We start from the raw sequence: 56,293 nt of genomic DNA on the forward strand, positions 1-56,293 counted from the left end.
CCGGCTCCTCCGCGGCCGGCGGCGACGGCGGCAAGCTGGATGTGGTGGCGTCCTTCTACCCCATGCAGTATCTCGCCGAGCAGATCGGCGGGGAGCACACAGAGGTCACGACCCTGACCAAGCCCGGCGTCGAGCCGCACGATCTGGAACTGAAGCCCAGGCAGGTGTCCGAGCTCCGCCGGGCCGACTACGTGCTCTATCTCAAGGGCATTCAGCCCGCCGTGGACGAGGCCGTCGAGCAGGCCGGTGTCGAGCACACGGTCGACGCCGCCACCCTCACCGAGCTCGAGGCGCACGGCACCTCGACCGGCGGCGATCATGATCACGGCCATGAGGGCGAAGAGCCTGCGGGCGACGGGCACGAGGGCGCAGGCGACCCGCATGTCTGGCTGGACCCGGTCAAGTACGCCGAGGTCGCCAAGGGCGTCGGCGCCTCGCTGGAGAAGGCCGACCCGGCCCACGCGGCGGACTACAAGAAGAACACCGACGCCCTGGTCGCCAGGCTGAACGCGCTGAACACCAGGTTCACCGACGGGCTGAAGAACACGGGGACCAGGACCTTCGTCACCACTCATTCCGCCTTCGGCTACCTCGCCGAGCGCTACGGCCTGGAGCAGCAGGGCATCGCGGGTGTCGACCCCGAGGCGGAGCCGAGCCCCGCCCGTGTCAGGGAGCTGCGGACCATAGCCGAGCAGGACAAGGTCACCACGGTCTTCTTCGAGACCCTCGCCAGCGACAGGACCGCGAAGACCCTCGCCAAGGACACGGGACTGAAGACGGACGTCCTGGACCCGCTGGAGGGCATCACGGACCGGTCCAAGGGCGACGACTACGTCGAGGTCATGGAAGCCAACCTCGCCGCGCTGCAGAAGGCTCTCGGCGCGAAATGACAGCGGCAGCATCGGAGGCGCAGAACATGGAGCCCGGCACACAGACCATGGAGTCCGTCATATCCGTCCGCGGTGCCCGGGCCACCCTCGGCTCGCGCCCGGTGCTGCGCGGCGTCGATCTCACCGTCGGCCGCGGTGAGGTCGTCGCACTGCTCGGTGCCAACGGCTCGGGGAAGTCGACCGCGGTGCGGTCCGTGATCGGCCAGGTGCCGCTCACGGAGGGCACGGTGTCCCTGTTCGGTACGGAGCTGCGGCGCTTCCGCGAGTGGTCGCGGGTCGGTTACGTACCGCAGCGCACCACCGCGACGAGTGGAGTTCCCGCGACCGTGCGTGAGGTGGTCGCCTCCGGCAGGCTGTCGCGCACGAAGCTGAGGTGGCCCTCCCGGGCCGACCGTGCGGCCGTGCAGCGGGCCATCGAGCTCATGGGGCTCGCCGACCGGGCGAAGGACGCGGTCGGTGCCCTGTCCGGGGGCCAGCACCAGCGGGTGCTGATCGCCCGCGCGCTCGCCGCCGATCCCGAACTGCTGATCATGGACGAGCCGATGGCCGGTGTGGACCTGGCGAGCCAGGAGATCCTCGCCGGGACTCTGCGCGAGCAGGTGGCGGCGGGGACGACGGTGCTTCTGGTGCTGCATGAACTCGGCCCGCTGGAGCCGCTGATCAGCCGCGCGGTGGTGCTGCGCGACGGATGCGTCGTCCATGACGGTCCGCCGCCCCGGGCCGTCGGCCAGCATGCGCTGCCGGGCCACGACCACGTACATCCGCATGCGGCCGACGAGCCGCTCCGCACGGGACTGCTGACCTGATCATGGAATTCCTCCAGGACCCCTTCATGCAGCGGGCGCTGCTGGCCGCCGTACTGGTCGGCATCACCGCGCCCGCCGTCGGTATTCATCTGGTGCAGCGCCGGCAGGCGCTCATGGGCGACGGCATCGGCCATGTCGCCATGACGGGCGTCGGTCTCGGCTTCCTGCTCTCCACGAACCCGGTGTGGATGGCGACGCTGGTGGCGATCGTCGGCTCCGTGGCGATGGAGCTGATCCGTGCCTACGGGCGCACCCGTGGCGACATCGCGCTGGCGATGCTCTTCTACGGCGGCATGGCGGGCGGTGTCATGCTGATGAACCTCAGCGACACCGGGTCGAACGCCAACCTCACCTCGTACCTCTTCGGTTCCCTGTCGACGGTCTCCGACGAGGACATCACCGCGATCTGCCTGCTGGCGGCCTTTGTGCTGCTGGTGACGGTGGGGCTGCGGCGGCAGCTGTTCGCCATCAGCCAGGACGAGGAGTTCGCACGGGTCACGGGTCTTCCGGTGCGGGCGCTGAATCTCCTCGTCGCCGTGACGGCGGCGGTCACCGTCACGGTGGCGATGCGTGTGGTCGGTCTGCTGCTGGTGAGCGCGCTGATGGTGGTGCCGGTGGCGGCGGCGCAGCAGATCACCCGGTCGTTCGCCGTGACCTTCACCGTGGCGGTGGCGATCGGTGTCGCGGTGACGCTGTCGGGCACGGTCACCTCGTACTACCAGGACGTGCCGCCGGGTGCGACGATCGTGGTGCTGGCGATCGCCGTGTTCGTGCTGCTGACCATGCTCGCGACGCCGCTGGCCCGGCGGCGGGCCGAGGCACGTGCCGTCGCGGAGTCCCGTTGCGATCTGGAAGTTCCGGCCGGCGCCCGTCCTGCCGACGACGTCAAGGTCTGACCCCGGCCTGGCAGAATGGCCAGCCGGACGAAGCGGGCAGAAACGAAGGAGGCACCTGTGGCGACGGCTGGACCCCCCGTACGAGGCCGCTCGACCCGGCAGCGGGCCGCGGTGGCGGCGGCGCTCGACGAGGTGGACGAGTTCCGCAGCGCGCAGGAGCTGCACGACATGCTCAAGCACCGCGGCGATTCCGTCGGCCTGACGACGGTCTACCGCACGCTGCAGTCCCTCGCCGACGCCGGCGAGGTGGATGTACTGCGCACGAGCGAAGGCGAGGCGGTGTACCGGCGTTGTGCGTCCGGTGAGCACCACCACCATCTGGTCTGCCGAATGTGCGGCAAAGCGGTGGAGGTCGAGGGGCCTGCGGTGGAGCAGTGGGCGGAGACCATTGCTGCACAGCACGGCTATGTGAACGTCGCACACACGGTGGAGATCTTCGGTACGTGTGCGGAGTGCGCGGCCGCTGCACCGGAGGCCTGACGGGGTTCACGGCGTCGGCCGTGTCCCGGCCGCACAGGACGTGACTGCGGCGGTGCCTCCCGCCATGGGCGGGAGGCACCGTGCGGTTTCGGACCCGTGCTTCCCGGGCCCGTGCCGTAGCCGTAGCCGTATCGCGGACACAGGCCGTACCGGACTCGGGCCGTGTGCGGGCCCGTGCCGTATCGGACCCGTGCCTTTCTGCTCGTGCCGTTCAGCCCCGGCCCGAGTGCCGCTCGAGGATGGCCCGGAGCCGGTCGATGTCGCCGGCGACCTTGGCTCCACGCTTGGGCAGCACAGTGACGTTCACGGCGCTCCTGTCCCCGCTCAGCAGGACGAACACACGCTTCGTCTCGACATGGCGGGGGCTCGCCTGCCAGTCGGTCGTACAGGTGGCGTGAGCGGTGACGACCCGCACCCCCGAGTCGTCCACGAGGGCACGGGTCTCGCCGTGCTGCTCGACCGCCTTGGCGAACTGCTTCGCCTGCGCCCTCGGCAGCCACCAGAGGGCGGCCACGGCGCCCAGTGTCCCGAACCCCGCCAGCACCGGGTCGAACCGGCCGTCCCCGGTGATCAGGGACATCACCTGCACGCCGATGATGACGATCGCGCCGGTGCACAGAGCCCAGCGGAGCCGGCGCAACGGGGCCGATGCCCGCGCGCGGGCCAGCATGGCCTCCCGCAAGTCGTCGGCCGTCAGCCGGTAGACCAGTTCCACCCGCTCCGCGGGCCGCTGTTCCTCGGCCGGCTGCCCCTCGACGAGTTGTTCCCCGCTCATGCCCCAGCCCCCCGTTGGCGTCTTTTGATCAAGGACAGGAGCGTAGCGACAGGATCAGCCGGATGCGTCGGCGGAGGGATCCTTGCCTCGCATCGCGAGCAGTTCCTCGTTGGGGATCGCGCCACCGAAGCGGCGGTCGCGCTGGGCGTACTCCAGGCAGGCCCGCCACAGGTCGCGGCGGTCGAAGTCCGGCCACAGCACGTCCTGGAACACCATCTCGGCGTAACTGCTCTGCCAGATCAGGTAGTTGGAGGTACGTTGCTCACCGCTCGGGCGGAGGAAGAGATCGACGTCCGGCATGTCCGGGTAGTAGAGGTACTTCTGGAACGTCTTCTCGTTGACCTTCGACGGGTCGAGCCTGCCCGCCGCGACCTCTTCGGCGATCTTCTTCGCGGCGTCGGCGACCTCGGCCCGTCCACCGTAGTTCACGCAGAAGTACAGGGTCATGGCGTCGTTCGTCTTCGTCTGCTCCTGCGCGATCTGGAGCTCCTGGACGACCGATTTCCACATCTTGGGCATACGCCCGACCCAGCGGATACGGATGCCGAGTTCGTCCATCTCGTCCCGTCGGCGCCGGATCACGTCCCGGTTGAAGTTCATGAGGAAGCGCACCTCTTCGGGCGAGCGCTTCCAGTTCTCGGTGGAGAAGGCGTACAGCGAGAGGTTCTTGACACCCATCTCGATGCAGCCCTTGAGTACGTCGAGGACGACGCCCTCGCCGACCTTGTGCCCCTCGGTACGCGGCAGACCGCGCTCCTTGGCCCAACGGCCGTTGCCGTCCATGACACACGCCACATGGTTCGGCACCAGCTCGGCCGGGATCCTCGGGGGACGCGCGCCGGACGGGTGCGGTTCGGGGACCTTGTACTCGCGGCGGGAACGTCCCAGGATTCCGCGTCGTGCCATGGGGTCACACTCTCCTAGTTTTCCTAGCTCTTCTCTACGTACCGCAGGGATCGCAGGCCGCGCTCCAGATGCCAGTGGAGATATGCGGACACCAGTCCGCCCGCCTCCCGGACGTGGCGCGCCTCGCAGGCGTCGGCCGTGTCCCAGTCGCCGGTGAGCAGCGCGCTGAGCAGTCCGATCGCCTCCGCAGAGGGTACGACGCTGCCGGGCACCCGGCAGTCGGCGCATATCACTCCGCCCGCCGCGACGGAGAAGAAGCGGTTCGGTCCGTGCATGCCGCATTTCGCACAGTCCTCGAAGCTGGGCGCGTAGCCGTTGACGGCGAGGGAGCGCAGCAGGAACGCGTCGAGGATGAGATGCGGGGCGTGCTCGCCGCGGGAGAGCGAGCGCAGCCCCCCGACGAGCAGCAGATACTGCTGGACCGCAGGCTCGCCCTCATGGTCGGTGAACCGTTCCGCCGTCTCCAGCATGGCGGTGCCCGCGGTGTAGCGGGCGTAGTCGGTGACGATCCCGCCACCGTAAGGAGCGATCGTCTCGCTCTGTGTGCACAGCGGGAGCCCGCGCCCGACGAGTTCGCTGCCGCGGGCGAAGAACTGCACGTCCACGTGCGAGAAGGGCTCCAGCCGGGCGCCGAACTTCGACTTGGTGCGCCGTACACCGCGGGCGACGGCGCGGACGCGTCCATGTCCGCGGGTGAGGATCGTGATGATGCGGTCCGCTTCACCCAGCTTCTGGGTGCGCAGCACGATGCCGTCGTCGCGGAACAGACTCATGGGTCCATTCTTCCGCACAGGAAAGGCTCCCCGGGCCGTGGGGGACACAGGACCACAGGAGGGTGGGCAAATCGACCGGGTCGTCCGGCACACGTGCTCGTGTGCGCGCCGAGAGGGCGCATGCGCAGAACCGTCAGGACTGCGGCAGCGGCTCACGGGCGTCGGCGTCGTGCCCTGTTGCGGACAGGCGGGTCGCGACGCCCTGGGCACGGGGCGGCGCAGGCGCGGGGGCGGCCCTTCGGACGAGGTCCTGAACACCCGGGGCAGCCGGGGGTGTACCCAGGTACACCCCGGCCCGGCATTCAGGCCCCGTGGCAGTGGCCCTGCGCAGCGGCATCGTCGATGTCATGCGAATGACACCTGTGGACATCAGGGTGATGGCCTCGTTCCTGGCCGTCACCTTCCTGGCAGCGGGCGTACTGGGCGCGGCCCAGCCCGTGACACGGATACCCGTCGAGATCATCCAGCTGACGCAGTTCGGGCCCGCCCTCGGGGTGGGCGTCGCCGCGATGCTGTGGCCGCGGCGCGTACGGGCTCTGTTCACCGACGGCCTGCCGGGCGGCGGCGGCCGTGGGGCGCTCCTGATCGTGACGGCGCCGCTGATCATCGCGGTGAGTGCCGGCGCGTACGCGGCGCTCGGCGGGAACGCGCGGTTCACGCGTCCGGATGCCCCGTTCGCGCTGATCGCCGCGGCGCAGCTGATCGGCGCGTGTGCCGAGGAGATCGGGTGGCGCTGCCTCTTGCAGCCGCTGCTGCGCCCCCGCTTCGGTCCCCTCGCGGCCTCGACGGCGGTCGGCCTGGCGTGGGGTGTCTGGCACGTTCAGGTCTTCGCGCAACACCCCGTGTACACCGGGGCGTTCATGATGGCGGCGGTGTCCATGTCGGTGGTGATGGGCTGGGCCCTCGAAGGGGTGCGGGCTCACCGGCTGCTGCTCGCGGGGGGCTTCCATGCGCTGGTCAACCTCGGCATGCTGCTGTTCATGGACGAGGAGTCGGGCACGGTCCTCCCCATGGTGCTGTTCGGTGTTTCGTGCCTGATGGCGGCAGTCCTGTGGACGTGGCTGCGCGCAGACCGGGGGTGGGCGACGGCAGCGGCACCGGATAGGCTCCCCCCGATCATGGACGATGTTCGATAGGCCGCGCACGGTCCTCGCGCGTGCCTGTGTGGCCGTCGGCCGATGCCAGCTGGCGAGTCTGCATGCGCTCGCGGTGCCGGCGGCGGGCTCGCTGGTGGTGCTCGCTGTGCTGCTGCTGCCGGTGGGCATCGGCCTCCGGCTGCTGCCGCCGGCCGCGCGGGCCCTGCGCACGATGTCCGACCGCTCCCGCTCGCGCGCCGCGACATGGACGGATGTCCGGATCAGCCGGCCCGAGCCGCTGCCCGTGGATCGTGGTGGGAACGCCCGCAAGAGGTCGGGCGCGATCCTGGCCGATGAGGGGTTCTGGCGTGATCTGACGTGGGCGTGGCTGGAGCCGGTGGCAGGAGGTCTGCTGGTCGCCGTCCCCCTCGCCCTGGTCGAGTACGGGGCGTTCGGCGCGCTGGTGCAGCCGTTCATCTGGCAGTACATCAACGACGGCAACTGGTACGCGTTCGTCCCGGTGCACACCACCGCGACGATGGTCGCCGCGCTGCTGCTGGGGCTCGCCTTCATGGCCGCCGGCCTGCTCGCCGCCCCCGCCGTGGTCCGATTGCACGCCCGTCTTGGCCGGACGCTGCTCGCCGCTCCGCGGAGCACCCGGCTCACCCGGCGGATCGAGCGGCTCACCGACACGCGGAGCCGTGCCCAGGACTCCCTGGCGGCCGAACTGCGGCGCATCGAACGGGACCTGCACGACGGCGCGCAGGCCCGGCTGGTCGCCCTGGGGATGACGCTGGACCGGGCCACCCGTCTGCTGGAGACGGATCCGCCGGCGGCACGCGAGCTCCTGCTGGACGTCCGCAGCACGGCCGAGCGGTCCCTGCAGGACCTGCGCGACCTGGTGCACGGCATCCACCCGCCGGTCCTCGCCGACCGGGGCCTCGGTGACGCGGTCCGGTCGCTGGCGCTCGACAGCTTCCTCGACGTCCACGTCGATGCACGGTTGGCGGGCCGGCTCCCGGACCCCGTGGAGTCCGCGGCCTACTTCGCGGTGAGCGAGGCGCTGACGAACGCCGCGAAGCACTCCGGAGCCCGCGAGGTCCGCATAGCCCTGATCCACGAGGACGGCCTGCTGCACATCGCCGTCACCGACGACGGGCACGGCGGCGCCGACCTCTCCCGGGGCACCGGACTGTCCGGCGTGCAGCAGCGGTTGGATACCTTCGACGGCACCCTCGCCCTGCACAGCCCGCAGGGCGGACCGACCACCGTGACGATGGAGATACCGTGCGCGTTGTCCTCGCCGAAGACCTCTTCCTGCTGAGGGACGGGCTGACCCGCACACTTCAGGAGCACGGCTGCGAGGTCCTGGCGGTGGACAACGGTCCGTCCCTCCTGCGCGCGCTGCTCGAGGAGGGGGACGCGGCACCGGATGTCGCGGTGGTGGACGTGCGGCTGCCGCCGACCTTCACCGACGAGGGCCTGCAGGCGGCCCTGGAGGCCCGTCGCCGGCGGCCCGGCCTGCCCGTCCTCGTCCTCTCCCAGTACGTCGAGCAGCTCTACGCCAACGAGTTGCTGGCCGGAGGAGAGGGAGCCGTCGGGTATCTGCTCAAGGACCGGGTCACCAACACCGAGCAGTTCCACGACGCGGTCCGCCGCGTCGCCGCCGGCGGCACGGTGATGGACCCCCAGGTCATCTCCCGTCTGCTGTCACGCGGCGACGCCCGCGGGACGATCGACGGCCTGACGCCACGTGAGCGCGACGTTCTGGAACTGATGGCGGAGGGCAGGTCGAACGCCGCCATCGCAACCGGTCTGCACATCAGCGAGAGCGCCGTCGCCAAGCACACCGCCGGCATCTTCACCAAGCTCGGGATCAGCCCGTCGGCGGACGACAACCGCAGAGTGCTGGCCGTCCTTGCCTACCTCAAGAGCTGAGCCCGACGGTGCGGCGGCGCCCCCGGTTCGACGGGAGGCCTCGGTCCGGCAGTCCCGGCAGTCCCGGCAGTCCCGGCGGTCCCGGTGAGGACTGGATCACCACGCAGGGCGGCCGCCAGGGGTGGTCGCCCGGCGGGGTGGTCGCACGTCGCACGGCCGGAGAGCCTGCGCCGACAGGTCGAACAGGGCCAGCGCAGGTTCAGGACCGAGTCGCGTCGCCCGGATCTGTTCGGATCGGCCCGAAGGTTCCCGTGGCCGAACGAAGCGGTGCGCTCCGCGAGTTGCGGGAGGCAGGAGGGCCGTCACACCGGGCTGTCCGCGTCACCGCCGCACAACTCGGCGAGGCCCACGGCCGGTGCTGTGAGCGGACCGGTCTGCCGGGAGCCTCGCGGCAAACGCGACGTCCTTCGCTCGCGGTCTCCCCGGGCCCGGCGGGCCGAGGGGAGAACATCGCAAGGCGGCGGGGGGCGCCCCCTGGCTCCGCCGGGGATGCCCCCACCCGGCCCGGAGGCCGGGGAGATCGCCCACGTACCGGACGTGCTCGGGTGATGCGACGCGCCGCACGCGGAGGTACCTCCCAGCGGCAGCCGGGGCAGTGCCGTGCAGGGCGTCGCGGGCCGGTGAACCTCCCCGGTCACCGCACCAGGGTCTTTCGTTTGGATCAGGCTGGATCGGTGAGCGGGGTCCGGTGCGCGCGATCGCAAGGCGGAGGAAGGAGCCCACGCGGAGCGTGGGCGACCGACGACAAGCGAGCGTGCGTGCCGGGGCACACGAGCCCAGAGGCCCTAGGGGGCGATGGGCAGCCTGCGCTTGTGGTCGGTGAGGCGGTAGCGGCGCACGATCGTTTCGAAGGCCCGCTCGTCCACCGGCTTGCCCTCCAGGAAGTCGTCGATGTCGTCGTAGGTGACCCCGAGCGCGTCCTCGTCGGCCTTGCCCGGGTCGAGGCTCTCCAGGTCGGCCGTCGGGGTCTTCCACACCAGCTCGGCGGGCGCGCCCAGCACGTCCGCGACCGCGCGGACCCGGCGCTTGGTCAGGCCGGTCAGCGGGACCAGGTCGGCGGCGCCGTCGCCGAACTTGGTGAAGAAGCCCGAGACCGCCTCGGCGGCGTGGTCGGTGCCCACGACCAGACCGTCGTGCGCACCTGCCACCGCATACTGGGCGATCATGCGCTGCCGGGCCTTGATGTTGCCGTGCACGAAATCCTGGTGGTGGGCGTCGCGGACGTTCACTCCGGCGGCCAGCGAGGCCTCGAGCGCGGCGTCGCTCGCGGGCCTGATGTCCACGGTCAGCACGTGGTCGGCCCGGATGAAGGAGAGCGCGAGCTGTGCGTCGTGCTCGTCCGCCTGCACCCCGTAGGGCAGTCGCATCGCGTAGAACCGCGCCTCGTGCCCGGCGCCCCGGGCCCGCTCGACGGCGAGTTGGCACAGCCGGCCGGTGGTCGTGGAGTCGACGCCGCCGCTGATGCCGAGCACGAGGGAGCGCAGACCGGTGGAGGTCAGCCGCTCGGCGAGGAAGGCCACCCGGCGTTCGATCTCCCGCTCGGCGTCGAAGGTCTCGGTGACCTGGAGTTCCCGGGCGATCTCCTGCTGCAGGGCGATGGACGCCGGCTCGCTCACGTCTGCTCCTCGTTCCTGTTCACGGTCTGCTGTCGCACCCACCCTAAGGGTGGGCTGGTCACGGCCCACGCCCGAGGAGCCCGGGAGCGTGCGACCCGAGCATCGGCTCGGCTCCCGGTGGTTCCCGCCCGTGCGCAGGCGGCGGACGATCACCGCCCACAGCGACAGAACCGGCTCGGCCGACCCCGTCCGAGACGGAAGGCCCTGGTGCTGTGACCGGATGGGCTTGCCGGGAAGCTCACGGCGTCCGGTGCACGGGGTCTCCCCCGGCCCCTTACGGCCGCGGGCATGGGGTCTCCCCCGGCCCCTCGGGGCCGAGGGCATGGGGTCTCCCCCGGCCCCTTGCGGCCGAGGGCATGGGGTCTCCCCCGGCCCCTTGCGGCCGAGGGCATGGGGTCTCCCCCGGCCCCTTACGGCCGCGGGCATGGGGTCTCCCCCGGCCCCTCGGGGCCGAGGGGACGTATCGCAAGCCGGTGGGGGTGCTCCCCCTGGCTCCGCCGGGGGTACCCCCACCGGCCGGAGCCAGCGGGAGATCGCCCTCGTACCGGATGTACTCGGGTGATTCGACAACGCAGCGAGGGGGCACCTCCCGGCGAAGCCAGGGGGAGCGCCTTGCAGGGCGTCGCGAGCCGGTGAACCCTCCGGTCACAGCACTAGATCGTCCGGGGAAAGGCCCGTCGGTAGTCACTCGGCGATACACCGATCTGCTTGAGGAAGTGGTGGCGAAGGTTGTTCGCCGTGCCGAGGCCGCTCAGCTCCCCGATCTTCTCGATCGGGAGATCTGTCGATTCCAGCAGGGCCTGGGCCCGTCCCAGACGTTGGTTGAGGAGCCACTGAAGCGGAGTAGTCCCGGTGGCTGCCTGGAGCCGCCGGTAGAACGTCCGCGGGCTCATCGCCGCTCGCTGTGCCAGGTCCTCGACCGTCAGCGGTTGCTCCAGGTGGGCCTGGGCCCAGTCCAGTACGGGGCCCAGGCCCTTGTCGTCGGTGGTGGGCACGGACAGTTCGATGAACTGGGCCTGGCCGCCGGGCCGGTGGGCGGGCACCACCATCCGGCGCGCCAACTGGTTGGCGACGTGCGCGCCGAGGTCGCGGCGCACCAGATGGAGGCAGAGGTCGAGGCCGGCGGTCAGCCCGGCGCTGGTGAGCACATCCCCGTCGTCGACGTACAGCACCGAGTCGTCGACGTGCACCTTCGGGTAACGCTCGGCCAGTTGAGCGGTGTGCATCCAGTGGGCCGTGGCCCGGCGTCCGTCGAGCAGCCCGGCCTCGGCCAGTGCGAAGGCGCCGGTGCACAGGGAGACCATGCGGGCACCTGCGTCGTAGGCGCGGCGCAGGGCCGTGATCAGCGTCCGTGGCAGCGGCCTGCCCTCGTCGATGCAGGGGTCGGGCACCGAGGGCACGATGACCGTGTCGGCGCCGACGAGATCGTCGAGCCCGTAGCGGGTCCGCAGCGCGAGGCCGGTGCCGGCCGGTGCGTCCTGCGGCTGCTCGCCGGTTCCGCACAGCCGCAGGTCGTACCAGGGGTCGGCCAGATCGGGCTGCGGCTTCCCGAAGACGGTGCACGGGATGCTCAACTCGTAGAGGTCCCATGAGGGGACCCCGATCTCCTCGGTCACGACCACGGCGACAGAACCAGCGCTCATGCCCCGAAGAATACGGGCAGGTGTGGCAGGAATTTGTTGGCGTTGGTCATCAGTGTCACTGTTCCCGGCCGTCGCACGCTGCGAGCGTGGTCCGTACGTGATCAACCGCCGTGTGCGGACGTACGAAGGAGCTGTGACATGAATGCTGAACGCGAGGCCGTCACCGTCATCGGACTGGGCTCGATGGGCTCGGCGCTGGCCGCCGCGCTGCTGGACCGGGGCCACCCGACCACCGTGTGGAACCGCTCGGAACGCAAGGCCCTGCCACTGGTCGACCGGGGCGCCCGCCTGGCCGCGACGCCCGAGGAGGCGATCGCGGCAAGCCCGCTCACCATCGCCTGCGTGCTCGACTACGAGGCGCTGTACACCGTTCTCACCCCTGTCGCCGATGCCCTGGCGGGCAGGGCTCTGGTCAATCTGACCTCCGGCTCCCCGGAACAGGCTCACGAGGCCGCCGCATGGGCCCGGTCCCACGGCGCCGACTACCTCGACGGCGCGATCATGACCACCCCGCCCGGCGTCGGCAGCCCCGAGATGATGTTCCTGTACAGCGGTTCGCACGCTGTCCTCGAAGCCCACCGTCCGACCCTGGCGGCCCTGGGCGACCCCCTGCACCTGGGCACCGACCCGGGCCTGGCCTCCCTCTACGACGCCGCGCTGCTCGGCCTGATGTGGTCCACCATGACCGGCTGGCTGCACGGCACCGCGCTGGTCTCCGCGGAGAGGACGAAGGCCACGGCCTTCACCCCCCTCGCGATCCGCTGGCTGACCGCAGTGGCCGGGTTCCTGACCACGTACGCGCCCCAGGTGGACGCCGGCCGCTACCCGGGCGACGACGCCACCGTCGACGTACAGATCGCGGCCATCGACCATCTCATCGACGCAGCGGGGTCCCGGGGCATCGACAACGCCCTGCCCGAGCTCCTGAAGGCCGCCATGCAGCGGGCCAAGGCCGCAGGCCATGGTTCCGACAGCTACGCGAGCCTGATCGAGGTGCTGAGGAATCCGGCGGGCGACAGGTGACCGCGACGCCGACAACCCTCGCTCGTTGCCCATCGGCCGCCCTGGCGACGGCCGTCCTGACCACCCGCGATCCGAAAGACCCTGGAGACTGTGGCCCCCAGGTCGCATCCCGGTATGCCCGGATGAGGAAAACGTCATGGCGCCCCACGAGTTGACGACGGTCGGCGTCCCGTCCTGGCAATCGGAACGGCGAGGTCAGGGCACTTCGCCCCGGCTCCGGGCGTTCACGTGGGCCATCACCGCGCTGAGTCGCTCGGCCGGGGTCGCGATGCGCAGCGCCTCCGGGTCGCAGTCCCATTCGCGGCCTCCGCCGACCGGCCGCAGCTGGACGTACGGGCCCTCGTATCCCATGACCTGCCCCACCTGCCCGCTGCCCGTGTCGATCACGTACGAGCCCACAGCCGGTAATGTCATCGCCCCGCCTCCGCCGCCCCCGGCAGCGCCGCGGCCATCCGCCGCGCGGTCTCGACGGTGCAGCGGCCGAGTTCGACGAGCACCTTCGTGCCCTCACCGGCGGACGACACCGGGTCCAGCCCGAGCGACGGCAATGTCACTCCGGCCCGGGCCAAGGCGTCGCGCAATTCCGCCACGGCCGCCTCGGCCTCCTGAAGATGGTCCATTCCGTCCACGGCTCTCCTCTGTTCACGGACTCCGCATGCCTCCCGAAGCATCCGGACACCTTTTGTCTCTTCCCATCTCGACTCCGGAGACACGGAACTGAAATCGGCGGGCATACGCGCGCGACAACTGCCCTGAATTGCAATGGAGTTCATCCATGGCCACCATGAACTGAGGGGTGAGGCGGGATCGAGGCAGGTGGCCCGGGAGTGCTTCGGCGTCCCGCCGACCTCCTCGGCCGCGGCGGTGCCGATGCCCGGACGCGAGCCGGCCGACCCGGCGCAGGCCGGAACCGGGGCGGCCGGTATTCGCGTCGGGGGAACACATGGGCCAATTCGAACAGGCCATTCGTAAAGGGCAGTTGGACGCGGGGATCCGGCTCGATGGGACACTGCAACCGGTGGTTTCCCCGAGCGGACACGGCGAGGCCCGTCGACAACCCACCCTGCGTGGAATATCTCCGGGCAGCGACGGAATGGGAGGCCGTCGCGACGAAGATCTGCGCGTTCGCCCGCACGGCCGTGCCCGGGCTGCTCCGGACCGCCGGCATGCACGGGCGGTCACGGTCGCGGTCGATTCGCTCGTCACAGTGGAGTCCACGGAGGAGAGGGTCACGGCGCGGCCGGGCGGCGCATCCGTACATCGTCGAAGGCCCTGCGCCGTGTTCGACGACGGGGCGTCACGGCGTGCTGAGCTTGCGCCGGACCTCGGCCGCCCGCACCGGCTCGCCGAGGTCCGCGTACACCGAAGCCGCCCGACGGTACTCCGCGTCGGCGCCCGGCTCGTCGCCCTGCGCGAGCAGGTTGTCGCCGATCGCCTCCCTGGCCGCGGCGACGCCCGTGCCGTAGCCGACACGGTCGAACACGTCGAGCGCCGCGCGGTGGTGCTCGACCCCGCGCGCACAGGCGCCTCGGGCCTCCTCGAGGTGGCCGAGTTCGCGCAGGGTCCAGCCCTCCCCCACCGTCCGGTCGTGCTGCCGGTACCGGGCGAGGGCGGAACGGAGGAACCGCTCGCCCTCGGTGAGGTCGCGGGCCTGGACATAGGCCGCACCCAGGACGCGTTCCGCGTCCGCGACATAGCCCGAGGTCCCCCCGTCCAGGGCGAGTGCGGCGACCGCGGGTTCGAGGCAGGCGATCGCCTCGTCGGGGCGGCGGCGGTCGAGGTGGAGGGCGCCGAGGCTGCTGAGCACCTCCGCCTGCCCCCTGTGGTGGCCCAGGGCGCGATAGTCGTCCAGCGCCGCACGGAACTCCCGTAGGGCCTGTTCGTACCGGCCGGCCCGGCGCAGGGCGTCGCCCAGCAGCCGACGGGTCTTGATCTGCTCCGCGCGGGTGGCCACGCGCTGCTGGACCGCGACCGCCATCCGCAGATGGTCGATGGCCTGGTCGAAGCGGCCCTCGTAGAGATAGGCGGCGCCCATGCCGCGCAGTGCGTGCGCCGCCTGGGCTTCGTTGCCCGCCCGCCGGGCGGCGTCGAGCAGGGTGGTCCACATGGCGAGGCGGGGGAGCTGGCCCGGCTGGTCGTACAGCCAGCTGTCCGCCGTCTTCGCGAGTTGATGCGCGGGGGTGTGCAGGCCCTCACGGACACCTGCTCGTACGAGGAGGGAGACCGTGGCCTGCTCGGCGCCGCCCCAGGCGTGGCTGCCGTGCTCCGAGGCGTCCTGGGTGTAGGCGGCGAGAAGCCGGGCGAGGGCGGCGGTGCGTTCCGCCGCAGGAGTGTCCCGTTCGAGGCGTTCGGCGGCGAAGAGACGGATCAGGTCGTGCAGCCGGTAGCCGTCGGGGCCGGAGGGGGCGAGGAGCTGGGCGTCGATGAGGCGTTCCAGGCCCGCGCCGGCAGCGGGGTCCTCCCAGCCTGCTGCCGCCGCGGCGACCCGGAGGGTGACGCGTGGGCCCGGGTGTGCGCCGAGGCTGCGGAAGAGGTGGCGGTCGTCGGGGTCGAGCGTGTCGTATCCGGCTTCGAAGCCCGCGCGGACGGCGAGGTCGCCGACGCGGAGTTCGTCGAGACGGCTGCGTTCGTCGGCGAGGCGGGCGGCGAGTTCGTGCACCGGCCAGGAGGGCCGGGCGCGCAGCCGGGCGGCGGCGATGCGGAGCGCGAGGGGCAGCAGTCCGCAGGCGTGGACGACTCTGAGTGCGGCCCGGTGCTCGGCGGCGATACGGTCTGGGCCCGCGACGGCGGCGAGGAGTGCGAGCGCGTCGGGTTCGCTGAGGGTGCCCAAGGGGTGGGGGATGGCCTCGGGAAGGCCGGCGAGGGCGTTGCGGCTGGTGATCAGGGCGAGGGAGCGGTCTCCGCCGGGGAGCAGGGGGCGGACCTGGGCCGCGTCGGCTGCATCGTCCAGAAGCAGGAGGATGCGGAGGGGCGCGGTGCGGCTGCGCAGGCGGGCCGCGAGGGCTGACGTCTCGCCGGACTGCTCTTCGACGGGCGCGCCGAGAGCCTCGAGGAGGCGGGCCAGCACGGCGGCGGGAGCCGTGGGATCGTTGCGGCCGGCGCCGAGGTCGGCGTAGAGCTGACCGTCCGGGTAGCGGTGTCGCAGTTGGTGGGCGAGATGGACCGTGAGGGCGGACTTGCCGAGGCCGGGAGCGCCCGTGACGGCGATGGCGCGGTGGCCCTGGTCGATGAGCCCGACGAGTTCGGCGATGGAGGCGGCGCGGCCCGAGAAGTCCGGGATGGGGGCGGGGAGTTCGGCCGGGTCGGGGGTGGCGCCGGGCAAGGGGCCCGGCGCGCCGGACTGTGCCTCCGGGGGCTGGTGGGCGTGCAACTGGCGTACGGCGGCGAAGGCGGTGACGGCGGTCAGAGCACCCACGGTCGGCCAGGCCAGGGGGACCAGGGGTTCCATCGCGGCGGGAAGTGTGCCTCCGGTCGCCACGTTCACCGCGACGGCGAGCAGCACCGACAGCAGACTGGACCCGGTGGCCAGCACGACCGTGGCATGCGTGCGCCGCACAGTCCCCCCGTCCCCCGTCAGCGTATGCGCGTGCGCCCATTGTGGCGTACGTACCGGAGCATCGGTTCGGTGGTCCAAGGGGCGGGCCGGCCCGGCTCGTTGTGGGTCACGAGCCGGGCCGGCCCGGACCGGTCCCGGGCTCCGCGGGGTGGGCGGGCCGGGGACCGGCGGGACGTGCCGGACTCAGGCCGGCGGGGCGGGCGGGGTCGAGGCACCGCCCTTGCCGCTCAGGAGCGTCCATTCACGGTGGAGGCTGCCCAGCGGGATGCGGTGGCTGAAGATGGGCGTGCCGAAGATGGAGAGCTGGAGCTGGAGATTGCCGCTCAGGTCGAATCCACCGTAGAGGGCCCAGCTGCCGACGACGGAGGCGTTTCCGTCCGTGGAGCCGGTGGCGGTGGCGGATGCCTCACCGCGCAGGTAGGGGGCGAAGTCCGCGGTGACGCCGACCATGCCGTACAGGCCGATGGACGCTTCCGCTCCGAGGGCGGTCTTCGCCTGGCCGGCGGCGGTGAGGGTCGCCTTCACGGGCGAGCTCTTGACGTTGGAGGTGCTGACCGGCTTCCAGCCCTCGGCGGGGGCGTAGCTGCCGCCGACGCGGAAGTCCCCCTTGACGTTCTGCTCGACGTCCAGGGTGATGCGGCCGTCGGCCTCCACCTGGATGTAGCACGTCAGGTCGAGGTTCACGACGACCGGGACGGGGCCGACCTGAATGACCGGGTCGGCGTGGAGCTTGGCGAACGGGATGCGCTGCTTGACGCCGCCCGCGGCGCGGCCCTTGAGCTGCCACTGGGCGGTCCAGTCGCCCGTCAGACCGAGGAAGGCGGAGCCGGGTGAGGGGCTGCCGGCCTGGCCGTTGGCGCTGCCGTCGTAGGAGAACTCCACCTGCGGGGCGAGCTGGACGAAGCCGGAGACGGAGGCGGCGGCGGACAGGGGGGCGTCCTCGGCGGTGGCGAGGGAAGTGCCGACGTCGAGGCGCAGGTTGCCGAGGGGCAGTTTGGCGCCCTTGGGTCCGAACGTGATGCCGTCGGGCTTGGCCCAGGAGAACTTGACGCCCTTCACCAGGGGTTCGACGTCGACCGACGACGGGTCGACGGGGACCTGGCCGTCGGCCTTGTCGTCGGCGAGCAGCGCGCTGAGGGTGGCCGGCTTGGTGGCGACCTGCGTGCCCTGACCGGTCTCTCCGACGACATCGGTGACCTGGGCGAGGAGTCCGTCGGGGGCGCCGGGCGCAGGCGCGCTGGCGATGATGTCGCCGGTCCTGACGGGGGGTTCGTCCCTCGGTGCGGCCGACGGGGTGGTGGACGGGCGTCCGGACGGCGTGGCCGTGGGCGCGGTGCTGGGGGCGCTCCTCTGCGGCTTGGATATGACGGCGCGTCCGGTGCGCTTGTCGAAGGAGGCGACCTTCAGCGAGGTCTTCTTCGCGCCCTTGCCCTTGTTGCCGGCTCCGGCCACGGCCGTCGGTGCGGGGGCGCCGGTGGGCGCCGCGGTGACATCGAGCTGCTGGGGGGTGTCGGCGCCGGCGGCTTGGGCGGAGGGGGTCGCACCGGTGGTGGGGCCGGTGTCGGAGGTCGGGGACGAACATCCGCTCGCCGCGACGGCGAACGTTGTCAGGGCGATGGGGACCAGGAATCTCCTGGTGAGGGCACGCACGGGTGGTCCTCCGGCGATGGTGAGGGGGGTGGCTGTCGTGAACCGCGGTTTTACTCGCGAGTAATGACGGCGGAAGCATGCCATGCGCACATCGGTTCGTCACATCCGACTGTTCAACACCCCGGGATCCACTGATCGTTGACGGCGGGTTCCCGCCAACTTGCCGACACCCGGCGGGACCTGGAACTCACGCACAAGCCGAGGTGCCGCACCCGCCGAGAACCGCCCGTCGCAGTGCTTCACCGGTCCGGCGTCCGTGTCGGGGAGCCGAAGGCCCGCGCGGCGGCACCACCACGTCCGCGACCGGAGCGGCCCCCTGCCGTCGGCCGGGCCGCTCGGCGGGGGGCCGCACGGTACGGCCCCCTGCCGCCGGCGACGGGATCGGCAAGGGATCGGCGACGGCACGATCCGCTCGGGTGCCGGCGCCTGCCCGTCCGGTGAAGTCCCCAGCGGCCGGCGGCCGGGTTGGCCGCTGCCGGCGCCCGGGTGGATCGGGCCGGGCGCGGTGCGGTCCCATGGCCGTGCCCGGTACGGCACGGCGTGGCCGGCCGTGGCCGCGGATGCTGCCCTCGGCCTTGTGACGCGCTCGCACCGGGGCCGGTGACGGCCCTGATGCCGCCGGAGCACGTCCGGGGTGCCCCGGCCGCACCTCAGGCTCCTGGGAGGACCGGAACGACTCGTATGCGACGATGACGAGTTGGGCCCGGTCGCGTGCGCCGAGCTCGCCCACGATCCGGTTGACATGGGTCTTCGCGGTCAGGGGGCTGAGACCGAGGGCTTCGGCGATCTCCGCGTTGTCGGGGCCGCGGGCGACGAGGGTGAGGGCCTGTCGTTCGCGGACGGACAGTCCGTCCGGGCCACCGGTCGAGGGGCGTCCGGCGGCTGTTTGCGTCACCGGACTCCCGTCGGGGAGGGCTCGATTCGTCGCGCCTGCGGCCGAGTTCGCGGGTGCTGCCCGGGGTGGTCCGCGGGCGGCATTGCTCCCCTGGGAAGGAGTGGCCGTGCTGCGGCGGAGGGGTACCGGCTCAGGGCGAAGGGGCCCGCGCGGCCGCCAGCAGTCGGGTGGTGTCGTCCGCGCACAGCTGCAGTGCATTGCCGGCCGTCGTCAGCACCTCGCGTTCGGCCGGGCTGTAGGGGCCGTCGGCGAGAGCGATCCTCGCCCCCTGGAGCAGGATCGACTCGCGGCCCGCGGGGGCCAGATGCGGGGCCAGGGGCTCCAGGGCCTCATGGAGTTCGATGGCGAGTGCGGCGCCGCACGGGCCGGCGTCGGTGACGAAGCGGCCGGTGTCGGCGGCGAGGGCGTCGACGAGCGTCGTCAGCTGGTCCTCGGTGCAGTCGGCGATCCCGGCCGCACGGACCGCGGTGACCGCGGTCTCCCTGACCGTGCGGGACGATGTGCCGCCGGCGGCCAGCACGGCCAGGGCGACCGTGTGGACGGCGTCCCGGAGCATTGCGGAGAAGCGGGCGGTGGTCGGATGGTCGAGGGCGTCCATGCCGTAGTGGGCGTGGCAGGCAGCACATTCGACGACGGGCCCGGTCAGGCCGCGCGGCAGGACGGGGACACCGAGGACGGTGAAACGGCGGCGGCCCGTGCGGCGGCGGTAGTTGCGGTCGCCTCCGCAGTCGGGGCAGAAGAACTCTCCGTCACCGACGGTCGTCCAGGACGTGCGCACTCCGAAGACACGCACGAGCAGAATGCCGTTGATGCCCGGTTTCCGGCAGTGTCGTCCCCGGGTTTGCCGCACATCGCACCTCCGTAACTCCCCCGCAGCCCATCGGCACGGGTGAGGGCCCCCGGCGGAGGCCGGGGAATGCCCCACGGCAACGCCGCCGCGTTGACGTGATGTTAGCCACATCGGCGAAGTGGCGTCAGCACCCAGGAGCAAGATCACCCGGACATGGCCGAACCCCGCCCACGTGACGCGGGCGGGGTTCATGACGAGTGCGGCCGGAACGAGACGTCAGCGGCCGCTCGGGCAGGCACCGGCCCGAGCGGTCCAGGGCCTGCCGAAAGGAGCGGAGCGCGTCGTCAGCGGGCCGCGCGGTTGACCGCCGAGATGACCGCCTTCAGCGACGCACGCGTGGTGTTGGCATCGATGCCGATGCCCCACAGGACCTTTCCGTCGATGGCGCACTCGATGTACGAGGCGGCCTGCGCGGAGGCGCCCTCGCTCATCGTGTGCTCCTGGTAGTCCAGGACACGGGCGTCGACGCCGATCGCGTTCAGCGCGTCGATGAACGCGGAGATCGGGCCGTTTCCGGTGCCGGACAGCACGGTGTCGGCACCGTCCACGACCGCGTCGACGGTCAGGGTGTCGGTGCCGTCGGTGTCGGAGGTGGTCTGGCCGCTGCGCAGCTGGATGCGGCCCCACCGGTTGTCCGGGTTGGGCAGGTACTCGTCCCGGAAGACCGACCAGATCTCCTTCGGCGTGACCTCGCCGCCCTCGGCATCGGTCTTGGCCTGAATGATGCGGGAGAACTCGATCTGCATCCGGCGCGGCAGGTCCAGCTTGTGGTCGTTCTTCAGGACGTACGCGATGCCGCCCTTGCCCGACTGCGAGTTGACGCGGATGACCGCCTCGTAGGAGCGGCCGACGTCCTTGGGGTCGATCGGCAGGTAGGGCACCGCCCACTCGATGTCGTCGACGGTCACGCGCCGGGCGGCCGCGTCGGCCTCCATGGCGTCGAAGCCCTTCTTGATGGCGTCCTGGTGGGAGCCGGAGAAGGCGGTGTAGACCAGGTCTCCCGCGTAGGGGTGGCGCGGGTGGATCTCCATCTGGTTGCAGTACTCGGACGTGCGGCGGATCTCGTCGATCTGCGAGAAGTCGATCTGCGGGTCGACACCCTGCGAGAACAGGTTCATGCCCAGGGTGACCAGGTCGACGTTGCCGGTCCGCTCGCCCTGCCCGAACAGACAGCCCTCGATCCGGTCCGCGCCGGCCATGATCGCCAGCTCGGCGGCGGCGACGGCCGTACCGCGGTCGTTGTGCGGGTGGACGGACAGACACACGAACTCGCGGCGGGACAGATTGCGCGACATCCACTCGAAGCGGTCCGCGTGGGTGGACGGCGTCGAACGCTCCACGGTGGCGGGCAGGTTCAGGATGATCTCGCGCCCCGCCTCGGGCTGCCAGACGTCACAGACGGCCTCGCAGACCTCCAGGGCGAAGTCCAGCTCGGTGTCGGTGAAGATCTCGGGGCTGTACTGGTAGCCGAAGGTGGTCTCGGGGCCCAGGATCTTGTCGGCGTACTCCATCACCAGGCGGGTGCCGTCGACGGCGATCTGCTTGATGTCGTCCTTGGAGCCGCGGAAGACGACCCTGCGGAACGTCGGTGCCGTCGCGTTGTACAGATGGACGGTCGCGCGGTGGGCGCCGACCAGGGACTCGACGGTGCGCTCGATCAGGTCCTCGCGGGCCTGGGTCAGCACGGAGATGGTCACGTCCTCGGGGATCGCGCCCTCCTCGATGATCGAGCGTACGAACGCGAAGTCCGTGTCGCCCGAGGAGGGGAACCCGACCTCGATCTCCTTGTAGCCCATGCGGACCAGCAGATCGAACATCTCGCGCTTGCGGGCCGGCGACATGGGGTCGATGAGGGCCTGGTTCCCGTCGCGCAGGTCGGTGGACAGCCAGCGCGGTGCCTTGGTGATCCGCTTCTCGGGCCAGGTGCGGTCCGGGATGTCCACGGCGTCGTACTGGCCGTACTTGTGGATCGGCATACCGGAGGGCTTCTGGGTGTGCGTCGTGTTGGTGACCGGCGTGGGTCGGCCGATCCACTGCGACTGGGACATTGCGTTGGGCTCCTCGGAATCCTGCGGGGAATGGCCGACTGGGTCGAAGAAGCAGCACCGGACTCCGCGGGGAGGGGGTCGGCCTACGACTACAGGCCCTCGCCGCGGCAGCTAAGGAGAAGCAGCCCAAAACGCATGATGCGTAGAAGCGTAACCGAGCTTCGCCGGGAGCGCGGGCTCCGTTCCAGTATGCGGGACGACCGATGAGTAACGGGCAAAAGTGATCTGTCACTCCATTTCACTAATCATCGTCGCTACTAGTGACAGTTGCATGACCCAGTGCCACATTGCGGCACATGGACTCCTGTATCCCCACCGCCGCCTGCCGCAGGCCCGTGTTCTGCGGGATCGTGCCTCCCCACCTCCTCGACAAGCTCGCCCGCGCCGACGACCCGGCGGTCTCCGCGGCGGCCCGCCGCACCCTGATCGCCGACGCCGCCCAGCGCACCGGCCGCCGGCTGACCACCGTCATCGGCGCTGTGGCCGGTCCCGGCGCGGACGGCAGCGCGACACCCCGGCGCACGGTCCACGACGCCGGGCACGGCACCGAGCTGCCCGGCACCAAGGTGCGTGACGAGGGTGACGAGCCGGGCCGGGACGCGACGGTCAACCGCGCGTACGCCGGGCTCGGAGCGACCTTCGAGCTGCTGCTGTCCGCGTACGGCCGCAACTCCATCGACGGCGACGGCCTGCCGCTGATCGCGACCGTCCACTACGACGAGAACTACGGGAACGCCTTCTGGAACGGCGAGCAGATGGTGTTCGGCGACGGTGACGGCGAGATCTTCCTCGACTTCACCGTGCCGGTCGACGTCATCGCCCATGAGCTGGCGCACGGTCTCACGCAGTACACGGCGAACCTCACCTACTTCGGCCAGCCGGGCGCGCTCAACGAGTCCGTGTCGGACGTGTTCGGCTCGCTCGTGAAGCAGTACACCCTCGACCAGACCGCCGACCGGGCCGACTGGCTGATCGGTGCCGGCCTGCTGGCGCCGCGCGTCACGGGAGTGGCCCTGCGGTCGATGAAGGAGCCGGGTTCGGCGTACGACGACGATGTGCTCGGCAAGGACCCGCAGCCCGCGACGATGGACGACTACGTCCGCACCGGCCGGGACAATGGAGGTGTGCACATCAACTCCGGAATCCCCAACCACGCCTTCTACCTGCTGGCGACACAGCTCGGCGGCAAGGCGTGGGAACGGGCCGGACAGATCTGGTACGACGTCCTGACAGGGGGAACCCTCGAGGTCGACGCCTCGTTCACGGATTTCGCCAGGGCGACGGTCGCGGCGGCGCGCGCCCGGTACGGCGAGCACGAGGAGCACGAGGCGGTCGTGAAGGCCTGGTCCCAGGTCGGTGTGCCTGCCAACTGAGTCGGATCCGTACTAGACAGGACCCATGCGTATCCAAGTGCGACGTACAGGCGGTTTCGCCGGGATCGAGCGGGTCGCCGAGGTGGACACCTCGGGACGGCCCGACGCCGAGGAGTGGCACGCCCTGGCCGAACAGGCCGTGGGCGACGGCCGGGACACACCGCCCGTCGGGGTGCCGGACGGGTTCCAGTACCAGCTCACGGTGGACGGGAAGACGGTCTACTGCGCGGATCCGAGGCTGACCGAGCCGCAGCGCAAGCTGATCTCGTGGGTGCTGAAGGAGGGCTCGTAGGAGTGTCGTTCCGCCGCCCCGAGCGGCCGGGTCCTGCGCCCCGGGGACTCCGGGCAACGGGCTCGGGTCCTCGGGGCGGGGACGGGACGCCCAGGGGTCTTTCGTTGGGATCGGGCTGGATCGGTAAACGGGGTCCGGTGCGTGCGCTCGCAAGGCGGAGCACGCGAGCCCGGCAAGATCCGAACGAGAGGCCCTAGAAGCCCAGTTTCCGCAGCTGCTTCGGGTCCCGCTGCCAGTCCTTCGCGACCTTCACATGCAGATCGAGGAAGACCGGCGTGCCCAGCAGCGCCTCGATGTGCTTGCGGGACTTGATGCCGACCTCCTTCAGACGGCTGCCCTTCGGGCCGATGATGATGCCCTTCTGACTGGGGCGCTCGATGTAGACGTTCGCGTGGATGTCGAGCAGCGGCTTGTCCGCGGGGCGGTCCTCACGGGGCAACATCTCCTCGACGACCACCGCGATCGAGTGCGGCAGCTCGTCCCGCACGCCCTCCAGCGCTGCTTCGCGAATCAGTTCCGCGACCATCACCTGTTCGGGCTCGTCGGTGAGGTCGCCCTCCGGGTAGAGCGGGGGGCTCTCGGGCATGAGCGGGACGAGCAGGTCGCCCAGGAGGGAGACCTGCTTGTCGCCGACCGCCGAGACGGGGACGATCTCGGCCCACTCGATGCCGAGCTCCCGGCCGAGCTGGTCGATGGCGATCAGCTGTTCGGCCAGCGTCTTGGAGTCGACCAGGTCGGTCTTGGTGACGATGGCGACCTTCGGTGTCTTCTTGATGCCCGCCAGTTCCTTGGCGATGAAGCGGTCCCCCGGACCGAGCTTCTCGTTGGCCGGCAGACAGAAGCCGATCACGTCGACCTCGGCCCAGGTCGTGCGCACGACGTCGTTGAGCCGCTCGCCCAGCAGCGTGCGCGGCTTGTGCAGACCGGGCGTGTCCACGAGTACGAGCTGCGCGTTCAGATCGGGGCGGTGCACGATGCCGCGAACGGTGTGGCGGGTCGTCTGCGGCCGGTTGGAGGTGATGGCCACCTTCTGGCCGACCAGAGCGTTCGTGAGGGTGGACTTGCCCGCGTTGGGGCGGCCGACGAAACAGGCGAAGCCGGCACGGTGCGGGGCTGCGGATCCAGGGGTGTGAACGCTCATGCGGGCCATTCTCCCCGATCCGCGGAGCCCTCACGTACCGCGCACCCGCCGCTGCCGCGTCCGCAGCCGGACCAGAACACCGGCGGCCGCCGACAGCAGGGCCGCGGCGACCAGCCACGGCAGGGCGAGGAAGGACACCGCCGCCGACTCACGCACCTCGCGCGCGCTCGCGGTCAGCGTGACCTCGCCCCAGTCGAGCTGGGGTGCCCCCGTCCACCGCTCGGTCAGCCGGATCTTCTGGCGCGGCAGCAGCTCACTGGGAACCTTCGTCAGATCGCGGGCCAGGAGCGTACGGCCGAAGAGTCCCTCGGCACGGAGGGCGACCTTGGGGTTGAGCGTGACGTTCCCCCGGTTGTGGAGGGTGTAGGAGATGAGGGCGCGGCTCTCGCCGGTGCCGGGCACCAGGGGCTTGTCGGGCGCGTATCCGACGTCCTCGACGGACAGCGCGGCCATCGTCGGGCCGTTCACACGGAGATAGATCCTGGCGCCCACGGCCCGCTGGACACCGACCGCGACCGCTCCCCCGGCCCCCGCGGCGATGCGCTCGTCGAGGGCGACGAGCGCGCCCGGGTGGTCGCCGGGTTCGGCGTTCTCCGGGACGGTGAGGGTGTACGGCACGGTCACCGACGAACGCGGGGGAACGGTCACCCGGTCCCGCTCCGGCTTCGCCCAGGCGCCGACGGCCCGCTGCCGCTCGTTGCGGGTGCGTACGGCGAAGCCGCCGTCCCGTTCCGTGTTGTACGCGTCGGCGCCGTACAGCCGGAACGTCAGCGGGGCCGCGGTCCTGTTGCTGACGGTGACCCGGTCGGTGAGGGTCGATCCGGGGTCGGCGGACAGATAGAAGTAGGGGCGTTTGCCGAGACCGGACGCGGCCGGTTCGACGGACCACTCGCCGTTGTCCGCTGCCCGGGCGGCAGGGGCGCCGTACAGGAGCGCGGCCAGGGTCAGGAGGAGTGCGGACAGCCTTCGCACGATGCGGAACCCCCGGGGTCGGGGCGGGCCGACCGGGTGCGCGCCCGGCCCGCCGGGTGGTTACGTGAGGGTGAGCGTCAGCACGCCGGAGTACGCGCCGGGGGCCGTGAAGGCCGGAACGTCCAGCGACACCTTCGCGCCCGCGGTGAACTCACCGCCGGTGAGCGTCCCGTTGGGAGTGGACGCCAGGGTCGCTCCGGCACTGCCCACGACACCCGCGGAGCCCGCCGCACAGGTGCTGGGGCTGCCCGCCTTCGTGGTGCAGGACGGGGTCCAGGAGAGCTTGCCGGCGTCGATCTTTCCGCCGGGGCCGGTGAAGTCGGTGACCTTGCCGGTCAGGGACCAGCCCGCGGGGCCGCCGCGGAAGTCCTTGACCGTCACCGCATTCAGGTCCCCGGTGGAGGCGCCGCCCTTGCCGAAGTCGACGGACGTCAGCTGGACCGTGTCACCGCCCTGGGTCATGGACAGGGTGCCGGCCGCGACCGAGGCGTTCAGCTTCTGGCTGTTCGCCGGAATCGGGGTGTCGTCGATGACGGTGTACGCCGCCGGGCCGGCCCCCTTGTCCGCGTTCCAGGCCGCGCCCTCGTACGCCACGATCCCGGTGGTTCCCTTGTCGTTGACCTTGAGGCTCGCGCTGAACGTTCCCGTCGCGCTCGCCTTGACGGTGGTCCTGTCGGCCGTCTCCGCGGCGCCCGTGCGGCCGACGACGGTGATGTCGGCGAGCGGGGTGAACTTGGCGCCGGTGACGGTCACGTTGTCGCCCGGCTTGCCGGATGCCGTCCCGAGCTGGATGGAGCGCTCGTTGGCCCCCGGCTGCGGCGAGGCGACGATCGTCTGGGAGACGGGTGCGGGCGGGTTCGTCACCGTGCAGGGGGTGTCCAGCTCCATGATGTAGCTGGTGTGGATGTTGTAGTCGCCCGGCGAGAGCGTGATCGAGCCGGGCGCGGTGACCGTGAACGTGCCGGTCATCGAGAACGGCGGGAAGGTGCCCTTGCCCGGCACCGGTGGGTTCTTCTTGGGACCGGCGACGGTGACGGCGCCGCTCTGGGCTCCGCCGAGGGCGACCTTGCCGGTGGGCGTCATGATGTCGGCGGGCAGTGCGAGGTCGACGGGGTTGCCTGCGGCGGGCTTGGTCACCGTGTAGGTGACGGTGACCGTGTCACCCACCTTGGGCGCGGCGTTGTCGACGGTGATCTCGGCGGTGGTGGTGCCGTCGATCGGCGGGATTCCGGCGATGGGCGGCGGGATGCAGTGGGTCGGGAAGTCCACCGCCTGCGATGCCGTCACCTGGGCGTTCGCGGCAGGTGCGGCGACGAACCCGCCGCCGGAGACCGCGAGGGCGGTCGCCCCCAGGACGGCTGCCCAGCGGCGTCTTCGCATGATGGGTCGTTGGGATGCCATGTGATTCCCCCTTCAGTGGGTGGCCGCCATTGACGGGTTGAGGGGGGAAGAAGTCAATGGAATCGAAATGCACCGACTGATGACCCATCAGATACTGTCAAGATCGCCGTTTTCGCAGGTCAGAGTGGAGCCTAGCGCTCCGCTGCTAGTGCTGTGACCGGATACGTTTGCCGGGAAGCTCGCGGCGTCCGGTGCATGGGGTCTCCCCCGGCCCCTCGCGGCCGAGGGCATGGGGTCTCCCCCGGCCCCTCGGGGCCGAGGGGACGTATCGCAAGGCCGGTGGGGGTGCTCCCCCTGGCTCCCCCGGGGGTACCCCCACCGGCCGGAGGCTGGGGGAGATCACCCTCGTACTCGATGTACTCGGGAGATTCGACACCGCAGCGTGGGGGCACCTCCAGGCGAAGCCAAGGGGAGCGTCGTGCAGGACGTCGCGAGCCGGTGAACCCATCCGGTCACAGCACCAGCGCGGCGCCGGGCGCCCACCCGGTGCCGCTGCGCGGGCCCGATTGCGAGGGCCGCCGGTGGCGAGGGATCCCCCGGTCGGAGGCACTCGTACGGCACACGCGCCCCAACGGAAGGCAGCCCGCATCGGTACGCCCGGGGCCTCAGCCCGCTGTCAGCGTCTCCCGGAGCGCACCGTCGGGCCCGGCCAGAAACACCGGTGTCCCCGCGCCGCCCAGGTCGCGGACGGCCGAACGGTCCGCGTCGGCCACCATGTCGCCCTCGCTGACCACCGCCGCCGCCTCAAGCGACTTCGCCCCGCTCGCCACCGCCATCGCCACCGCGGTCTGCAGCGCGCTGAGTTTCAGCGACGCCAGCTCCACGGTCCCCGCCACATACGTACGCCCCGTCTCGTCCCGGACCGCCGCACCCTCCGGTACGCCGTTGCGGGCGCGTGCGCTGCGGGCCAGCGTGATGATCTTGCGGTCCTCGGGGGCGAGTTCGGTGCTCTCAGTCATGAGCCGAGCATAAGGCGGGCCCGGGCGGGCTCCCCCGCGCACCCTCGGCGCGACCGTCCGGGACCGTCAGGGCCGGTCCAGGCGGAGGCGCTCCGCCTTCGGCAGGCCCGCGACGACGAGGTCGTAGGAGTCCTCGACCAGCTCGCGGACCATGCGGGCCGGGAGCTCGTCCACCGTCACCGTGTTCCAGTGGCGCTTGTTGAGGTGCCAGCCGGGCACGATCGCGGGCTGCTCGGCGCGCAGCCGTACCGCCTCATCGGGATCGCACTTGAGGCCGACCTTCAGCGGCGTCGCATCGAGGTCGGTGATGGCGAACATCTTCCCCGCCACCTTGAAGACCGACCACTCCGGGCCGAAGGGGAAGTCCTCCACCGCGGCGTTCTGCTCCAGGCAGCAGGCCTTCAGCTGCTGTGCGTTCAACCGGTCCGTCACGCCGGCTCCACCAGTACCGTGACGATCTTGTTCCGGCGCCCGGCGGGGGACTCGGCCGTCAGCCGCAGCGCGCGACCGTCCGGGAGGTCCACCACCGCGGTCGCGCCGGCGATCGGAACACGCCCGAGGGACTTGGCCAGCAGCCCGCCGACCGTCTCGACGTCCTCGTCGTCGAATTCGTCGAGGCCGAACAGCTCACCGAGATCCCCGATGTCGAGCCGTGCGGTCACCCGGTAGCGGGAGTCCCCCAGCTCCTCGACGGGCGGCAGCTCCCGGTCGTACTCGTCGGTGATCTCGCCGACGATCTCCTCCAGGATGTCCTCGATCGTCACGATGCCGGCCGTGCCGCCGTACTCGTCGATGACGACGGCGACATGGTTGCGCTCCTGCTGCATCTCTCGCAGCAGATCCCCCGCGTTCTTGGTGTCCGGTACGAACGCGGCGGGCCGCATCGCGGTGGAGACCAGCTCGGACTCCGCGTCCCGCTTGATGTGCGTCTTGCGGACGAGGTCCTTCAGATACACGATCCCGACGATGTCGTCCTCGTTCTCGCCGGTCACCGGGATGCGGGAGAACCCGGAGCGCAGGGCCAGGGTCAGCGCCTGGCGGATGGTCTTGTAGCGCTCGATGCAGACCAGGTCCGTGCGCGGGACCATGACCTCGCGTACGAGGGTGTCGCCCAGCTCGAAGACCGAGTGCACCATCCGGCGCTCCTCGTCCTCGATCAGCGACTCCTGCTCGGCGAGGTCGACCATGGCGCGCAGTTCCGCCTCGCTCGCGAACGGACCCTTGCGAAAGCCCTTGCCGGGCGTCAGCGCGTTGCCGATGAGGATCAGCAGCTGGGGAACCGGGCCCATGACCCGGGCGAGCGGCAGGAGCACGTACGCGGCCGCGGTCGCGGTGTTCAGCGGGTGCTGACGGCCGATGGTGCGCGGGGAGACACCGACGGCGACGAAGGAGACAAGGACCATGACGCCGATGGCGACGGTCAGTGCCTCCCAGGTCTCGGAGAACTCCTGCAGACAGGCATAGGTGACGAGGACCCCGGCGGCCATCTCGCACAGGACCCGCACCAGGAGGGCCACATTGAGATAGCGGGTGGGGTCGGAGGCCACCTGGACGAGGCGGTCGGCGCCGCGCCGCCCCGCACGCTGGGCCTCGGCCGCGCGGAAGCTGGAGACCCGGGCGATCCCCGCCTCGGCGCAGGCCGCGAGCCAGGCGACGACGACGAGCAGGACCGCACCGATGATCAACTGGACGCTCATGAGGCGGTCGTGCTCCGGGTGCGGGCAGCACTCATGGGAGGGCCTGCCCTCATGAGACGGTCGGCGCCGGCGACGGGCCGGTCAGGCCCTTCTCCGACCGCCAGCCGTCGACGATCGCCGCCTGCAGGCCGAACATCTCGGCGCGCTCGTCCGGCTCCTCGTGGTCGTAGCCGAGGAGGTGCAGCACTCCGTGGACGGTGAGGAGCTGGAGCTCCTCGTCCATGGAGTGCTGCGTCGGAGCTTCCTCACCCTGCTTACGGGCGACCTCAGGACAGAGCACGATGTCGCCGAGGAGCCCCTGCGGGGGCTCGTCGACGTCCTTCACCGGCGGACGCAGCTCGTCCATCGGGAAGGACATGACATCCGTCGGGCCCGGCAGATCCATCCACTGGATGTGGAGCTGCTCCATGGCGTCCTCGTCCACGACGATCACCGAGAGCTCGGAGAGCGGGTGGATACGCATCCGCGCGAGCGCATAGCGGGCGATGTCGAGAATCGCCTGCTCGTCGACCTCAGTGCCGGACTCGTTGTTGACATCGATCGACATGGTGCTGATCGGTTCACTTCCCGTGGGTGCCGGTGTTTCCGTTACGGCTGTCGTACAGCTCGTACGCGTCGACGATACGGCCGACGAGCTTGTGCCGGACGACATCCTGCGACGTCAGCATCGAGAAGTGCACATCCGGGACGCCGTCCAGGATGTCCCGGACCTGGCGCAGACCGCTCTTGGTCCCGCCCGGCAGGTCGACCTGGGTGATGTCACCGGTGATGACGATCTTCGATTCGAAGCCCAGCCGTGTCAGGAACATCTTCATCTGTTCCGGATTCGTGTTCTGCGCCTCGTCGAGGATGATGAACGCGTCGTTGAGCGTGCGGCCTCGCATGTACGCCAGCGGAGCGACCTCGATCGTGCCCGCGGCCATCAGGCGCGGGATCGAGTCCGGGTCGATCATGTCGTGCAGCGCGTCGTACAGCGGCCGCAGATACGGATCGATCTTCTCGTAGAGCGTGCCGGGCAGGAAGCCGAGCCGCTCGCCCGCCTCGACTGCAGGCCGCGTCAGGATGATCCGGTTGACCTGCTTGGACTGCAGGGCCTGGACCGCCTTGGCCATCGCCAGATACGTCTTGCCGGTGCCGGCGGGGCCGATACCGAAGACGACCGTGTGCTTGTCGATCGCGTCGACGTAGCGCTTCTGGTTGAGGGTCTTGGGGCGGATGGTGCGGCCGCGGCTGGAGAGGATGTTCTGTGTGAGGACCTCGGCCGGGGTCTCGTCCGGTCCATTGCCGTTCTCGCTCGCCCTGAGCATGGCGATCGAGCGTTCCACCGCGTCCTCCGTCATCGGCTGCCCGGTGCGGAGCACCAGCATCATCTCGTCGAACAGGCGCTGGATCAGAGCGACTTCCCGCTCGTCACCGACCGCGCTGACCTCATTGCCCCGTACATGGATGTCGGCCGCAGGGAAGGCGTTCTCGATCACGCGCAGCAGGGCGTCACCCGAACCGAGAACGGTCACCATCGGATGCTTGGCGGGGACGGTGAACTGGGCTCGTGCCTGTCCCGGCGCGGGGGCCCCCTCGCCGCCGTCGGGGCGTCGGGGGGTGTTCTGGGCTGTGGGTGTCTGAGTCATGGGCCGGCTCTGTGGCCTGCACATACCTCCCGTTGCAGGGTTCTCGCTGCTCGACAACCTCTGGGATACCAAGCGTACGACCCCGCACGGACAGTCCCGAAGTGTTTTTCATGCGGAACGGCGGAAGCCGATGGTCGGGACCGCACGCGCCAGTGGCCAGGGACGGCAGGTGGCGGGCAGCAGCCGGTCCAGGAACGCATACCTGGCCAGCGCTTCCGGGGCCTGGTCGGCGTACGCCTGGACCCGCTGCCACCAGGCCGCCACCTCCAGCCAGCCGGGTGCGGAGAGCGACCCGCCGAACTCCTGGACCGACAGCGCGGCCGTCAGCCCGGCGAAGGCCAACCGGTCGGCGAGCGGCCAGCCCGCGAGCGTACCCGTGACGAATCCCGCCACGAACACATCGCCCGCTCCGGTCGGGTCCAGCGCCTCCACCTCGATCGCCGGGACCTCGGCGGTCTCGCAGGTCCCGCCGTCGACGGCGTAGGCACCCTCCGCACCGAGGGTGACGACGGCGACCGGCACCTTCTCGGCCAGCGCCCGGGCCGCGGCCCGCGGGCAGTCGGTGCGGGTGTAGCGCATCGCCTCCTCGGCGTTCGGCAGGAACGCCTCGCACAGCTCGAGCCCGGGGAGGGCGTCCAGGTCCCAGCGGCCGGTCTCGTCCCAGCCGACGTCGGCGAAGATCCGGGCGCCACGGGCGGCCGCGTCCGCGATCCAGCCCTCACGGCGCCCCGGCACGAGGGATGCCACCGCGGCTCGTGACCTCGGCGGCATCGAGTGCGTCACGAGGGCACCGCTGTGCCCCGGGTCCTCGGGCGGGGGTGCCTCGTGGCCGTGCGAGACCATCGTCCGCTCGCCCTCGTAGGCCATGGACACGGTGACCGGGGAATGCCAGCCGGCGATGGTGCGGGACAGCGAGAGGTCGATGCCCTCGCCCTGTTCGAGCGCGTCCCAGCAGTACTCGCCGTAGTGGTCGTCGCCGAAGGCTGCGGAGAGGGACGTGTGCAGGCCGAGGCGGGCGAGCGCGGTGGCCATGTTGGCGACACCGCCGGGACTGGAGCCCATGCCGCGGGCCCAGGACTCGGTGCCGCGGACCGGGGCGCTGTCGAGGCCGGTGAAAATGATGTCGAGGAAGACCGTGCCGGTGAGGAAGACGTCGCACTCGGGATCGCCGTCCGCGCGCAGGGCTCCCAGCGGGTCGACGTCCTCGCCCAACGGGCGGGCGTCCGCGGCACGTTGAGGATCTCCGTCGGGTGTGATCACGGCGGCTCCCGGGATGGGTGCGGAGCGGTACGGATCTGGCCAGTGTGCCTGATGCGGCCACGCTCCACGGGTGGCGTCCCGCGTGAAAATCGCGAGTGTTTACCCCCAGGATTCCCGCACAAACCGAATGTGTCCCGCATCACTCCATCCTGTCTTCTCCGGGCCCCGGGACGCTTGATACAAATTGGCCCGCGTTCCTGTGCAACACCGGGCGCCCCTCCCCTCTTTGCCCCCTTCTTTCGCCCTGCCCTGTTCCCGGGAACGCTCATGCCTTCGCGCCCTCGCGCCGCGTGGCCGCTGGTCGCCGTCTTCGCCGCCGGCTACCTCGCCGCCTACCTTCTGCCGACCGTCGTCGGCCGCCTCTCCTCCGGACTCGGACTCACCTCGTCCGAGGCCGGACTCGTCGGGTCCACGCTGCTGTTCCATTCGGCCGTCGCCGGTTTTCTGCTGGCTTCGCGGGTCGAGCGGTACGGCTCTCGGCGGCTGTCCAGACTGGGGCTGCTGCTGGCGCTCGGCGGCTACGGCGCCGCCGCCCTGACCTCGTACGTGCCGCTGGTGGTCGCGGGGGCGGCAGCCGGCGGCCTGGGCTCGGGCACGGCGACGGCGGTCGCCGCGGCGGGGATCGCGACACAGCGCGATCCGCACCGGGCGTCCGCGCTCGGTCTGCTGGCGGTGTCGGCCACCGCAGGAGCGCTGTACCTGACGATCCCGCAGCTCGGAGGCGGACATGTGCTGCCGTTCGCCGCGCTGGCCCTGGCCGCGGTGGCCGTGTGGCCGGCGACCGGACGGCTGCCGGGGGCGGCGGCGGTGCCGGGGGGCTCCGCCGCGGCCCCGGCCGGGCCCCGGACGCCGCTGCCCCGGCGGCGCTCCGGTGCCGTGCTCGCCGGCGCACTGCTCTGCTGGTCGATGGCGCAGAACGCCCTCTGGGGCGTCAGCGGGCGGATCGGCACCACCCAGGCCGGGCTGAGCGAGGTCACCGTGGGGGCGGTCTTCGCGGTGGGGCTCGGCGCGGGTCTCGCGGGTGTGATCGGTGCGGGCGCACTGGGCTCACGGCTGGGCCGGGCCGTGCCGATCGGGGCCGGTACCGCACTGATCGGCGTCTGCATCGTGGTCAGTTCGTCCGCACGGGGGCTGGTGGGCTTCGCCGTGGGCGAGATCCTCTGGAACGTCCTCTACCCGGTGGTCCTGTCGTATCTGATCGGCCTGGCCGCCTCCCTGGACCCGCGCGGCCGGTGGGCGGTGCTGGTCGGTTCGGCGTCCTCCCTGGGGGTGGCCTGCGGGCCGGTGACCGGAAGCCTCCTGTCGGAGCACGCGGGGTACCCGGGGATGGGCCTGGTGCTGTGCACGCTGCTGCTGACGGTGGCGGTCCCGATGACCGCCGTGGCACTGCACACCTCAGGCCGTCCGCTGGTCCCCGGCGCCGTACGCCGCCGCGGCGGCACCCCGGCTGCGGTCGTCGTGGGCGCCGCCCCGTCGGGGTCGGGTGCGCGTGTGCCGCAGATCGGCGCACCCGAGCAGACGGTCACGGAGATCGCACCACCGGTGCGGGGCCGGCGCCGGCTCCTCCTGCGGGACCGGGCGTCGAAGGCCCTCGCGTCCTGACGGGTCCGGCCCAAGCAGACGGACGACGCGCACGACGCCGGGAACAACGCGCGACGGGGCCTCGGTCCGCGGCGACCGGGGCTCAGTCCGTGTCGAAGTCGTGGGAAGCGACCTCCGCGAGGTAACGCGACCGCCGCGGCTCGTCGTGGTCGAGGAACGCCGCCTCGAAGGAGTTCCTCGCCAGCTCCCGCAGCTGCTCCTGGCCTAGCCCGAGGGCCTCGCGGACCGCGTGGAAGGTGTCCCCGACGTAGCCGCCGAAGTACGCCGGGTCGTCGGAGTTGACCGTCACCAGGAGACCGGCGTCCATCATCGAGCGGAGCGGGTGGTCCTCCAGGGTGTCGACGGCGCGCAGCCGTACGTTCGACAGCGGGCACAGGGTGAGCGGCACCCGCTCCCGTACCAGCCGCTCCACCAGCTCGGGGTCCTCCATCGCCCGCAGCCCATGGTCGATGCGTTCGACGCCGAGGACGTCCAGGGCCTCCGTGATGTACGCGGGCGGGCCCTCCTCACCGGCGTGGGCGACCTTGCGCAGGCCCAGTGACTCGGCGGCCGCGTACACCTCCCGGAACTTGGCCGGCGGATGGCCGACCTCGGCCGAGTCCAGGCCGACCCCGCTGATGTGGTGCAGGTACGGCTTCGCGGCGTCGAGCGTGGCCATCGCCGACTCGGCGGACCGGTCCCGCAGGAAGCACATGATCAGCTGCGTGGAGATGCCGTGCCGCTCCTCGGCCCGGTCCAGCGCGTGTGCGAGCCCCTCGATCACGGTGCCGATGGGAATGCCCCGGGCGGTGTGCGCCTGCGGGTCGAAGAAGATCTCGGCGTGGCGCACGCCCTGGGCGGCGGCCCGGGCGAGGTAGGCGTCGGCGAGTTCGGCGAAGTCGTCGGTGGTGTGCAGGACCGCCATCAGGCCGTAGTAGAGGTCGAGGAAGGACTGCAGATCGGTGAAGAGGTACGCCTTGCGGAGGTCCTCGGTGCCGGCGTAGGGGAGTTCCACCCCGTTGCGCTCGGCGAGGGCGAAGGCGAGTTCGGGCTCGAGGGTGCCCTCGATGTGGATGTGCAGTTCGGCCTTGGGGAGTGACATCGGTGCTCGCTCAGGGTTCGCGTTTGGGTACGGGGACCCGGACGAGGTCCTGGGCCACGGAGAGTTCGCCGTCGAATCCGGCAGCCCGGGCCTGACGCTCGAACTCCTCGGGCTCGCTGTAGCGCTGCGAGAAGTGTGTCAGCACGAGGTGCCGTACGCCCGCATCACGCGCCACGCGAGCCGCCTGGCCGGCGGTGAGGTGTCCGTGGTCGGTGGCGAGGCGGTGGTCCTCGTCGAGGAAGGTCGACTCGATGACCAGCATGTCGCAGCCGTCGGCGAGTTCATGGGCGCCGTCGCACAGACGGGTGTCCATGACGAAGGCGAAGCGCTGTCCCCGGCGTATCTCGCTGACGTCTTCGAGGGCGATCCCGCCGAGGACGCCCTCCCGCTGGATGCGGCCGACGTCGGGGCCCTTGATGCCGTGCGCGGCGAGGCGTTCGGGCAGCATCCGGCGTCCGTCGGGCTCGGTGAGCCGGTAGCCGAAGGACTCGACGGGGTGGGAGAGCCTGCGCGCCTCGAGCGTGTAGGAGGGCGTGGTGTCGAGTACGCCGCCGTCGGCGACCGGGCGCTCGGTGAGCCTGACGGACTCCCGGTACGCGGTGGCGTAGCGCAGCCGCTCGAAGAACCGCTGTCCGCTGGCGGGGTAGTGCGCGACGACCGGGTGCGGCACCTGGTCGAGATTGATGCGCTGGATCACCCCGGCGAGTCCGAGGGAGTGGTCGCCGTGGAAGTGCGTCACGCAGATCCGGTTGATGTCGTGCGCGGCGACGCCCGCGCGCAGCATCTGCCGCTGGGTGCCCTCACCCGGGTCGAAGAGGATGCCCTCGCCGTCCCAGCGCAGCAGATAGCCGTTGTGGTTGCGGTGCCGGGTGGGGACCTGGCTGGCGGTGCCGAGCACGACCAGTTCTCGTACGGACATGACGACCGCTATCCGGGCGGCCAGTTGAGGCCGCGGCCGCCGAGGACATGGGCGTGCGCGTGGAAGACGGTCTGGCCGGCGCCGCTGCCCGTGTTGAAGACGATGCGGAAGCCGGTCGCGTCGACCTTGTCCTCGGCCGCGACCTCGGCCGCCTCGCGCAGTATGTCGGCCGCGACGGAGGGCTCGGCGGCGGCGAGCGTGGCGGCATCCGGGTAGTGCACCTTGGGGATGACGAGCACATGGGTCGGTGCCTGCGGGTTGATGTCGCGGAAGGCGACGGTCGTCTCGGACTCGCGGACGACGGTGGCGGGCACCTCCCCCGCGACGATCTTGCAGAACAGGCAGTCGGCCTGCGGTTCTCCCGCCATGGTCCCGGCCCCTTCACGACTCGACGATCAGTACGAGCGCATGCTATCGCCGTGCGGTGGACCCGCGTCCGCGGCTACTTGCCGGGCGCCCGGGTTTCCGTGACGGTCACGGTGACGGTGACGGTCGGGCGGGGTCCGTCGCCCCCGGGAGCGGGGGACGTGGTGGTGGTGCAGTCGCCGAGGACATGGGCGCGCACCACCGTGCGTTCGGCGACCTTCGCGGTGAGGTCACCGCGGACACAGCGGCCGCCGATCTCCTGGGTGACCGTGCCCGTGATGGTGATCTTCCGGCCTCCGTCGCTCTCGCCGCGGCAGTCGACGATGGCAACGCCCCCCGGCGAAGGGGAGCTCCCGGTCGTGGCGTTGAGCGTGGCCGTACAGCTCAGCCGGCGCACGTCCACACCGGCGCGCTCGAGGGCATGCGTGCCGGTGGTCTCCGTGGTCACGGACACCGCGGTCGCGCTCAGCCCGCCGGTGAGGGGGTCGCAGGCGACGGCTCCGAGGGCTGCCGCACCGGTCAGTCCTATCGCCGCCAGTACACGTCCGTGGGCGCCCATACCGGCAATGTGCCACCGCGTCCCCGGTCGCGGTAGACCGCGTGCGGCCACAACGCGCCGCGTAGGGTGGGCCCATGAGACGGGATCGCGTACCGCGGCGGCTGACCGTGGGCGGCACGGTCTGGCTCTGGTCGGTCGGGCATCTGCACCCGGACTGCCGCGAGATCCTGACCGTGCGTCGCGCCGACGCCCGGCATGCCCAGCTGCGGTTGGTGTTCCCCCACGGACGGGGCCGTGTCGTGGCCGGTGCGTACTGGTCGTCCGGTCTGCTCGGCGACGCGCACGGCAACACCCTCAACCTGCACGAGCCCGGTGCCGTACGCCGGTTGCTCGACGAGGCCGGCGTGCGCGGGCTGCTCCCGGACACCCATGGCATACGGGAGACCGACGGCCGGCCGCTCTTCGACGCGGTCGTCGGGAACAGCGGGTCAGGACCAGCGGCCGGTACGGCCCAGTAGCAGCGCCGCGGCCGCCGTGCCCGCGGTGGACGTGCGCAGCACGCTCCGGCCGAGGCGATAGGGCCTTGCGCCCGCATCCGCGAATGCCGCCAACTCCTCGGGCGAGACTCCCCCTTCGGGCCCCACCACGAGGACGATGCGGCCGGCCGCCGGGAGCGGGGCGGTGGCCAGCGGCTCGGCGCCCTCCTCGTGGAGGACGGCGGCGAAGTCGGCGTCGGCGAGGAGCTGGGCGACCTGCTTCGTCGTCGCGGAGTCCGCCACCTCGGGGAAGCGGAGGCGGCGGGACTGCTTGCCCGCCTCGCGGGCGGTGGCACGCCACTTGGCGAGGGACTTGGCGCCGCGGTCGCCCTTCCACTGGGTGATGCAGCGGGCGGCGGCCCACGGCACGATCCCGTCGACACCCGTCTCGGTCATGGTCTCGACGGCCAGTTCACCGCGGTCGCCCTTGGGGAGTGCCTGCACGACCGTGATCCGCGGCGCGGGTTCCGCATCCTCGCGCAGCTCCGTGACGGTGACCTCGAGCCGGTCCTTGCCCTCGACGGCAGCGACGGTGCCGTAGCCGCCGGTGCCACGGCCGTCGGTCAGCACGATCTCCTCGCCGACACGCAGACGGCGTACGGAGACGGCGTGGCGGCCCTCCGGCCCGTCGAGGGTCACCGTGCCCGCGTGGACGTGGTCGACGACGAAGACGGGGGCGGTCATGACGCGTTCCGCAGGGCGAGGGCGGCACTCGCGGCACTCATCTCGGCGGCGAGGACCTGGACCAGCTGCCCGGCGGGCAGCTCGCGGGCCAGACGGTGGCCCTGGCCGGCCCACAGGGCCATGCCCTGCGGGTCGCCCGCCGTGGCAGCGGCCTTGCGCAGACCGGTGGTGAGGTGGTGCACCTCGGGGTAGGCGGCCGGGGCGTACGGTCCGTGCTCGCTCATGAAACGGTTGACGAGCCCGCGGGCGGGGCGGCCGGAGAAGGCGCGGGTCAGCTCCGTCCTGGTGAACATCGGATCGGTCAGGGCCTGTTTGTGCAGGACGTTGGCCCCGGATTCGGGGCAGACGAGGAACGCGGTGCCGAACTGGGCGGCATCGGCTCCGGCGGCGAGGACGGCGGCGATCTGGCTGCCGCGCATCAGGCCTCCGGCGGCGACGACGGGGAGTTGCACCGTCTCGCGGATCTGCGCGATCAGAGCGAGCAGACCGATGCCGGACCCGTCGGCGGCGGGGTCGTCCCGGTGCGTGCCCTGGTGACCGCCGGCCTCGACGCCCTGGACGCAGATGGCGTCGGCGCCCGCGTGCTGGGCGGCCTGCGCCTCTTCGGGCGTGGTGACGGTGACGACGGTGAGCGTTCCGGCGCGCCTGAGAGCGGCGACCGTGTTACGGGTCGGGCAGCCGAAGGTGAACGACACCAGGGGTACGGGGTCTTCGCGCAGGATGGCCAGCTTGGCCTCATACCCGTCGTCCCGTCCGCTGTCCGGGTCGCCGAGCGGGGTGTCGTACCAGGTCGCCTCACCGGCGAGCTGGTCCCGGTACACGTCGACGGCGGCCGGGTCGGCGTACTTCGGCTGCGGCATGAAGAGGTTCACGCCGAAGGGCCGCCCGGTGAGCGCGCGGACCTGTTTGATCTCCTGGTACATCCCGTCCGCGGTCTTGTACCCCGCGGCCAGGAACCCGAGCCCACCGGCTTCGCACACGGCGGCGGCCAGGTCCGGGCAGGAAGCGCCGCCGGCCATGGGGGCCTGCACGATCGGGTGACGACAGAGATCGGTCAGCGCGGAGGACATGCCCGCATGGTGCCATGTCCCGGCGCCCCGGCCGAATCCCCCCTTCCGCGCGGGGATGCGCACAGGGGACCCGGACACATGGCGAAAACGTGTGCGGAGGCTGGTCGATGTGCTGGGCCATCGCTGACGGCTCGGCACACGAGCCTGCCGTGCGGCTCCGGCACCGGCCCCTCATGCCGGCAGGGCGGGGTGAACCCCGCCCTGCTCACACCGCGGCCCGGGTCCTTCGGGCCCGGTGGTGATCCCTCACCTGCCGTTGAACGCGTCCTTCAGACGGGAGAACAGGCCCTGCTGTCCCGGCTGGAACTGCCCCACCGGCCGCTCCTCACCGCGCAGCTTCGCCAGCTCCCGAAGCAGCCTCTCCTGCTCCGGATCCAGCTTCGACGGTGTCTGGACCTCGACGTGGACGATGAGGTCGCCCCGGCCGCCGCCCCGCAGATGCGTGACACCGCGGCCGTGCAGCGGAATCGACTGGCCCGACTGCGTACCGGGCCGGATGTCGACCTCTTCCACCCCGTCCAGCGTCTCCAGCGGCACCTTCGTGCCGAGTGCTCCCGCCGTCATGGGGATCGTCACCGTGCAGTGCAGATCGTCGCCGCGCCGCTGGAACACCGGGTGCGGCAGCTCGTGGATCTCGACGTACAGGTCACCGGCGGGACCGCCGCCGGGCCCGACCTCGCCCTCGCCCGCGAGCTGGATGCGGGTGCCGTTGTCGACACCGGCGGGGATCTTCACGGTCAGGGTCCGGCGGGAACGCACACGACCGTCGCCCGCGCACTCCGGGCACGGGGTCGGGACCACGGTCCCGAAGCCCTGACACTGCGGGCACGGACGCGAGGTCATGACCTGGCCGAGGAAGGACCTGGTGACCTGCGACACCTCACCGCGGCCGCGGCACATGTCGCACGTCTGGGCGGACGTACCCGGCGCGGCACCCTCGCCCGAACACGTCGTACACACGACGGCCGTGTCGACCTGGATGTCCTTCGTCGTACCGAAGGCCGCCTCGCTGAGCTCGATCTCCAGCCGGATCATCGCGTCCTGCCCACGCCGCGTCCGCGACCTGGGCCCGCGCTGGGACGCCGTACCGAAGAAGGCGTCCATGATGTCCGAGAAGTTCCCGAAGCCGCCCGCGCCGAAGCCGCCGGCACCGCCGCCGGACGAGGACAGCGGGTCGCCACCGAGGTCGTAGACCTGCTTCTTCTGCGGGTCCGACAGCACCTCGTAGGCGGCGTTGATCTCCTTGAAGCGCTCCTGCGTCTTCGGGTCCGGATTCACGTCCGGGTGAAGCTCCCGCGCCAGCCGCCGGAAAGCCTTCTTGATCTCGTCCTGAGATGCGTCGCGGCGTACGCCGAGTACGGCGTAGTAGTCCGTGGCCACTTACGACTCCGCCAGGATCTGTCCGACGTAACGTGCCACTGCGCGTACCGCTCCCATCGTTCCGGGGTAGTCCATGCGGGTCGGTCCGACCACGCCGAGTTTGGCGACTGCCTCGCCGCCCGAACCGTAGCCGACAGCGACCACGGACGTGGAGTTGAGGCCCTCGTGGGCGTTCTCGTGCCCGATGCGCACGGTCATGCCCGAGTCCTTGGCCTCGCCGAGCAGCTTCAGCAGCACGACCTGCTCCTCCAGCGCCTCCAGCACGGGCCGGATCGTCAGAGGGAAGTCATGGCCGAAGCGCGTCAGATTTGCGGTGCCGCCGATCATCAGCCGCTCCTCGGTCTCCTCCACGAGCGTCTCGAGGAGGGTCGAGAGCACCGTCGAGACCGTGCCCCGGTCGTCCGGCTCGAACGACTCGGGAAGGTCCTGCACCAGCTGCGGCACATCCGCGAAGCGCCGGCCCACCACCCGGCTGTTCAGCCGGGCGCGCAGGTCGGCCAGTGAGGTCTCGCCGAACGGTGCCGGGCAGTCCACGTGCCGCTGCTCGACCCGCCCGGTGTCCGTGATCAGCACGAGCATCAGCCTCGCCGGGGCGAGTGCCAGCAGCTCCACGTGCCGCACGGTCGAACGGGTCAGCGACGGGTACTGGACGACAGCCACCTGCCGGGTCAGCTGCGCGAGCAGCCGCACCGTGCGGGCCACCACGTCGTCGAGGTCGACCGCACCGTCGAGGAAGTTCTGGATCGCACGCCGCTCGGGCGACGACAGCGGCTTGACGCCGGCCAGCCTGTCGACGAACAGGCGATAGCCCTTGTCCGTCGGGATCCGGCCGGCGCTGGTGTGGGGCTGGGCGATGAACCCCTCCTCCTCCAGCACCGCCATGTCGTTGCGCACGGTGGCCGGCGAGACGCCGAGCTTGTGCCGCTCGGTGAGGGCCTTGGAACCGACGGGTTCCTCCGTGCCCACATAGTCCTGGACGATGGCGCGCAGGACCTCGAGCCTGCGTTCGCTGAGCATCGTGCGCACCTCCAGCTGTGGTTCATCGGCGGGTCCGTCGGTGTGGCCTGGCACTCACCACGTCGGAGTGCCAGCGGTCTCCCGGCCAGTGTACGGCCGGTGGGTACGCCACTAGCAAGGGCGGCCGGACGGCGAACCGGTCACGGTGCCGCCCCGGGAACCGGCGGGACGTCCTGGTCCATCGGGGATAGCGTCGCCGTATGGACGTCGGTTGGGAAGACTTCGGGTGGGAGCGGCTCGCGGACGGAGTGGGGCGCCGGCGGCTGCCCGTTTGGGACGCCACGGTCGGGGTGGTGGCCGGTGACGACTCGGTGCTCCTGTACGACACGGGCGCCACGCTGCGCGAGGGGGCCGAGATCCGCACCCAGGTCCAGTCCCTCCTCGGTGGCCGGCGTGTGACGCATATCGCTCTCAGCCATCCGCACTTCGACCACGTTCTCGGCACGGCTGCGTTCTCGGGAGTACGTGTGTACGGCGCGGTGGGCGTCGACCAGCTGCTCGTGCAGGCCCGGGACGCGCTGCGGGACAGTGCCGTCGCCCACGGCGTGACGCCCTCCGACGCCGCACAGGCAACGGATGTGCTGGTGCCGCCGCAGCATGTCGTCAGCGGCGAGTGGACCCTGGATCTCGGTGGCCGCCAGGTCCTGCTGGCCAATGTCGGACCCGGCCACTCGGGGCACGACCTGGCCGTCCTGGTGCCCCGGACGGCCTCGGAGCCGGAGATCGTCTTCTGCGGCGACCTGGTCGAGGAGTCGGGCGACCCCCAGGCCGGCCGGGACGCGATCCCCTCCCGCTGGCCGGCCGCCCTGGACCGGCTGCTCGCGCTGGGCGGGGACGACGCGGTGTACGTGCCCGGGCACGGCGCGACGGTGGACGCCGCTTTCGTACGCGCCCAACGCGATGAGCTGGCCCGGCGGTTCGGGGTGTCGTAGCGTCTGCCCAATGCGCAGCTACAGCCCTGACCTGACCCCTCCCTGGAAGAAGCCGGCCCCGGCGCCGGAGGTACCGGCCGAGCCCGAGCTGGTCGTCGAGGAGGTCACCACGGGCTTCTGCGGAGCGGTGATCCGCTGCGAGGCGGGAACGGTGACGCTGGAGGACCGCTTCGGCAAGCACCGGGTGTTCCCGCTCGAGCCGCGCGGCTTCCTGCTGGAGGGCAGGGTCGTCACCCTGGTCCGTCCCTCGGCGGCTCCGGTTCGGCCCACGCGCACGGCCTCCGGCTCGGTCGCGGTGCCCGGCGCACGCGCCCGGGTCGCCCGGGCGGGCCGCATCTACGTGGAGGGCCGCCACGACGCGGAGCTGGTCGAGAAGGTCTGGGGCGACGACCTCCGCATCGAGGGTGTGGTCGTCGAGTACCTGGAGGGCATCGACGACCTCCCGGCCGTCGTGGCGGACTTCGCACCGACCGCCGATGCCCGCCTGGGTGTGCTGGTCGACCATCTCGTGCCGGGCTCCAAGGAGTCCCGTATCGCCGCGTCCGCCACGGACCCGCATGTGCTGGTGGTCGGTCACCCGTACATCGACGTCTGGGAGGCGGTGAAGCCGTCATCGCTCGGCATCGCCGCCTGGCCGTCCGTGCCCCACGGCCAGGACTGGAAGACGGGCGTCTGCCGTGCCCTGGGCTGGCCTTTGAACACGGGCGCGGCATGGCAGCACATCCTCTCGAAAGTGACGAGCTACAAGGACCTGGAACCGGCACTCCTGGGGCGGGTGGAGGAGCTGATCGACCATGTCACCGCAGTGGGGGAGGGGCCGCTTCACTAGGGCCTCTCGTTTGATCTTGCCGGGCTCGCGTGCCCCGGCACGCATGCTCGCCGCGTTGTCGTCGGTCGCCCACGCTCCGCGCCTTGCGATCGCACGCACCGGACCCCGCTCACCGATCCAGCCCGATCCGAACGAAAGACCCTGGGGGCAGCCCCGTCAGTCGACGAGATCGCGCACCACGGCATCCGCCAGGAGCCTGCCCCGCAGCGTCAGGACCGCGCGTCCCTGCTCGTACGGCCCGGGCTCGAGCAGCCCGTCCGCCAGCGCCCGCCCGGCCGCCGCGAGGCCCGTGGGGCGCAGCAGGTCCAGCGGGCACCCCTCCCGAAGCCTCAGCTCCAGCAGCACCCGCTCCACCCGCCGGTCCTCGTCAGGCAGGACCTCCCGCCCTGCACCGGGCGAGCGGTTCCCGGCAAGAGCCCCCGCATACGCGCCCGGGTGCTTCACGTTCCACCAGCGCACACCCCCCACATGGCTGTGCGCGCCGGGTCCCGCGCCCCACCAGTCCGCGCCGCGCCAGTACAGCTCGTTGTGCAGACACCGGCCCGCCTCCGACGTCGCCCAGTTGGAGACCTCGTACCACTCGTAGCCGGCACCCGACAGCACCTCCTCCGCGATCAGGTACCGGTCGGCGTGCACGTCGTCGTCGGTCATCGGCACCTCACCGCGCCGGATCCGCCGGGCCAGCTGCGTACCCTCCTCGACGATCAGGGCATACGCGCTCACATGGTCCGGCCCCGCCCCGATCGCCGCGTCCAGCGAGGCCCGCCAGTCGTCGTCGCTCTCCCCCGGGGTGCCGTAGATCAGGTCGAGGTTCACATGCCCGAAGCCTGCCGCCCTCGCCTCGGCGACGCATGCCTCGGGCCGCCCCGACGTGTGCGTACGGTCGAGAACCTTCAGCACGTGCTGCCGCGCGCTCTGCATCCCGAAGGACACCCTGTTGAAGCCTCCCGCCCGCAGCTCCGCCAGGTAGGCGGGGTCCACGGACTCCGGGTTCGCCTCCGTCGTGACCTCCGCGTCGTCCGCCAGGCCGAACTCCTCACGCACCGCCCCGAGCATCCGTACGAGATCGGCTGCGGCGAGCAGGGTCGGCGTGCCGCCGCCGACGAAGACCGTCCTGACCGGGCGCGGATCGTCGCCGAGGACCTTGCGGGCGAGCCGGATCTCCTCGATCAGGGTGTCGGCGTAGTTGTCACGGGAGGCCAGCACCCCCCCGCTGCCGCGCAGCTCGGTCGCCGTGTACGTGTTGAAGTCGCAGTAGCCGCAGCGCGTGGCGCAGTACGGAACGTGGAGGTAGAACCCGAGGGGCCGGTCACCCGCGCCCGCGAGGGCGGCCGGGGGCAGGGCCCCGTCCAGGGGCATGGGCTCACCATCAGGCAGTACGGAAGGCATACGGACCATTGTCCGCCACCCGCCGCGCCGGCCGGACCGTCAGCGTGCCTGGAGCACCAGCAGCGCCAGATCGTCGCCGGGCGGGGCCTCGGCGAAGGCGTGCACGGCCTGCCTTATGCGGTCCGCGACACCCTGGGCGGTCAGCCCGGTGCAGTCGGCGAGTGCCCTGGCCAGCCCGTCGGAGTCGTCGAACATACGGCTTCCGGACCGTCGCTCCGTGACCCCGTCGGTGACGCAGAGCAGGGTGTCCCCCGGCGCCAGGTCGAAGGTCTGGCTCCCGTACGAGGCGTCGTCGACGACCCCCAGGAGCAGCTGGGAGGCGGCCGCCGGGCGGACCGTGCCGTCGGGGCGCAGGAGCAGGGGGAGCGGATGTCCGGCGCAGGCGAGGGTGCAGCGGACTCCGCCACTGCCGGCAAGCGGGGTGATCTCCCCGTACAGGAGGGACAGGAAACGCGACTGCGGGCCGTCGTGGGTGCCGTCCACAGGGCCTGCCCCGGGCCCCGCGGCCATGAGCGCGGCCGCTTCGGCCGCTTCCATGGCGTCGTCGAGCAGCAGGCCGTTGAGACGGTCGAGCACCTCGCCCACCTGGTACCCCTCGCGCGCGAGCAGACGCAGCCAGGGACGGGCGAGGCCGGTCACGACGGCTGCTTCGGGACCGCTTCCCTGGACATCACCGAGCATGAAGCACCAGCGGCCGCCGTTCCCGGCCGGGAAGATGTCGTAGAAGTCGCCGCCGGCGAGACCCTCGTCGCTGGGTTCGTAGACGAGGGAGCTGTCGACGCCAGGAATCCGCGCGACCTGCGCGGGCAGCAGCCCGCGCTGGAGCACCCTGCTGATGGTGGCCTGCCGGGCGTACGCACGGGCGGCACCGATGGCGAGGCCGACGCGGCGGGCGAAGTCCTCGATCAGCGCGGTCACTTCGCCGGGGACGTCCCGTCCGGCCGGGCCCGAACCCGGCGGTCCGCAGCGGCCGAGCAGCAGGGTGCCGAGGGGGCGTGCGCCGGCGGTCAGCCGGAAGCCGACGGCGTGGGCGGTGGCTGCGGTTCCGGTTCCGGTTCCGGAGTGGCCTTTCCCTTCACTCTTGTGACGGTCGTGCCTTTCCCGGTCGCCGGCAGGTGCGGGACGGTCGCCGGTCTCCCTGCCGCCCTCCGGTTCGGGACGGTCGCCGGTCTCCCTGCCGCCCTCCGTTTTCCGGGCGCGCTCCGGGCCGTCGCCGTCGGCGCCGCGTGCGCCGCCTTCGAGCCGTCCGCCGTCCGTGGACCATGGGACCGGGACGGTCACCGCTGCGCTGCGGACGTCGTGCGGTAACCGCGGTGGAGGCTCCTTCACCAGGGCGGCGTGGAGACTCTCGATCGCGGACTCGTCGGCGTGCCAGACCCCGGCGAGCCGCGGCGCGGGCCCCGTCTCGCCGTCCAGCCACACCGCGCACCAGTCGGCGAGCCTCGGCACCAGCAGCTGTCCGGCCAGCGCCGTCACCATGTCCTCGTCGAGCTGCCCGGCGAGGAGGTCGGACGCCTCGGCCAGGAACGACAGCGCCCCGCGTCCGGTCCAGTCCCGGTCACCACGCACCACCCCGTGCGGTGCGGGGGCGAGGACCTCGGCAGGGCCGAGCCCGCGCTGCATCGCCCCCACACCCCCCGGCACGCAGTCGTCGAGCGCGAGCCGCGCCCACACCGCCTTCAGCCCGGGCCGGTACGTGATCCCCCAGGAAGCCGCCAGCGCAGTGACGAGCTGCAGTCCCCTGCCGTATTCCGGCTCGCTGGACGGGGCCTCGGGGTCCGGCGCCTCGTTGCGCACCGCCCTTGCGGGGTGGCGGTCGGAAACCTCGACGACCAGCGACGCCGGATCGTCGTCGCTCGCGGAATCCAGCCGTACGAGCACCTCCACGCTGGTTCCCGCGTGCACGACGGCGTTGGTCACGAGCTCGCTCACGACAAGCACCGCATCGTCCGCCAGCCGGTCCGCCCCGCGCGTGGCCACCATTCCCAGCCGCGTCCACTCGGCGAGCGCCGCCCTCAGAAACCGCCGCGCGGCCGAGGCGGCCAGGGGGTTCCCGGGCAGGCCGGTGCGTGCCGTGACCCGGGTGCTGCCGCGCTGAGAGAGCAGGTGCACCGACCGGTGAGTGGTCTCCTGCTGCATCGGAACGGACCCCACGTTGCGGCTCCTGTCCGGCTCTGGTGTCGCCCCGTGGACGACTGACGACACGGACAGAGTGACAGAACGAGCTCACACATAAGCGTGGAGTCATCGAAGTGCCCGATATGACCACACCCGGAGGAAGGAATTCTGTGCCGGAGGGGCGCGCAACGCGCCGCGGGCGCGACGAGGAGTCCTCGTCGCGCCCGCGGCTTCCGGTCAGGGCATCCGGCGGCGCCGGGCCAGGCCGGCTACGCCTCCCGCGATCCCTCGTACATGGACTCGATGAGGTCCTTGTACTCACGCTCGACGACCGGTCGCTTCAGCTTCAGGCTGGGCGTCAGCTCGCCGTGCTCGATATCCAGGTCGCGCGGCAGCAGACGGAACTTCTTGATGGTCTGCCAGCGCTGCAGTCCCTCGTTGAGCCGCTTCACATAGCCCTCGATGAACTCCTGGGTCGCCGGGGCGGCGACGACCTCGGCGTACGACTTGCCTTCGAGGCCGTTCTCCTTGGCCCAGCCGAGGATCGCTGCCTCGTCGAGGGCGATCAGGGCGGTGCAGAAGTTCCGGTCGGCGCCGTGGACCAGGATGTTGGACACGAAGGGACAGACCGCCTTGAACTGGCCCTCGACCTCGGCCGGGGCGATGTACTTGCCGCCCGACGTCTTGATCAGGTCCTTCTTGCGGTCGGTGATCCGCAGATACCCGTCGGCGGAGAGCTCGCCGATGTCGCCGGTGTGGAACCAGCCGTCGGACTCGAGGACCTCGGCGGTCTTGTCCGGAAGCCCGTGGTAGCCCTCCATGATGCCCGGGCCGCGCAGCAGGATCTCGCCGTCGTCGGCGATGCGGACCTCGGTGCCGGGCAGCGGCTTACCCACGGTGCCGGTGCGGTACGCCTCTCCCGGGTTGACGAAGGAGGCGGCGCTGGACTCGGTGAGGCCGTAGCCCTCGAGGATGTGGATCCCCGCGCCCGCGAAGAAGAAGCCGATCTCGGGCGAGAGGGCTGCAGAGCCGGAGACGGCGGCGCGCAGCCGGCCGCCGAAGGCCTCCCGGAGCTTGGAGTAGACGAGGACGTCGGCGACCTTGTGCTTGGCCGTGAGGCCGAAGGAGGCCGATGCGGTGCCGGTGCGGCGGAAGTTGTCCTGGGTCTCCTTGGCGTAGGCGCGCGAGACCCCGGCCGCCCACTGGAAGATCTTGTACTTGGCGGGGCCGCCGGCCCGCGCCTTGGCCGCCACTCCGTTGTAGACCTTCTCGAAGATGCGGGGTACGGCCGCCATGTACGTCGGCTGCACGACCGGCAGATTCTCGATGATCTTGTCGACGCGGCCGTCGACCGCCGTGACGTGCCCGACCTCGATCTGGCCGGAGGTCAGCACCTTGCCGAAGACGTGCGCGAGCGGCAGCCACAGGTACTGGACGTCGTCCTGCGTCACCAGGCCGGTCGAGGCGATGGCCTTCGCCATGTACGACCAGTTGTCGTGGGGCAACCGGACACCCTTGGGGCGGCCCGTGGTGCCCGAGGTGTAGATGAGGGTGGCGAGCTGCTCGGAGGTGATCGCCTCGACGCGCTCCTTGACCGCGCCCGGGTGCTTGGCGAGGTACTCGGCGCCGCGGGCCTCCAGATCGGCGAGGGTGACGACCCAGCCCTCGGGGTCCCCCTCGGCCGGCTCGACTCCGGCGGAGTCGATCACGACGACATGCCGGAGGTTCGGCAGCTCGGCACGCCGCTCACGGGCCTTCGCCAGCTGGGCGGCGTCCTCGGCGACGAGGACCCGGCTCTCGGAGTCGGCGAGGATGTACGCGGACTCCTCGGCGTTGGTCTGCGGGTACACGGTCGTCGTGGCCGCTCCTGCACACAGGATGCCGAGGTCGGCGAGGATCCACTCCACCCGCGTGGCGGACGCGAGCGCCACGCGCTCCTCGGACTGCACACCGAGCTCGATCAGTCCGGCCGCGATCGCATACACGCGGTCGGCTGCATCGCCCCAGCTCAGCGACTTCCAGTCGTCGGGGCCCTGGCCGGTCGCCGACGGCACCGGATAGCGGTAGGCCTCCGCATCGGGAGTCGCCGCCACGCGCTGGACAAAGAGCGTCGCCACGGAGGGCGGTCGGTTCTCGATCTGGGTCTGTGTGTCGCTCACGACATCCTCCGGGCCTGCTGCTGCGGCGTTGCTGCATGACTGGCTGATTGCCCGGCTCGTCACGTTTGTTTAACTCACGAGTAACCCGCCGGGCGTTGTCAGGGTAGAGGTCCGGGCTCCCCCACGTAAGAGGCTGCAGGCTGCCGCTTCATAACGAACAGGCCCCCGTGCCGAAGGCATGGGGGCCTGTGGGGCAGATCGGCTCAACAGGGACGCTTGGTGCTTCCGGGCTACGCCGGGGCCGGCGCTTCGTCACTTTCTGCGAAGCTTCTCCGCCCCGTCATGCCCGTCCTGCCCGGCCGACTGCCGTACTGCTTCTTCACTACTTCTTCGTCTTGCCGCCGGCGGAGTCGTCGCTGGACAGAACCGCGATGAAGGCCTCCTGCGGAACCTCCACGGAACCGACCATCTTCATCCGCTTCTTGCCCTCCTTCTGCTTCTCCAGCAGCTTCCGCTTCCGGGAGATGTCACCGCCGTAGCACTTGGCGAGGACGTCCTTGCGGATGGCGCGGATCGTCTCGCGGGCGATGACCCGGGAGCCGATGGCCGCCTGGACCGGCACCTCGAACGCCTGCCGCGGGATGAGCTCCTTCAGCTTGGCGACGAGCCGGACACCGTACGCGTACGCCTGGTCCTTGTGGGTGATCGCGGAAAAGGCGTCCACCTTGTCGCCGTGCAGCAGGATGTCGACCTTGACCAGCGAGGCGTCCTGCTCACCGGTGGGCTCGTAGTCGAGCGAGGCGTAACCACGGGTCTTGGACTTCAGCTGGTCGAAGAAGTCGAAGACGATCTCGGCGAGGGGGAGGGTGTAGCGGATCTCGACCCGGTCCTCGGAGAGGTAGTCCATCCCGAGCAGCACGCCGCGGCGGTTCTGGCAGAGCTCCATGATCGACCCGATGAACTCGCTCGGGGCGAGGATCGTGGCCCGCACGACCGGCTCGTACACCTCCGAGATCTTCCCCTCGGGGAACTCGCTCGGGTTGGTGACGGTGTGCTCGCTGCCGTCCTCCATGACCACGCGGTAGACCACGTTCGGTGCCGTGGCGATCAGGTCGAGGCCGAACTCGCGCTCGAGCCGCTCACGGATCACGTCCAGGTGCAGCAGACCGAGGAAGCCGACGCGGAAGCCGAAGCCGAGGGCCGCGGAGGTCTCCGGCTCGTACACCAGCGCGGCATCGTTGAGCTGCAGCTTGTCCAGGGCCTCGCGCAGGTCCGGGTAGTCCGAGCCGTCCAGCGGGTAGAGGCCGGAGAACACCATCGGCTTGGGGTCCTTGTAGCCGCCGAGCGCCTCGGTGGCGCCCTTGCTCTGCTGGGTGATCGTGTCACCCACCTTGGACTGGCGGACGTCCTTCACACCGGTGATGAGGTAGCCGACCTCGCCGACGCCGAGACCGTCTGCGGCGAGCATCTCCGGGGAGTTGGTGCCGATCTCCAGCAGCTCGTGCGTCGCACCGGTGGACATCATCCGGATGCGCTCGCGCTTGTTGAGCTGGCCGTCGACTACTCGCACATACGTGACGACGCCACGGTAGGAGTCGTAGACGGAGTCGAAGATCATCGCCCGGGCAGGAGCGTCCGCGACGCCGACCGGGGCGGGGACGTCCTGCACCACGCGGTCGAGCAGGGCGTCGACGCCGACACCCGTCTTGGCGGAGACCTTCAGGACGTCCGACGGGTCGCAGCCGATGAGGTTCGCGAGCTCCTCGGAGAACTTCTCGGGCTGCGCGGCCGGCAGGTCGATCTTGTTGAGGACCGGGACGATGGTGAGGTCGTTCTCCATCGCCAGATAGAGGTTGGCGAGGGTCTGCGCCTCGATGCCCTGGGCGGCGTCCACCAGAAGGACCGTGCCCTCGCAGGCGGCGAGCGAACGGGACACCTCGTACGTGAAGTCCACGTGGCCGGGGGTGTCGATCATGTTGAGGATGTGGGACTTGCCCTGACCGTCGCCCGTGGTCGGCGCCCAGGGCAGACGCACCGCCTGGGACTTGATCGTGATGCCACGCTCACGCTCGATGTCCATACGGTCGAGGTACTGAGCGCGCATCTGCCGCTGCTCGACCACACCGGTCAGCTGGAGCATCCGGTCGGCAAGGGTCGACTTGCCGTGGTCGATGTGCGCGATGATGCAGAAGTTGCGGATCAGCGCCGGGTCGGTACGGCTCGGCTCGGGCACATGGAGAGGGGTCGCGGGCACGCAGGGTCCTGATTCTTGAGCGCCGAGCGCTCGTCTCGGGTCGATGTCGGATCGATACGCAGCCTCCATGGTCCCACGGCCGGGGCCCTGCGCCCGGTTTGGGCCGGTCGGTCGGCGGCTGGTAGCCTGGGCAGCTGTGTCTCGTGCACCCTCTCAGCTACGAGACGCTTCTCTGATAGATCATCGAACCTGAAAAGGCTCTTTCGTGGCGAACATCAAGTCCCAGATCAAGCGGAACAAGACGAACGAGAAGGCGCGCCTGCGCAACAAGGCCGTCAAGTCGTCGCTGAAGACCGCGATCCGCAAGGCCCGCGAGGCTGCCGCTGCGGGTGACGTCGAGAAGGCCACCGTGGCCGCTCGCGAGGCGTCCCGCAAGCTCGACAAGGCCGTCTCGAAGGGTGTCATCCACAAGAACGCCGCCGCCAACAAGAAGTCGGCGCTGGCGTCCCAGGTTGCCACCCTCCAGGGCTGAGTCTCCTGCTCCACCCCCGGGGGGCGACCCCCGGAACCCGGCAGGAACCCCTCGGGGTGACACGCCGGGCGACTTGATCGCCGGAACGGATCAAGCGGGCCCTCTCTCTTCCGCTCCCGCCCGGCACCCCGGACTCGCACGCGGCCTGCGTTCGCCACGCGGGTGCGAGACCAGCACTTCCCGGCCCCGGCCGGACCCAGAAGCCCCGGTTTTCTGTCCTTCCCCAGGACGTGAAGCCGGGGCTTCTGGCGTGCGCACCCTCCGGAAACGGCGTCCCCCGTGGCGATCGGTCGCTCCAGGGGAACGCCGATCGCCACGGGGAACGCCGCGTCTTCGGGGATCCCCGTCTCCGGGGGTCACCGTTTCCCGGGGGTCACCGTTTCCGGGATCGCCGTTTCCGGGGATCGCCGTTTCCCGGGGATCGCCGTTTCCGGGGATCGCCGTTTCCCGGGGAGAGGCCCCGGTAAGCATGGCCATGGAGGCCTGTCCTTCGAGCTCGACACCGCTGGCAGGGCCGGCCGGGTCGGCGCGGCTCTTCGGCCGTGCCCCGTCGTCCGGGCGGTCGGCCGGAGCGAGGGTACGGCCCCGGTCAAGCAGAACTCCCCGGCCACGTGCGCGTAGCTCGGCGACATGGCCTGCGGCGTAGCCCGGCCGGGCGGTGCTCGGCGGCGTGCCTGCGGCGTACGGCCCAAGGGCCAGCTCCCGCTCCGGGGGCCCGTTCGTGCTCGCCGGCCCCGTGCCGGCCAGGAGATCGGCCCGAGATCCCGCCCGGAGATCCGGCACGGGCCGGCCGTACGCGACCGGGCCGGGCCGAGGGACCAGGACGCCTCTCCGGAACTGCCGAGGAACAAGCCACCGCACCGCGTCGGCCGCGGGGTGGGTCGCCATCCCGGGGTCGGCAGGGGAAGCCCGTCGAGCCACGCTCGCGAAGCGAGGGCGGCCGGGGGCGCCGGCCTGCTGCGGCGGGGGCTGCGAAGGCGCCGACGCGGGAAAGGCGCCTCGTGCGGTGGTGAGGGGTGGGCGCCGCCCGCTCGCGGCGCACAGGAGTCGCGGGCGCAGGGCCGCTTTCAGCGACGCATCCGCGCTGCCCTCGCCACCGTCACGACGGCCTTCTCCAGCGCGTACTCCGGGTCGTCGCCGCCTCCCTTGACGCCGGCGTCCGCCTCCGCCACCGCACGCAGGGCAACCGCCACTCCGTCGGGAGTCCAGCCACGCATCTGCTGGCGCACCCGGTCGATCTTCCACGGCGGCATTCCCAGCTCGCGCGCAAGGTCCGCCGGACGTCCGCCCCGGGCGGACGACAGCTTGCCGATCGCCCGCACCCCCTGCGCCAGCGCACTGGTGATCAGCACGGGAGCGACGCCGGTCGACAGGGACCACCGCAGAGCCTCGAGGGCCTCCGCCGTACGCCCCTCGACCGCCCGGTCGGCGACCGTGAAGCTGGAGGCCTCAGCACGCCCCGTGTAGTAGCGCCCGACGACTGCCTCGTCGATCGTGCCCTCGACATCCGCGACGAGTTGCGACACCGCGCTCGCCAGTTCCCGCAGATCGCTGCCGATGGAGTCGACCAGTGCCTGGCACGCCTCGGGGGTGGCGGAGCGCCCCAGCGCACGGAACTCGGACCGCACGAACGTCAGCCGCTCCGCCGGTTTCGTCGTCTTGGGGCACGCCACCTCACGCGCGCCCGCCTTGCGCGCCGCGTCCAGGAGGCCCTTCCCCTTGGCACCGCCCGCGTGCAGCAGGACCAGGGTGATTTCCTCGGCGGGCGAGTCGAGATACGCCTTGACGTCCTTGATCGTGTCGGCGGACAGGTCCTGAGCGTTTCGCACGACGACCACCTTGCGCTCCGCGAAGAGCGACGGGCTCGTCAATTCGGCGAGGGTCCCGGGCTGGAGCTGGTCCGAGGTGAGGTCGCGCACGTCCGTGTCGGCGTCGGCGGCCCGGGCCGCCGCCACGACCTGCTGAACGGCGCGGTCCAGCAGCAGGTCCTCCTGGCCCACGGCGAGGGTGAGGGGGGCGAGGGAATTGTCGTTCGTGTTCTTCCTGGTGGCCATCGCGCACCAGCATCGCACGGAGCACCGACACCCCGGGGCCCGCCGGTGGCCGGACGGATCCGTCGACCCCGGTCACTGCCGAGAGGTCCCCGTCCAGGTCCGGACCCCGGGCAGGGTCCGGGAGCGGCCCCGCACACCACGCTCGTATGCCCGGGACCGGACTACGGGGGGGGCCGGGCCGACGGTCGAGCGCTTCCGGCGGGGGTACCCGGGAGCCTGGGCCGCGATCGGGCACGGGTCCGCGGAGCTCGGGACCGGCGCTCGCGGTGGGCCCGGGGAAATCGGGACCGGGGTCCAGAAGCTGCCCGGCACTCGAGCCCAGGCACGGCTGCCGAGCCCGGGGCCGGGACACACCACCTGCCCGGGGCCGGGCTCAGATCCAGGTCCCGGTCCAGATCCAGATCCAGATCCCGGCCCAGGTCCCGGTCCCGGTCCAGGTCCAGGTCCAGGTCCCCGAACGCTAAGGTGCCTCGCGCCAGCCGTCCCAGTCCGCCACGAACTCGTCCAGCTCGGCCGCGTCCAGCACGCCCTCCGGGTCCTCGACGACCACCAGCCACTGGGCGTCCTCGGCGTCGTCCTCGCCGGCCAGCGCGTCCCTGACCAGTCGGGGCTCGTCGGTCACGCCGAAGCGGCCCCCCACCGCCTCGGCGACCTCTTCCGCAGCGTCGCGGTCGGGCAGCACCAGCACATGTCTCACATCGTCCACCGCCACATTGTGCAAGCTCACACGCCGACCGGCCGACGGACCTCCGGTACCCGGTCCAGAACGACCCCGAAGTGGTCCCGGTATGCAGCCAGTACCTCCGCATCCTCCCCGAGCAGCCGCTCCTCCCGTTCGCCGTGCACAGTCGTGACCAGCTTCCGGCCCGTCAAGGTGATACGCCCGTCCTCGGTGAGCCTGGAGCAGACGAGGGACTGGGTGAAGTGGGAGGCGGGCGAGGTCCGGTGGTACCAGGCGCCGGCCTCGAAGTCCGCCAGCACCCGCGGGCGCCGGTCCACCCGGAACTGCGGCTTGCCGTCGCGCAGGACGTCCAGATCCCCGTCCGGCGCCTCGACGATGCAGAACTTCCCGGCCGGGTCGCTCTGCTCACCCCGCTCCTCCAGCAGAAGGGGATGGCTGCTGTGGTCGCCGAACCCGACATCGGCCAGCCATGGACCGGTGGCGTCCTCGGTTTCGACCCGCAGCGTGAGGTGGTCGTACGGGATGCCGAGCCGGCCGTCCTTGCCGAACGTCCGTGCCTGCAGAAGGGTGACGCCGAAGCCCAGACCGCGCAGCAACGCGGCGAAGGCACCGTTGAGTTCGTAGCAGAAGCCGCCGCGGTGCGCGCCCACGACCTTGTCGAGAAGCGGCTGGTCCGCCAGTGCAGGGTTGCCACCCATGTGGATCGAGAGGTTCTCGAAAGGTACGGAACGAAGATGCAACAACTGCAGCTCGCGCAATGCCCCGGCGTCCGCCCGCTCGGGGCGTGCGGCTCCGATACGGCGAAGGTAGGCATCGACGGTCGTTGTCGGCGGAGGCGGGGTGTCCATGACTGCAGTCTCGTCGTGCAGTCCGCGGCGCGCCATGCACCACTGGTCCTAGGACGATCGGGGGAGTCAGGTCCGCCTGCCGTCGGACGTGCGGCACCACCGAGGTCGCCTAGCGTTCCGGGCATGACGACTCCAGAGCCGGCCCGTGGCCGGGAACGGCGCAAGCAGGATGTCCTGAGCCGCCTCGACAAGGACGACGACGCCTGGGTCGCCACGGCCTCTCCGTCCGGTGCGCCCTGCCTTGTGCCGCTGTCGTTCGTCTGGGACGGCGGGGCGCTGCTGATGTGCACGCGGCGTACGAACCCGACCGCGCGCAATGTGCAGCGCCGCGGTGAGGCCGTGGTGACCGTCGGCCACACACGGGACGTGGTGCACATCGAGGCAACGGCCGAGCTCGTCGAGGGCTCCGCCCTGAGGAAGGAGTCCGCCGACGCATTTGCGGCGAAGCTCGGCTGGGACCCGCGGGAACGAGAGCCATGGGTGTACATCAGGGTCACTCCTGTCGTGGTGAAGGCATGGCGTGAGGAGAACGAACTGGCTGACCGGCTGCTCATGCGCAACGGTCAATGGCTGGCCTGAGACGCGCCACGGGACACTGCGCGGAGCTCCCTGCCCGCGCCTGACACGGCGATTGCTCCGTCCTCATCCGTACGGAGCACGGCCGCCCCCTGGGCCCGCAACGCGCCGACGGTACGGGGCGACGGATGGCCGTAGGGGTTGTCACGCCCGCAGGAGATCAGGGCCAGCCGTGGCCGGGCGCCCGCCAGCAGACCGGGGTGCTGGAACGCCGAGCCGTGGTGGGCGACCTTGAGGACGTCCACGTGCGGGAGCGCCGGGTGGATCCGTATCAGTCGCCGCTGGGCGGGCGGCTCGAGGTCTCCGAGAAGAAGCAGTGAGGGACCACCCGCGACCGCAACA

Annotated in this window: 52 protein-coding genes and 1 pseudogene (2 of these 53 only partly in view); 16 read left to right on the top strand and 37 right to left on the bottom strand. The window is 71.2% G+C overall.

Going from position 1 to position 56,293, the window contains the following annotated elements; all coding sequences use genetic code 11:
- The 4 genes in view from AC068D_RS06300 to AC068D_RS06315 are tightly spaced (at most 15 nt apart) and all read left to right on the top strand, a layout consistent with a single transcriptional unit that may run on beyond the window.
- Positions 1-890 carry the 3' portion of a metal ABC transporter substrate-binding protein gene (locus AC068D_RS06300; protein WP_478821787.1) on the top strand. The gene continues 79 nt to the left of window position 1, outside the view, so 890 of the gene's 969 nt are visible here — the last part of the coding sequence; its start codon lies off the left edge, out of view; it ends in the stop codon at positions 888-890.
- On the top strand, positions 887-1,696 hold the full coding sequence (locus tag AC068D_RS06305) for a metal ABC transporter ATP-binding protein (protein WP_478821788.1): 810 nt from the start codon (positions 887-889) through the stop codon (positions 1,694-1,696). Before AC068D_RS06300 ends, AC068D_RS06305 begins: the two co-directional genes overlap by 4 nt.
- 2 nt (positions 1,697-1,698) lie before the next feature.
- On the top strand, positions 1,699-2,592 hold the full coding sequence (locus AC068D_RS06310) for a metal ABC transporter permease (protein WP_478821789.1): 894 nt from the start codon (positions 1,699-1,701) through the stop codon (positions 2,590-2,592).
- Between the two features lie 15 nt (positions 2,593-2,607).
- Positions 2,608-3,072 carry a Fur family transcriptional regulator gene (locus AC068D_RS06315; protein ID WP_478821790.1) on the top strand — a complete coding sequence of 155 codons (465 nt, stop codon included), beginning with the start codon at positions 2,608-2,610 and terminating at the stop codon, positions 3,070-3,072.
- Positions 3,073-3,283: 211 nt separating this feature from the next.
- On the opposite strand, the gene AC068D_RS06320 is transcribed toward AC068D_RS06315, so the two are convergent.
- The 3 genes from AC068D_RS06320 to recO are packed head-to-tail and all read right to left on the bottom strand — an operon-like array spanning position 3,284 to position 5,526.
- Complete coding sequence (locus AC068D_RS06320) at positions 3,284-3,847, bottom strand: hypothetical protein (protein WP_478821791.1); 564 nt, start codon at positions 3,845-3,847, stop codon at positions 3,284-3,286.
- A 54-nt stretch (positions 3,848-3,901) separates the two neighbouring features.
- On the bottom strand, positions 3,902-4,753 hold the full coding sequence (locus AC068D_RS06325) for an isoprenyl transferase (protein WP_478821792.1): 852 nt from the start codon (positions 4,751-4,753) through the stop codon (positions 3,902-3,904).
- A 23-nt stretch (positions 4,754-4,776) separates the two neighbouring features.
- Entirely contained in the window at positions 4,777-5,526 is a 750-nt protein-coding gene (gene recO, locus AC068D_RS06330; RefSeq protein ID WP_478821793.1) for a DNA repair protein RecO, read from the bottom strand.
- A gap of 347 nt (positions 5,527-5,873) precedes the next feature.
- Between recO and AC068D_RS06335 the strand changes: the two genes are divergently transcribed.
- From AC068D_RS06335 to AC068D_RS06345, 3 genes are read left to right on the top strand one after another with little or no spacing between them, the layout of a single operon-like run.
- On the top strand, positions 5,874-6,662 hold the full coding sequence (locus AC068D_RS06335; RefSeq protein ID WP_478821794.1) for a CPBP family intramembrane glutamic endopeptidase: 789 nt from the start codon (positions 5,874-5,876) through the stop codon (positions 6,660-6,662).
- On the top strand, positions 6,652-7,926 hold the full coding sequence (locus tag AC068D_RS06340; RefSeq protein WP_478821795.1) for a sensor histidine kinase: 1,275 nt from the start codon (positions 6,652-6,654) through the stop codon (positions 7,924-7,926). Before AC068D_RS06335 ends, AC068D_RS06340 begins: the two co-directional genes overlap by 11 nt.
- Entirely contained in the window at positions 7,890-8,540 is a 651-nt protein-coding gene (locus AC068D_RS06345; protein ID WP_478821796.1) for a response regulator transcription factor, read from the top strand. The genes AC068D_RS06340 and AC068D_RS06345 overlap by 37 nt, the downstream gene beginning before the upstream one ends.
- A 785-nt stretch (positions 8,541-9,325) precedes the next feature.
- Here AC068D_RS06345 and nadE read toward each other — a convergent pair.
- Complete coding sequence (nadE, locus tag AC068D_RS06350; RefSeq protein ID WP_478821797.1) at positions 9,326-10,156, bottom strand: ammonia-dependent NAD(+) synthetase; 831 nt, start codon at positions 10,154-10,156, stop codon at positions 9,326-9,328.
- Positions 10,157-10,809: 653 nt separating this feature from the next.
- Positions 10,810-11,778 carry a GlxA family transcriptional regulator gene (locus AC068D_RS06355; RefSeq protein ID WP_478822026.1) on the bottom strand — a complete coding sequence of 323 codons (969 nt, stop codon included), beginning with the start codon at positions 11,776-11,778 and terminating at the stop codon, positions 10,810-10,812.
- A 159-nt stretch (positions 11,779-11,937) separates the two neighbouring features.
- Between AC068D_RS06355 and AC068D_RS06360 the strand changes: the two genes are divergently transcribed.
- Positions 11,938-12,822 carry an NAD(P)-dependent oxidoreductase gene (locus AC068D_RS06360; RefSeq protein WP_478821798.1) on the top strand — a complete coding sequence of 295 codons (885 nt, stop codon included), beginning with the start codon at positions 11,938-11,940 and terminating at the stop codon, positions 12,820-12,822.
- 195 nt (positions 12,823-13,017) lie between these two features.
- Here the strand turns inward: AC068D_RS06360 and AC068D_RS06365 are convergent, their stop codons facing one another.
- From AC068D_RS06365 to leuA, 7 genes and pseudogenes are all read right to left on the bottom strand, one after another.
- The gene (locus tag AC068D_RS06365; protein WP_478821799.1) at positions 13,018-13,236 is read right to left on the bottom strand and encodes a hypothetical protein; all 219 of its coding nucleotides are present in this window, start codon (positions 13,234-13,236) and stop codon (positions 13,018-13,020) included.
- A complete protein-coding gene (locus AC068D_RS06370) occupies positions 13,233-13,442 on the bottom strand; it encodes a hypothetical protein (protein ID WP_478821800.1) in 210 nt (69 codons plus the stop codon). The genes AC068D_RS06365 and AC068D_RS06370 overlap by 4 nt, the downstream gene beginning before the upstream one ends.
- Positions 13,443-14,119: 677 nt before the next feature.
- Positions 14,120-16,378: a tetratricopeptide repeat protein gene (locus tag AC068D_RS06375; RefSeq protein WP_478821801.1), complete on the bottom strand. Its 2,259-nt coding sequence runs from the start codon at positions 16,376-16,378 to the stop codon at positions 14,120-14,122.
- A 183-nt stretch (positions 16,379-16,561) separates the two neighbouring features.
- Complete coding sequence (locus AC068D_RS06380; protein WP_478821802.1) at positions 16,562-18,028, bottom strand: hypothetical protein; 1,467 nt, start codon at positions 18,026-18,028, stop codon at positions 16,562-16,564.
- Between the two features lie 673 nt (positions 18,029-18,701).
- Positions 18,702-18,896: pseudogene (locus AC068D_RS06385) on the bottom strand (helix-turn-helix domain-containing protein); the annotation flags it as partial.
- A 157-nt stretch (positions 18,897-19,053) separates the two neighbouring features.
- The gene (locus tag AC068D_RS06390; protein ID WP_478822027.1) at positions 19,054-19,722 is read right to left on the bottom strand and encodes a TerB family tellurite resistance protein; all 669 of its coding nucleotides are present in this window, start codon (positions 19,720-19,722) and stop codon (positions 19,054-19,056) included.
- Between the two features lie 335 nt (positions 19,723-20,057).
- Positions 20,058-21,821, bottom strand: coding sequence for a 2-isopropylmalate synthase (gene leuA, locus AC068D_RS06395; RefSeq protein WP_478821803.1), 1,764 nt, complete (start codon positions 21,819-21,821; stop codon positions 20,058-20,060).
- A 296-nt stretch (positions 21,822-22,117) separates the two neighbouring features.
- On the opposite strand from leuA, the gene AC068D_RS06400 reads away from it, so the two are divergent.
- Positions 22,118-23,194 (top strand): M4 family metallopeptidase, encoded by a 1,077-nt coding sequence (locus AC068D_RS06400; RefSeq protein WP_478821804.1) that lies wholly within the window; start codon positions 22,118-22,120, stop codon positions 23,192-23,194.
- 25 nt (positions 23,195-23,219) lie between these two features.
- On the top strand, positions 23,220-23,486 hold the full coding sequence (locus AC068D_RS06405) for a protealysin inhibitor emfourin (protein ID WP_478821805.1): 267 nt from the start codon (positions 23,220-23,222) through the stop codon (positions 23,484-23,486).
- Between the two features lie 193 nt (positions 23,487-23,679).
- On the opposite strand, the gene era is transcribed toward AC068D_RS06405, so the two are convergent.
- From era to AC068D_RS06450, 9 genes are all read right to left on the bottom strand, one after another.
- Positions 23,680-24,636: a GTPase Era gene (gene era / locus AC068D_RS06410; RefSeq protein ID WP_478821806.1), complete on the bottom strand. Its 957-nt coding sequence runs from the start codon at positions 24,634-24,636 to the stop codon at positions 23,680-23,682.
- Positions 24,637-24,657: 21 nt separating this feature from the next.
- Positions 24,658-25,599: a DUF916 domain-containing protein gene (locus AC068D_RS06415; protein WP_478821807.1), complete on the bottom strand. Its 942-nt coding sequence runs from the start codon at positions 25,597-25,599 to the stop codon at positions 24,658-24,660.
- 60 nt (positions 25,600-25,659) lie between these two features.
- A complete protein-coding gene (locus AC068D_RS06420; RefSeq protein ID WP_478821808.1) occupies positions 25,660-27,000 on the bottom strand; it encodes a WxL domain-containing protein in 1,341 nt (446 codons plus the stop codon).
- 605 nt (positions 27,001-27,605) lie between these two features.
- Complete coding sequence (locus tag AC068D_RS06425) at positions 27,606-27,959, bottom strand: cytidine deaminase (RefSeq protein ID WP_478821809.1); 354 nt, start codon at positions 27,957-27,959, stop codon at positions 27,606-27,608.
- 66 nt (positions 27,960-28,025) lie between these two features.
- Positions 28,026-28,379, bottom strand: coding sequence for an MmcQ/YjbR family DNA-binding protein (locus tag AC068D_RS06430; protein WP_478822028.1), 354 nt, complete (start codon positions 28,377-28,379; stop codon positions 28,026-28,028).
- 8 nt (positions 28,380-28,387) lie between these two features.
- Complete coding sequence (locus AC068D_RS06435; protein WP_478821810.1) at positions 28,388-29,656, bottom strand: hemolysin family protein; 1,269 nt, start codon at positions 29,654-29,656, stop codon at positions 28,388-28,390.
- A 49-nt stretch (positions 29,657-29,705) separates the two neighbouring features.
- Entirely contained in the window at positions 29,706-30,203 is a 498-nt protein-coding gene (gene ybeY / locus AC068D_RS06440; protein WP_478821811.1) for an rRNA maturation RNase YbeY, read from the bottom strand.
- A gap of 13 nt (positions 30,204-30,216) precedes the next feature.
- Positions 30,217-31,284: a PhoH family protein gene (locus AC068D_RS06445; protein WP_478821812.1), complete on the bottom strand. Its 1,068-nt coding sequence runs from the start codon at positions 31,282-31,284 to the stop codon at positions 30,217-30,219.
- A 108-nt stretch (positions 31,285-31,392) separates the two neighbouring features.
- Positions 31,393-32,544, bottom strand: coding sequence for a carbohydrate kinase family protein (locus tag AC068D_RS06450; protein WP_478821813.1), 1,152 nt, complete (start codon positions 32,542-32,544; stop codon positions 31,393-31,395).
- 267 nt (positions 32,545-32,811) lie between these two features.
- Here AC068D_RS06450 and AC068D_RS06455 point away from each other — a divergent pair, with 267 nt between their 5' ends.
- A complete protein-coding gene (locus tag AC068D_RS06455) occupies positions 32,812-34,146 on the top strand; it encodes an MFS transporter (RefSeq protein WP_478821814.1) in 1,335 nt (444 codons plus the stop codon).
- A gap of 82 nt (positions 34,147-34,228) precedes the next feature.
- Here the strand turns inward: AC068D_RS06455 and AC068D_RS06460 are convergent, their stop codons facing one another.
- From AC068D_RS06460 to AC068D_RS06475, 4 genes are all read right to left on the bottom strand, one after another.
- On the bottom strand, positions 34,229-35,227 hold the full coding sequence (locus tag AC068D_RS06460) for an adenosine deaminase (RefSeq protein ID WP_478821815.1): 999 nt from the start codon (positions 35,225-35,227) through the stop codon (positions 34,229-34,231).
- A gap of 10 nt (positions 35,228-35,237) precedes the next feature.
- Entirely contained in the window at positions 35,238-36,146 is a 909-nt protein-coding gene (locus AC068D_RS06465; RefSeq protein WP_478821816.1) for a ribonuclease Z, read from the bottom strand.
- Positions 36,147-36,154: 8 nt separating this feature from the next.
- Positions 36,155-36,514, bottom strand: coding sequence for a histidine triad nucleotide-binding protein (locus AC068D_RS06470; RefSeq protein ID WP_478821817.1), 360 nt, complete (start codon positions 36,512-36,514; stop codon positions 36,155-36,157).
- Positions 36,515-36,588: 74 nt separating this feature from the next.
- Positions 36,589-37,071, bottom strand: coding sequence for a hypothetical protein (locus AC068D_RS06475; protein ID WP_478821818.1), 483 nt, complete (start codon positions 37,069-37,071; stop codon positions 36,589-36,591).
- 74 nt (positions 37,072-37,145) lie between these two features.
- Between AC068D_RS06475 and AC068D_RS06480 the strand changes: the two genes are divergently transcribed.
- Complete coding sequence (locus AC068D_RS06480; protein ID WP_478821819.1) at positions 37,146-37,529, top strand: hypothetical protein; 384 nt, start codon at positions 37,146-37,148, stop codon at positions 37,527-37,529.
- On the opposite strand, the gene AC068D_RS06485 is transcribed toward AC068D_RS06480, so the two are convergent.
- From AC068D_RS06485 to hrcA, 4 genes are all read right to left on the bottom strand, one after another.
- Positions 37,500-38,231, bottom strand: a complete 732-nt coding sequence (locus AC068D_RS06485) for a 16S rRNA (uracil(1498)-N(3))-methyltransferase (protein WP_478821820.1) — start codon at positions 38,229-38,231, stop codon at positions 37,500-37,502. The genes AC068D_RS06480 and AC068D_RS06485 overlap by 30 nt on opposite strands.
- A complete protein-coding gene (locus AC068D_RS06490) occupies positions 38,228-39,301 on the bottom strand; it encodes a nitronate monooxygenase (RefSeq protein ID WP_478821821.1) in 1,074 nt (357 codons plus the stop codon). The genes AC068D_RS06485 and AC068D_RS06490 overlap by 4 nt, the downstream gene beginning before the upstream one ends.
- A 246-nt stretch (positions 39,302-39,547) precedes the next feature.
- The gene (dnaJ, locus tag AC068D_RS06495; RefSeq protein ID WP_478821822.1) at positions 39,548-40,681 is read right to left on the bottom strand and encodes a molecular chaperone DnaJ; all 1,134 of its coding nucleotides are present in this window, start codon (positions 40,679-40,681) and stop codon (positions 39,548-39,550) included.
- A complete protein-coding gene (gene hrcA / locus AC068D_RS06500) occupies positions 40,682-41,698 on the bottom strand; it encodes a heat-inducible transcriptional repressor HrcA (protein ID WP_478821823.1) in 1,017 nt (338 codons plus the stop codon).
- A gap of 200 nt (positions 41,699-41,898) precedes the next feature.
- Here hrcA and AC068D_RS06505 point away from each other — a divergent pair, with 200 nt between their 5' ends.
- Entirely contained in the window at positions 41,899-42,630 is a 732-nt protein-coding gene (locus AC068D_RS06505) for an MBL fold metallo-hydrolase (RefSeq protein ID WP_478821824.1), read from the top strand.
- A gap of 10 nt (positions 42,631-42,640) precedes the next feature.
- A complete protein-coding gene (locus tag AC068D_RS06510; protein ID WP_478821825.1) occupies positions 42,641-43,459 on the top strand; it encodes a DUF3097 domain-containing protein in 819 nt (272 codons plus the stop codon).
- Positions 43,460-43,615: 156 nt separating this feature from the next.
- Here the strand turns inward: AC068D_RS06510 and hemW are convergent, their stop codons facing one another.
- From hemW to lepA, 4 genes are all read right to left on the bottom strand, one after another.
- The gene (gene hemW / locus AC068D_RS06515; RefSeq protein ID WP_478821826.1) at positions 43,616-44,848 is read right to left on the bottom strand and encodes a radical SAM family heme chaperone HemW; all 1,233 of its coding nucleotides are present in this window, start codon (positions 44,846-44,848) and stop codon (positions 43,616-43,618) included.
- 39 nt (positions 44,849-44,887) lie between these two features.
- A complete protein-coding gene (locus AC068D_RS06520; RefSeq protein WP_478822029.1) occupies positions 44,888-46,987 on the bottom strand; it encodes a SpoIIE family protein phosphatase in 2,100 nt (699 codons plus the stop codon).
- 248 nt (positions 46,988-47,235) lie between these two features.
- Positions 47,236-49,125, bottom strand: coding sequence for an AMP-dependent synthetase/ligase (locus tag AC068D_RS06525; protein ID WP_478821827.1), 1,890 nt, complete (start codon positions 49,123-49,125; stop codon positions 47,236-47,238).
- A 322-nt stretch (positions 49,126-49,447) separates the two neighbouring features.
- Entirely contained in the window at positions 49,448-51,319 is a 1,872-nt protein-coding gene (gene lepA, locus AC068D_RS06530; protein ID WP_478821828.1) for a translation elongation factor 4, read from the bottom strand.
- A gap of 205 nt (positions 51,320-51,524) precedes the next feature.
- Between lepA and rpsT the strand changes: the two genes are divergently transcribed.
- Complete coding sequence (gene rpsT, locus AC068D_RS06535) at positions 51,525-51,791, top strand: 30S ribosomal protein S20 (protein WP_478821829.1); 267 nt, start codon at positions 51,525-51,527, stop codon at positions 51,789-51,791.
- 1,067 nt (positions 51,792-52,858) lie between these two features.
- Here the strand turns inward: rpsT and holA are convergent.
- The 3 genes from holA to AC068D_RS06550 form a co-directional block, all read right to left on the bottom strand.
- Entirely contained in the window at positions 52,859-53,845 is a 987-nt protein-coding gene (holA, locus tag AC068D_RS06540) for a DNA polymerase III subunit delta (protein ID WP_478821830.1), read from the bottom strand.
- A gap of 460 nt (positions 53,846-54,305) precedes the next feature.
- Positions 54,306-54,551, bottom strand: a complete 246-nt coding sequence (locus AC068D_RS06545) for a hypothetical protein (protein ID WP_478821831.1) — start codon at positions 54,549-54,551, stop codon at positions 54,306-54,308.
- A 17-nt stretch (positions 54,552-54,568) separates the two neighbouring features.
- Complete coding sequence (locus AC068D_RS06550; protein WP_478821832.1) at positions 54,569-55,375, bottom strand: arylamine N-acetyltransferase family protein; 807 nt, start codon at positions 55,373-55,375, stop codon at positions 54,569-54,571.
- 123 nt (positions 55,376-55,498) lie between these two features.
- Between AC068D_RS06550 and AC068D_RS06555 the strand changes: the two genes are divergently transcribed.
- A complete protein-coding gene (locus tag AC068D_RS06555; RefSeq protein ID WP_478821833.1) occupies positions 55,499-55,954 on the top strand; it encodes a pyridoxamine 5'-phosphate oxidase family protein in 456 nt (151 codons plus the stop codon).
- Here AC068D_RS06555 and AC068D_RS06560 read toward each other — a convergent pair.
- A protein-coding gene (locus AC068D_RS06560) for a ComEC/Rec2 family competence protein (RefSeq protein WP_478821834.1) crosses the window boundary here: on the bottom strand, positions 55,939-56,293 show its final stretch. 2,099 nt of this gene lie beyond the right edge of the window; the window shows 355 of its 2,454 coding nt (coding positions 2,100-2,454); the start codon falls outside the window, past its right edge — the gene reads right to left on this strand; its stop codon occupies positions 55,939-55,941. The genes AC068D_RS06555 and AC068D_RS06560 overlap by 16 nt on opposite strands.

Source organism: Streptomyces sp. NPDC043861 (assembly GCF_056435905.1).

What these genes read in the sequence shown, in the direction of transcription:
- ybeY (WP_478821811.1), bottom strand. Translation starts at nt 30,203, where the DNA reads ATGTCGATCGATGTCAACAACGAGTCCGGCACTGAGGTCGACGAGCAG.
- AC068D_RS06445 (WP_478821812.1), bottom strand. Translation starts at nt 31,284, where the DNA reads ATGACTCAGACACCCACAGCCCAGAACACCCCCCGACGCCCCGACGGC.
- AC068D_RS06405 (WP_478821805.1), top strand. Translation starts at nt 23,220, where the DNA reads ATGCGTATCCAAGTGCGACGTACAGGCGGTTTCGCCGGGATCGAGCGG.
- leuA (WP_478821803.1), bottom strand. Translation starts at nt 21,821, where the DNA reads ATGTCCCAGTCGCAGTGGATCGGCCGACCCACGCCGGTCACCAACACG.
- hemW (WP_478821826.1), bottom strand. Translation starts at nt 44,848, where the DNA reads ATGCCTTCCGTACTGCCTGATGGTGAGCCCATGCCCCTGGACGGGGCC.
- AC068D_RS06475 (WP_478821818.1), bottom strand. Translation starts at nt 37,071, where the DNA reads ATGGGCGCCCACGGACGTGTACTGGCGGCGATAGGACTGACCGGTGCG.
- AC068D_RS06460 (WP_478821815.1), bottom strand. Translation starts at nt 35,227, where the DNA reads ATGTCACTCCCCAAGGCCGAACTGCACATCCACATCGAGGGCACCCTC.
- AC068D_RS06520 (WP_478822029.1), bottom strand. Translation starts at nt 46,987, where the DNA reads ATGCAGCAGGAGACCACTCACCGGTCGGTGCACCTGCTCTCTCAGCGC.
- AC068D_RS06340 (WP_478821795.1), top strand. Translation starts at nt 6,652, where the DNA reads ATGTTCGATAGGCCGCGCACGGTCCTCGCGCGTGCCTGTGTGGCCGTC.
- AC068D_RS06305 (WP_478821788.1), top strand. Translation starts at nt 887, where the DNA reads ATGACAGCGGCAGCATCGGAGGCGCAGAACATGGAGCCCGGCACACAG.
- AC068D_RS06480 (WP_478821819.1), top strand. Translation starts at nt 37,146, where the DNA reads ATGAGACGGGATCGCGTACCGCGGCGGCTGACCGTGGGCGGCACGGTC.
- AC068D_RS06320 (WP_478821791.1), bottom strand. Translation starts at nt 3,847, where the DNA reads ATGAGCGGGGAACAACTCGTCGAGGGGCAGCCGGCCGAGGAACAGCGG.
- AC068D_RS06365 (WP_478821799.1), bottom strand. Translation starts at nt 13,236, where the DNA reads ATGACATTACCGGCTGTGGGCTCGTACGTGATCGACACGGGCAGCGGG.
- era (WP_478821806.1), bottom strand. Translation starts at nt 24,636, where the DNA reads ATGGCCCGCATGAGCGTTCACACCCCTGGATCCGCAGCCCCGCACCGT.
- AC068D_RS06465 (WP_478821816.1), bottom strand. Translation starts at nt 36,146, where the DNA reads ATGTCCGTACGAGAACTGGTCGTGCTCGGCACCGCCAGCCAGGTCCCC.
- AC068D_RS06550 (WP_478821832.1), bottom strand. Translation starts at nt 55,375, where the DNA reads ATGGACACCCCGCCTCCGCCGACAACGACCGTCGATGCCTACCTTCGC.
- AC068D_RS06555 (WP_478821833.1), top strand. Translation starts at nt 55,499, where the DNA reads ATGACGACTCCAGAGCCGGCCCGTGGCCGGGAACGGCGCAAGCAGGAT.
- recO (WP_478821793.1), bottom strand. Translation starts at nt 5,526, where the DNA reads ATGAGTCTGTTCCGCGACGACGGCATCGTGCTGCGCACCCAGAAGCTG.
- AC068D_RS06455 (WP_478821814.1), top strand. Translation starts at nt 32,812, where the DNA reads ATGCCTTCGCGCCCTCGCGCCGCGTGGCCGCTGGTCGCCGTCTTCGCC.
- AC068D_RS06360 (WP_478821798.1), top strand. Translation starts at nt 11,938, where the DNA reads ATGAATGCTGAACGCGAGGCCGTCACCGTCATCGGACTGGGCTCGATG.
- AC068D_RS06335 (WP_478821794.1), top strand. Translation starts at nt 5,874, where the DNA reads ATGCGAATGACACCTGTGGACATCAGGGTGATGGCCTCGTTCCTGGCC.
- AC068D_RS06485 (WP_478821820.1), bottom strand. Translation starts at nt 38,231, where the DNA reads ATGACCGCCCCCGTCTTCGTCGTCGACCACGTCCACGCGGGCACGGTG.
- AC068D_RS06420 (WP_478821808.1), bottom strand. Translation starts at nt 27,000, where the DNA reads ATGGCATCCCAACGACCCATCATGCGAAGACGCCGCTGGGCAGCCGTC.
- AC068D_RS06370 (WP_478821800.1), bottom strand. Translation starts at nt 13,442, where the DNA reads ATGGACCATCTTCAGGAGGCCGAGGCGGCCGTGGCGGAATTGCGCGAC.
- AC068D_RS06490 (WP_478821821.1), bottom strand. Translation starts at nt 39,301, where the DNA reads ATGTCCTCCGCGCTGACCGATCTCTGTCGTCACCCGATCGTGCAGGCC.
- hrcA (WP_478821823.1), bottom strand. Translation starts at nt 41,698, where the DNA reads ATGCTCAGCGAACGCAGGCTCGAGGTCCTGCGCGCCATCGTCCAGGAC.
- holA (WP_478821830.1), bottom strand. Translation starts at nt 53,845, where the DNA reads ATGGCCACCAGGAAGAACACGAACGACAATTCCCTCGCCCCCCTCACC.
- AC068D_RS06425 (WP_478821809.1), bottom strand. Translation starts at nt 27,959, where the DNA reads ATGACTGAGAGCACCGAACTCGCCCCCGAGGACCGCAAGATCATCACG.
- AC068D_RS06315 (WP_478821790.1), top strand. Translation starts at nt 2,608, where the DNA reads ATGGCCAGCCGGACGAAGCGGGCAGAAACGAAGGAGGCACCTGTGGCG.
- AC068D_RS06435 (WP_478821810.1), bottom strand. Translation starts at nt 29,656, where the DNA reads ATGAGCGTCCAGTTGATCATCGGTGCGGTCCTGCTCGTCGTCGTCGCC.
- AC068D_RS06400 (WP_478821804.1), top strand. Translation starts at nt 22,118, where the DNA reads ATGGACTCCTGTATCCCCACCGCCGCCTGCCGCAGGCCCGTGTTCTGC.
- AC068D_RS06325 (WP_478821792.1), bottom strand. Translation starts at nt 4,753, where the DNA reads ATGGCACGACGCGGAATCCTGGGACGTTCCCGCCGCGAGTACAAGGTC.
- AC068D_RS06310 (WP_478821789.1), top strand. Translation starts at nt 1,699, where the DNA reads ATGGAATTCCTCCAGGACCCCTTCATGCAGCGGGCGCTGCTGGCCGCC.
- AC068D_RS06510 (WP_478821825.1), top strand. Translation starts at nt 42,641, where the DNA reads ATGCGCAGCTACAGCCCTGACCTGACCCCTCCCTGGAAGAAGCCGGCC.
- AC068D_RS06505 (WP_478821824.1), top strand. Translation starts at nt 41,899, where the DNA reads ATGGACGTCGGTTGGGAAGACTTCGGGTGGGAGCGGCTCGCGGACGGA.
- AC068D_RS06470 (WP_478821817.1), bottom strand. Translation starts at nt 36,514, where the DNA reads ATGGCGGGAGAACCGCAGGCCGACTGCCTGTTCTGCAAGATCGTCGCG.